Raw genomic sequence first — 57,165 nt, 5'->3', positions numbered from 1 at the left:
GCTGTTCGGCGATCGAGCGCAGCACTCCGGCCCCGGAGACCAGGAATCCGACGCCCATCAGCATGCACACGAAGTAGGCCGCGGGCGGCAGCGGATCGGCCCCCAGGAACAGCGGCGCGACGGTGGCCAGCGTGGCCACCGCGCCCACCAGGAACACGACGGCACCGGCCCGTACCAGCAGATCCCCGGCTCGGGGCGTTTCGCTACTCACCTGACCAGGGTAGATCCCTGGGCGGCGGTATGGCGTCCGGCTGACGGCGGCGGACCGGACGCGCGGCGGTACGGCCCGAGGACGTCTTGTCACCGGGCCCGGGACCATTAGCCTTGGGGGTGGCGGGTCTTGCGGCCCGCTGTAGTGCTATCCAGAGCAGTTTTTCTGTTGATTGCAGAATTTTCGCTTTTTCGGTATTCCGACGAGACACGAGGACGAGGACAGACGTGCCTACCGGCAAGGTCAAGTGGTTCAACAGCGAGAAGGGCTTCGGCTTTCTCTCCCGCGACGACGGCGGAGACGTCTTCGTGCACTCCTCGGTGCTCCCGGACGGGGTCGACGCCCTCAAGCCCGGCCAGCGCGTGGAGTTCGGGGTCGTGGCAGGCCAGCGCGGTGACCAGGCGCTGACGGTGACTCTGCTCGACCCCACTCCGTCGGTCGCGGCCGCCCAGCGCCGCAAGCCCGACGAACTCGCCTCCATCGTCCAGGACCTCACCACGCTGCTGGAGAACGTCACCCAGCAGCTGGAGCGCGGCCGCTACCCCGACAAGGCCCACGGCTCGAAGATCGCCGGCATGCTGCGCGCGGTCGCCGACCAGATGGACGTCTAGGACCGTTCAGGACGGTCCAGGACCGTCAGACGAAGCCGAGCGCGCCCGGCCCGAGGGGCGGTACGAGCCCCTCGGCCGCGGCGCGGGTCAGCAGCCCGCGCACCGCGGCGTAGCCGGCCTCACCGAGGTCGGCCGTGAATTCGTTGACGTACAGCCCGATGTGCGCGTCCGCGACCGCCGGATCCATCTCCTGCGCGTGCGCCAGCACATACGGCCGGGAGACCTCCGGATCGTCCCAGGCCATCCGCACCGACGTCCGCGCCGCCCGGGCCAGCTCCCGCAGCGTCTCCTCGCCCAGCGACCGCTTGGCGATGATCGCGCCCAGCGGAATGGGCAGCGTGGTGGTCTCCTCCCAGTGCTCGCCCATGTCGGCGAGGCGGGTGAGGCCGTAGTCCTGATACGTGAACCGCGCTTCGTGGATGACCAGGCCCGCGTCCACCTTGCCGTCCCGCACGGCCGGCATGATCTCGTGGAACGGCAGCACGACGACCTCGCCGACACCGCCCGGCACCTCGGCCGCGGCCCACAGGCGGAACAGCAGATAGGCCGTCGAGCGCTCGCTCGGCACCGCGACGGTCTTCCCGGCCAGATCCGCCGGGCTCGCCGCCTCACGGGTCAGCACCAGCGGCCCGCAGCCCCGGCCCAGCGCCCCGCCGCACGGCAGCAGCGCGTACTCGTCCAGCACCCACGGCAGGACGGCGTACGACACCTTCAGTACGTCGAACTCGCCGCGCTCGGCCATCCCGTTGGTGAGGTCGATGTCGGCGAACGTCACGTCCAGCTCAGGAGCGCCCGGAACCCGGCCGTGCGCCCAGGCGTCGAAGACGAACGTGTCGTTCGGACAGGGCGAATAAGCGATCTTGATCGGGCCGCTCACGTCAGCACCTCCGGTTCGAGTACGGGGGAGAGCCGGCGGAAGGCGCCGGTGAGCGCGGTCAGCGCCGCGCCGATCCGCCACGCGCCCCGGTCGCGGGGCCCCACGGCGTTCGAGACCGCGCGCAGCTCCACCACCGGCACCCGGTGCGCCACGGCCGCCTCGGCCACGCCGAAGCCCTCCATGCCCTCCGCCACCGCGTCCGGGTGGCGCGCCGTCAGCTCCGCGGCCCGCTCGGCGGTGCCGGTCGCCGACGTCACGGTCAGCACGGCGCCGCGCACCCCGCCGGTCGCCTCGGCCACCGTCCGCGCGAGCCGCTCCGGCACCCGGTGCTCGATCACACCGAAGCCCAGCTCGTCCAGGGACAGGAAACCGCCGTCGCTCGACTGCGCGCCCAGGTCCGGGGCCACGATCGTGTCGGAGACCACCACGCCGCCCAGCGCCGCGCGGGGCGCGAAGCCGCCCGCGATGCCGGCGGCGACCACCAGCTCGTAGGGCTCGCCGGTCACCGCGGCGGCCGTCAGCGCCGTCGCCGCCCCCGCCGCGGCGGCGGCGGGGCCCACGCCCGCGGCCAGCACGTCCAGCACCGGCCCGTCGGCGTCGCCCGGCCGCACCCGGTGCAGCAGGGTGCCACCGGGCAGCCGGACCTCCCGGGGAGGCGGTCCGGCCGCGGCCGTCACGGCGTCACGTTCGGCCGGGACGGCGGTGACGACGAGAACACGCATCGGCGGCGGCGTCAGTCGCGCTCGAGGGTGAAGTTCCAGACGCCCAGGGCCTTGCCCGAATTGGTCTCCACGATGCTGACCTTGGTCTCCTTGGTGGCGCCGCCCTGGCCGCCGGAGAAGAAGGCGCTGGCCGGGATCGTCCGGTAGGTCTTCTTGTTCGGCTCCTGCTCGGCCGGCTGGCCGTTGATGAAGATCGTCCAGCCCTCGTCGGCGATCTTCGGGTCGACGCCGAAGCGGACCTTGTCCTCGAAGGCCGCCTTGACGGTCTTGCCGGAGTCCTCCTTCATGCAGCCAACGATCTTGTCGTTGGCCACGGCCTCGCCCTCGTTGTAGCAGGCCGCCTCGGAGGTCACCGTCGTCGAACCGACGGTCACGGTCGCCAGCGGAGTCGGCTTGTCGCAGGCGGAGAGGGCGATGAGCCCGAAGGTCACGGCACCGACGGCGGCAGCGGCGCGGCGGCGCTTGCCCCGGAAAATCGCAGCGGTCATGCGGGCAGGCTATCGGGCCCCTCCGCTCAGGCCACGCGCGGGTGCGGCGAGCCGCGCCGGGCCGCCGTCAGCAGGCCCCGTACGGCAGTGGCCGCGCCCAGTGCCAGGAAGCCCGCCGCCACCGACATCCCCACCACGCCGTTCAGCGGCAGCAGGATCCCGATCGCCCCGCCCACCACCCAGCACATCTGCAGCAAAGTCTCCGAACGGGCGAAAGCGGACGTCCGCACCTCCTCCGGCACATCCCGCTGGATCAACGCGTCCAGCGACTGCTTGCCCAGCGCCTGCGAGATCCCCGCGACCGCCGCCACCACCACCACGAAGAACGCGCTGTACAGCACGGCCGCCACTATCGTCGTCCCCAGCGCCGCCGTCAGCACCAGCGCGATCATCTTCTCCGGCCCCCGCGAACGCAGCAGCGCCCCTATCGCCGTGCCCAGGGCGTTGCCGGCGCCCGCCGCGATCGCGACCACCCCCAGCGAGAACGCCGGGCTCAGCCCGCCCAGCGGATGCACCCGCAGCAGGAACGCCAGAAAGAACGTCAGGAACCCCGACAGCATCCGCAGCGAGCCGTTCGCCTGCAGCCCGTGCAGCACCGACGACCCCACCGTGCGCAGCCCCGGCCGCGGCCGCCTGCCGGCCTTGCGCCGCCGGGCCGGCTGCCGCACCGGCCCGTCCGCCGTCAGCCGGGCCCGGGCCTCGCCCTTCGCCGAGTCCACCTTGTGCGGCAGCGACAACGACAGATACGTACCGAACGCGAACACCGCGCACGCCCCGTACAACGGATACGCCGGCCCCAGCTGATGCAGCCCCGCACCCAGCGGGGCCGCCACGCCCGTGGCCAGCAGGCCCCCGAGCGTCACCCGGGAATTCGCCTTCACCAGCGCGATCCGCGGCGGCAGCAGCCGCGGCACCACCGCCGAGCGCACCACCCCGTACGCCTTCGACGCCACCAGCACGCCCAGCGCCGCCGGATACAGCTCCAGCCCACCGCTCGCCACCGCGTCCGACATCATCAGCGCCAGCAGCGCCCGCGTCAGCATCGAGCCCGCCATCGCCGCCCTGCGGCCATGCGGGATCCGGTCCAGCAGCGGACCGATCACCGGCGCCAGCAGCGTGAACGGCGCCATCGTCACCGCCAGGTACAGCGCCACCCGCCCGCGCGCCTGGTCCGTCGGCACCGAGAAGAAGACCGTCGAGGCCAGGGCGATGGTGATCATCATGTCGCCCGCCGAATTCACGGCGTGCAGCTCGATCAGCTTCCCCAGCCCGGACTCGCCCGCGCCATGCGCGTGCGTCGCCCGGCGGACCCCCCGGGCCGCCCCCGCGAAGGGCGCGCGCAGCACCCGGCCCGCGCCCCGGACCGTACGGCGGAGCGGACCGCCTTCGGCTGACCGGATGGCTCCCACCACGCCATACTGCCCCAACTGGCACCGGGCAGGGCACTTTCGGGGTATCAGCGGGGCGCGCCCGGCACCTTGTCGGGGGCTCGCCGAAGCCCGGGTATCCCCCGGGCGGCCGCGCGGGGTAGCGTGCGTAGCGCGCCACCGGTCGCCGCTTTGGCCGCACCTCGAGTCCAGATCCCGCAGAATGGGTGATGACAGGTGCGCCCGAGGCCGTTCGGGCGCGGACGTCGACGCGGTCCCCCGGTCCGCTCCGTCCGCGGCCCCGACCGTTCGGCTGGCGCACTCGTGAGACGGCGTGGAAGAGAGAATCGATTCTTGTGAGTGCTGCGATGCGAAGCCGTACCCCGGACCGCCTGTGCGCCGAGGCGGTCGAACTCGCCCGGGCGGCGGCCGAGGAAGCCGCGCTGCCCGGAAAGGTCGGCGACCACGTCGAGGTCGTCGCCGACGGGGACCGCGTCGTCACCCACTACTTCGCCTGCGACGACCCCGGCTACCGCGGCTGGCGCTGGGCCGTCACCGTCGCCCGCGCCTCCCGTGCCAAGCACGTCACCCTCGACGAGACCGTCCTGCTGCCCGGCCCCGACGCCCTCCTCGCCCCCGAATGGGTGCCCTGGAGCGAACGCCTGCGCCCCGGCGACATGGGCCCCGGCGACCTCCTGCCCACCCAGGCCGACGACCCCCGCCTGGAACCCGGCTGGACCGGCGACGAGACCCCGCCGCCGAACTCCGCCGTCTCCGCCGAGATGGCCGCCCTCGCCGACTCCGAGGACGCCGAGGTCTCCGCCGGGCCGCCCTCCGCCCAGCCGACCGCCCCCGCGCGCGGCTCCATCACCGCCCTCGCCGAGGAACTGGGCCTGCGTCGTGCCCGGGTCCTCTCCCGCTACGGACTGCACACGGCCGCCGACCGCTGGGACGAGACCCACGGCACCAAGACCGCCATGGCCCAGGCCGCCCCGGCCCCCTGCGTCAGCTGCGGCTTCCTCGTGCCGATCGGGGGCTCCCTCGGCCAGGCTTTCGGCATCTGCGGCAACGAGTTCGGTCCGGCGGACGGGCACGTGGTGTCCCTGGCGTACGGGTGCGGTGGGCACTCGGAGGCGGCCGTGATGCCGAAGGCGCCGCGGCCGGCGCCGCCGGTTGTGGACGAGACGCTGGTGGACGAGTTCCCGCTGCGGGAGTCTGAGCCGTCGGAGGCGGAGGACGAGGACGACCTCGGGCACGCCTGAGTCGTCGGGCGCCTTGGGCTGAGCGCCGTTGTCGTGGTGCGGGGGCCGGGGGCTCCGGAGGGTGTTCCGGAATCGGATATTTACGGGCCCGTCACCGTCTCGCGCATTGAGTGCCCTCACATTGGGCCCACAAATATCCGGCAGCATTCCGGAACACCCTCCTGCGCCCCCGACCCCCTCCCGTCACGTCGACGGGGCGGCGCGGGTCGGCCACCAGGGTGCGGGCCGGTCCCCAGGGTGGGCGGGCCTCCGCGTGCGTACTGGCGCGGTGACCTGGACTTGGGCCTACCCGACCTCCCCTGCGTGGTGGGGCGGGGCCGGGGCGGGGTGGGACGGTTCCTGGTAGGGGCGTAAGGGTTATTTGCGGCCCAAGTGCGGGGCGACCATCGCGTCAGAGGGCTCCGGGCCGTAAATAATCCAGCCCCGGAAGGGCCCGGCCCACACCGACCCGGCCCACACCGACCCGGCCCACACCGACCCGGCCCCGCCCCACCACGCACCCCCACCCGCGCTGTACGTTCAGCCGCAAAGGCAACGGCACCACTCCCAGGGAGACGACAAGACGTGACCGGCACCGGAGTGGATCCGTTCGGGACCGCGCGGCTGCGGCGCGGCGTGCTGGACGCGTGGGTTACCTCGCCCGCGCGGTTCCGGGAGGACGCCAACGCCGAGGAGGACCTCGCCCTCGGCGGGTACCGCGACCGCCTCGTGGTGGAGCTCGCCCAGAACGCCGCGGACGCGGCGGCCCGCGCCGGCGTGCCCGGCCGTCTGCGCCTCACCCTGCACGTGGCGGGCGCCGGAGCGCCCGCCACCCTGGCCGCCGCCAACACGGGCGTTCCCCTGGACGCCACGGGCGTCGAGTCGCTGTCCACGCTGCGCGCGTCGGCCAAGCGCGACGACGAGAGCCGGGCCGTCGGCCGTTTCGGCGTCGGCTTCGCGGCCGTGCTGGCGGTCAGTGACGAGCCCGCGATCGTCGGCCGCACCGGCGGCGTCCGCTGGTCCCTGACCGAGGCCCGCGCCCTCGCCGAGGACGCGGCGTTCGGCAGCCCGGGACTCGGGGGCGAGCTGCGCCGCCGCGAGGGCCATGTGCCGCTGCTGCGCATGCCCTTCCCGGCCGAGGGCGCGGCGCCGGACGGCTATGACACCGTCGTCGTCCTTCCGCTGCGCGACGGCGCGGCCGAGGATCTGACCGCGCGCCTGCTCGCGGGCGTCGACGACGCGCTGCTGCTGACCCTGCCGGGGCTGGCCGAGGTCGTCGTCGAGACGCCGGACGGCGTCGTCCGTACGCTGACGCGCCGCCAGGAGGGCCCGTACGTCGTCATCGACGACTCCGCCCGCCCGGTCCCCACGCGCTGGCGCGTGGAGCAGGCCGGCGGCCCGCTGGACGCCGCGCTTCTGGCCGACCGCCCCGTCGAGGAGCGGCTGCGCCCCCACTGGTCGGTGACCTGGGCGGTCCCGGCCGGCCCGGACGGCGCGCCGGAGCGGCCGCGTACCGCCCCGGTCCTGCACGCCCCGACCCCCACGGACGAGCCGTTGGGCCTGCCGGGCCTGCTCATCGCCACCTTCCCGCTCGAGCCGACGCGCCGGCACACGGCGCCCGGCCCGCTGACCGCCTTCCTCACCGAGCGCGCCGCCGAGGCCTACGCGGACCTGCTCCGCGACTGGCACCCGGTCTCCACCGGCACCCTCGACCTGGTCCCGGCCCCGCTGGCCACCGGCGTGCTGGACGCCGAGCTGCGCCGCCTGGTGCTGGAGCGGCTGCCGCGCGTGCCGTTCCTGCCGAGCGCGGCCTCGGTCACGGACGTCGGCGGCGAGCCCGCGCCGGCCCTGGGCGGCGGCATCGAGGGCATCCCCTGGACGGAGGGCCCGGACGCCGCCACGCAGAGCTGGGACGACGCCCTGGCCCCGGGCGGGCCGGGCGGCGGTGAGCGGGTCGCCCTGCGTCCGGTGTACGCCGAGGTCGTGGAGGGTGCCGGGGCGGAGACCGTCGCGGTGCTGGGCGAGCTGTTCCCCAACCTGCTGCCCGCCGGGCTCGAGCGCCGCCAGGAGCTCCGGGCGCTGGGCGTGGCCCGGGTGCCGCTCGGTGAGGCGATCGACCGTCTCGCCGGGGCCGAGCGGCCGGCGACCTGGTGGTGGAGGCTGTACGACAGCCTCGCCGGCGTCGACCCGGACCGGCTGACCGGTCTGCCCGTGCCGCTCGCCGACGGCCGTACGGCCATCGGGCCCCGGCAGGTGCTGCTTCCGCCGGCCGACACGACGGGTTCGGAGCGGCTGTCGCGGCTGGGGCTGAAGGTCGCCCATCCGGACGCGGCCCATCCGCTGCTGGAGAAGCTCGGCGCGACGCCGAGTTCCCCGCGTGCCGTCCTGACGACGCCTCAGGTGCGGGCGGCGGTCGCGGGGTCGCTGGACGCGGAGGACGTCTGGGACGAGGAGGGGCTGGACGCCGACGCGCTGGTCGAGGTGGTCCTCACGCTGGTGCGCGACGCCGATCTCGCGCCGGGCGACGAGCCGTGGCTCGGCGCCCTCGCGCTTCCGGACGAGGACGGCGAGCTGGCGCCGGCCGGTGAACTCGTGTTGCCCGGCAGCGCGTTCGAGTCGGTCATCCGTCCGGGTGAGCTCGCCGCGTGCGACGCCGAGCTCGTCGAGCGGTGGGGCGAGCAGCCGCTGACGGCGGTCGGCGTGCTGGCGGACTTCGCGCTCGTGCGGGCCACGGACGTCGTCCTGGACCCGGACGAACTGGAGCCGCGCGACGGCGACTTCGCCGAGCCGGACGACGTCGGGCTGCTGGACGCGGTGGACGTGTGGTGCGAGGACGTGCTGGACCGGCTGCCGGACACCCCGGTGCCGCCGGTCGCCACGGAGGTCGTGGCCGTACGGGACCTCGACCTGGTGGACGACGACGCCTGGCCGCGGGTGCTGGCCATGCTGTCCCGGCCGCCGCTGCGGGACGCGCTGACCGCGCCGGTGCGGGTGCTGCTGCCGGACGGTACGACCGAGTCCGTACGCCCGTACACCGCCTGGTGGCTGCGTGGGCACCCGGTTCTGGACGGGCGCCGGCCCGCCGGGCTGCGGGTGGAGGGCGGCGACCCGCTGCTGGCGGGGCTGTACGAGGCGGCGGACGCGGGCGGCCTCGCGGACGAGCAGGTGCTGCGGGCGCTGGGGGTGCGGACCTCGGTGGCCGCCCTGCTGGACGAGCCCGGGGGCGCGGCGGAGCTGCTGACCCGCCTGGCGGACCCGGAGCTCCCGGTGGGCCCGGCGCAGCTGCACGGGCTGTACGGGGGGCTGGCCGGGATGGACCCGTCGGAGGTGACCCTTCCGGACGATCTGCGGGCGGTCGTCGACGGCGAGGTGCGGGTCGTGGACGCCGCGGACGCGGTCGTCGCGGACGCCCCGGACCTGCTGCCGCTGGCGGAGGGGATCGCCCTGCTGCCGGTGCGGCCGGAGCTGGCGGGCGAGCTGGCCGAACTGCTGCAGGTGCGCCGGCTCGGGGAGACCGTGCCGGGGGTCGTGGCGGCCGGCGAGGGCGAGGTCCGGGACGTTCCGGAGGGTGTGCGGGTGCTGCTGCCGGGGGCGCCGGCGACGTATGTCGAGCACGAGGAGCTCGTGGTCGACGGCGTCGAGCTGGACTGGCGTCTGGGCCCGGACGGGGTGCTGCACGCGGCGACGCTGGAGGGCGTGGCGGCGGGCCTGGCCTGGGCGGCCGGGGCGTGGGCGCGGCGGTTCGAGGCGGCGGCACTGCTGGAGGACTCCTCCCGGACGGAGGAGCTGGCGCGGGACCGCTGGTTCGACTGACGGATCTATCCTGGCAGTGCACCCGATTCAGGGAGGCCGTGATGACCAGGAAAGTCGCCGACTGCCGCAGGTTCCCCAGCGAGTCGAACTGCACGCTGCGCATCGCGGGCGAGGAGGACGAGGTCCTGCGGGCCGCCGCCGAGCACGCGGTGTCCGTCCATCAGCACGAGGACTCTCCCGAGCTGCGCGAGCAGATCAAGGAGTTCCTGGAGGACGAGAAGCCCGGCGCCTGACTCACGCCGGGAAGCGGCGGCTCACCCAGCGCCAGGTGAACTCCAGGGCGATCGCGGCCACGGCGGCGATCGCCACGGCGGTCCACGGCATCGTCGTGCCGATCAGCTTGAGGGCGAAGAAGCGCTGGAGCCACGGCGTGAGCAGGACGATCACGAACGCCGCCGCCATCGTCAGCACCAGTGCCACCCGCCACCAGGTGTAGGGCCGCGCGATGATCGCGAGCACCCACAGGGAGATCAGGAACAGCGTGAGCGTCGCCGCGCTCGTCTCCGCGCCGAGCACGTCCACGCCCGCGTAGTAGTGGCGGGCCAGGAGGTAGGCGGCGAAGGTGGCCGTGCCCGCGATCAGCCCCGCGGGGACGGCGTAGCGCATGACGCGGCGTACGAAATGGGGCTGGGCGCGTTCCCGGTTCGGCGCGAGGGCGAGGAAGAAGGCGGGGACGCCGATGGTCAGCGTGGAGAGCAGCGTCAGGTGGCGGGGGAGGAACGGGTAGGGCACGCGGGTGCAGACGACCAGGACGGCCAGCAGGACGGAGTAGACCGTCTTGGTCAGGAACAGCGTCGCCACGCGCGTGATGTTGCCGATCACGCGTCTGCCCTCGGCCACGACGGAGGGCAGCGTGGCGAAGCTGTTGTTCAGCAGCACGATCTGGGCGACGGCGCGGGTGGCCTCGGAGCCGGAGCCCATGGCCACGCCGATGTCGGCGTCCTTGAGCGCGAGCACGTCGTTGACGCCGTCGCCGGTCATGGCCACCGTGTGGCCGCGTGACTGCAGGGCGCCGACCATGTCCCGCTTCTGCTGGGGGGTGACGCGGCCGAAGACCGCGCCCCGGTCCAGGGCCCGTGCCATCGCGTCGCGCTCGCCGGGCAGCCGGCGGGCGTCCACGGGGGTCTCGGCGCCGGGCAGGGCCAGCTGGGCGGCGACGGCTCCGACGGAGACGGCGTTGTCGCCGGAGATCACCTTGGCGGAGACGTCCTGTTCGGCGAAGTAGCGCAGGGTGTCCGCCGCGTCGGAGCGCAGCCGCTGCTCGAGGACGACCAGGGCGGTGGGGTGGACGTCCTCGGTGACGCGCGGGTCGCCCAGTTCGCGGGAGGCGCGGGCCAGGAGCAGGACGCGCAGGCCCCGGGCGTTGAGGTCGTCGGCTTCGGCGAGGGCCGCGGCGCCGGAGGGCAGCAGGACGTCGGGGGCGCCCAGCAGCCAGTTGCCGCCCTGCGTGCCGGGGCCGTCGAAGGAGGCGCCGCTGTATTTGCGGGCCGAGGAGAACGGCAGGGACGCGGTGCAGCGCCGGCCGGTGCCGTCGGGGTAGGCGTCGATGATGGCCTGGAGGCTGGCGTTGGGGCGGGGGTCGGACTCGCCCAGCGCGCCGAGCACCCGGCGTACGGAGGGCTCGTCGGCGGGGGCGTCGGGCAGGAGGCGCAGTTCGCTGACGTCCATGCCGCCCTCGGTGAGGGTGCCGGTCTTGTCCAGGCAGACCACGTCGACGCGGGCCAGGCCCTCGATGGCGGGCAGCTCCTGCACCAGGCACTGCCGGCGGCCGAGGCGGACGACGCCGATGGCGAAGGCGACCGAGGTGAGCAGCACCAGGCCCTCGGGGACCATCGGCACGATGCCGGCGACCATCCGCCGGACGGCCTCGCGCCAGTCGTGGTCCTCGATCACGAGCTGGCTGACGATGAGGCCCAGGGCGGTGGGGATCATCATCCAGGTGACGTACTTGAGGATCACGCTGATGCCGGTGCGCAGTTCGGAGTGGACGAGGGTGAAGCGGGAGGCCTCCTCGGCCAGCTGGGCGGCGTAGGCCTCGCGGCCGACCTTGGTGGCGGTGAAGGCGCCGCCGCCGGCGACCACGAAGGAGCCGGACATGACCGGGTCGCCGGGCCGTTTGAGGACGGGGTCGGCCTCGCCGGTGAGCAGGGACTCGTCGATCTCGAGGCCGTCGGCCTCGAGGACGTCGCCGTCGACGACGCACTTGTCGCCGGGGCCGAGCTCGATGACGTCGCCGAGGACGATCTCGCCGGTGGCGACGGGGGCGGGGGTGCCGTCGCGGCGGACGGTGGGTTTCGCCTCGCCGATGACGGCCAGGGAGTCGAGGGTCTTCTTGGCGCGGAGCTCCTGGACGATGCCGATCGCGGTGTTGGCGATGATCACGAAGCCGAAGAGGCCGTCCTGGAGGGGGCCGACGACCAGGATGATCAGGAAGAGGACGCCGATGATGGCGTTGAAGCGGGTGAGGACGTTGGCCCGGACGATGTCCCGGGTGGAGCGTGAGGAGCGGACCGGGACGTCGTTGACCTCGCCGCGGGCCACGCGCTCGGCGACTTCGCGGGCGGTGAGACCGGGGTGGCTCATACGTCCGACGGTACGGGGGCGCCGGGCGCTCGGCCTTTCGAGGGCCGCGCCCCGGCCCCTCCCGCCCGGTCGTGCCCCCGGGCGGTGATCCCGGTGCCCCGTCCCGTCAGGCGGTGTGCCCGGAGTTCTTCGCCGCGTGGCGGCGAAGGGCGGCGTCGCGCTTGCGGACGTACCAGACGCCGATGAGGCCCAGGCCGCCGCCGGCGAGGCAGGTCCACACCCACCAGGCGTGCCCGTGGTCCTCGAACCAGCCGTAGAACGGCAGCTGGGCGAGGAAGAGGACGAACCACAGGATCGTGCCGCCGGTGATGGTGGCGACGACCGGGCCCTCCAGGGGCTCGGGGGCCTCGTGCGTGGGTGTCCACTTCGTCATGGCGTCAGCCTAGTGCGTTCGGGTCGTCACTCGGTGAAGCCCGGTGGGGTCCGGAGACGGAGGCCTTGTGCCGCAGGGGTCTACGCGCGGAGATAGCCATTCGGCGTTTGTTTATTCATACTGAATCGAACTGGATTTGACTGAACGGTTTAGTTCAATCATCCAAAAGTGGTTCGGATCTTGATCCTTTTTGTTTGTCCTCTTGCCCTCCCGGGCCCGTACGACTGAGGTTCCCCCCATGCCCACCTCGGCCACCTCCACGGTCGACGACGCCCCGTCGTCGCCCGTGCCGCCCGTCGGAAAGAACGCCCTCGACCGGTATTTCCGGATCACCGAGCGGGGTTCGTCCGTCGCCCGTGAGCTGCGCGGCGGCCTGGCGACCTTCTTCGCGATGGCGTACATCATCGTGCTGAACCCGATCATCCTCGGGGCGGGCCAGGACAAGTTCGGCCACCAGCTGGACAACGGCCAGCTGGTCACGGCCACCGCCCTGATGGCCGGGCTCAGCACCGTCCTCATGGGCGCGATCGGCAACGTGCCCATCGCCTGCGCCGCCGGCCTCGGCATCAACGCCGTCGTCTCGCTGCAGCTGGCGCCCAAGATGAGCTGGCCGGACGCGATGGGCATGGTCGTCCTGGCCGGCCTGGTGCTGATGGTGCTGGTCGCCTCCGGTCTGCGGCAGCGCGTCATGGACGCCATTCCCGGCGGGCTGCGGCGCGCCATCGCGATCGGCATCGGCCTGTTCATCTCGCTGATCGGCCTGGTCGACTCCGGCTTCGTCAGCCGCAACCCCGACGCCGCCCACACCACCGTCCCGATGGGGCTGGGCCAGGGCGGTCAGCTGACCGGCTGGCCGGTGCTGGTCTTCGCGGCCGGGCTCGCGCTGACGTTCATCCTGCTGGTGCGCAAGGCGCCGGGCGCGATCCTCATCGGGATCGTCGTGATGACGGTCGTGGCGATCGTCATCAACTCGCTGGTCGAGATCCCGGACGCGGGCTGGGGCCTGTCCGTGCCCACCGTGCCGGACAAGATCGTGGACACCCCGGACTTCGGGCTCATAGGCGACGTCAGCCTCTTCGGCGGATTCCATGAGGTCGGCCTGCTCACCGGCTGCCTGTTCGTCTTCACCGTGCTGCTGTCCGGCTTCTTCGACGCCATGGGCACGATCATCGGCGTCGGCGAGGAGGCCGGCCTGACGGACGAGAAGGGCCAGCTGCCCAACATGGGCAGGATCCTCATGATGGACGGTGTGGCCGTGGCGGCCGGCGGCGCCGGCTCCGCCTCCGCCAACACCTGCTTCGTGGAGTCCACGGCGGGCGTCGGCGAGGGCGCCCGTACGGGCCTGGCCAACCTGATGACCGGCGGGCTCTTCCTGCTCGCCCTCGTCTTCACCCCGCTGGCCACCGTGGTGCCCGCCCAGGCCGCGACCCCCGCCCTGGTCGTCGTCGGCTTCCTGATCATGGCCTCGAACGTCAAGGAGATCGACTGGAGTGACTTCACGATCGCGATCCCCGCGTTCCTGACGATCATCTCCATGCCGTTCACCTACTCGATCACCAACGGCATCGGCATCGGCGTCCTCGCCTTCATCCTGCTGCGGATCGCCGACAAGCGGGCCCGCGAGATCCCCTGGCTGCTGAACGTCGTCGGGGCCTGCTTCCTCGTCTACTTCATGCTCGACCCGATCGAGCAGCTGCTGGGCGTGAAGTAACCGGACACGACCGCCACCGCCGGGTGCCGGCCGGGCCGGCCCAGGGGGTGTCCGATGGGCCGGCACGGGCCCTGCGGCTCCCCCAGCTACCGCTGGGAGGTGCCCCCAGCACGGCACCTCGCTGCGTTGTCGCATCACCCGAGGACGCTCAGTCCGAGGGAGATGCTCCGCCTTGCGATCCACCGCACCAGACGCCGCAGGACCCGCACCGACCCACCGGACACCCCCTAGCGCTTGAGGTAGGCCAGCACGGCCAGCACCCGGCGGTTGTCGTCCGCCGACGGGGCGATGCCGAGCCTGGCGAAGATGCTCGCCGTGTGCTTGGCGACCGCGCTCTCGCTGATGTGCAGGCCGCTCGCGATCGCGGCGTTCGAGCGGCCCTCGGCCATCAGCTCCAGCACGTCGCGCTCGCGCGCCGTCAGGTCGCCGACCGTCCCCCGGGCCTCGCCCCGCGCGAGCAGCTTGGCGATGACCTGAGGGTCCATCACCGTCCCGCCGGCGGCGACCCGGCGGACCGCGTCGACGAACTGCTCGGTGTTGGTCACCCGGTCCTTGAGCAGATAGCCGACGGCGCCCTCGCCGCCGGCCAGCAGCTCGTTGGCGTAGAGCTGCTCGACGTACTGCGAGAGCACCAGTACGGGCAGGCCGGGCCGCCGGCGGCGGGCCTCGAGCGCGGCCTGCAGGCCCTCGTCGGTGAAGCTCGGCGGGAGGCGGACGTCGACCACCGCCACGTCCGGCTCCTCCTCCAGCAGCGCGCGCAGCAGGGACGGGCCGTTGTCCACGGCCGCCACGACCTCGCAGCCGTGCTCGCGCAGCGTGCGTATGAGGCCGTCTCTCAGCAGGAAGAGGTCTTCGGCGAGGACAACGCGCACGGGATCTCCATCGTCACGGTGGTCGGGCCGCCCGGCGGGCTGTGCAGGGCGAGGACGCCGTCGAAGGTATCCAACCGGCGCCGCACCCCCAGCAGTCCGGTGCCGCCCGCGACGTCGGCGCCGCCGCGGCCGTCGTCGGCGACGACGGCCCGCAGCGTGCCGTCCTCGTGGGTCAGCGTGATCCGTACCTCCCGGGCCCGCGCGTGCTTGGCGGCGTTGGTCAGCGCCTCGCTCACCGCGAAGTACGCGGCGGACTCGACCGGCGCCGGGAGCCGGCCCGGCAGGCGGGCCTCGACGTGCACGTCGAGGAAGGTGTCGAGCGCCAGCGACCGGACCGCGTCGCCGAGCCCCCGGTCGGCGAGGACCGGCGGGTGGATGCCGTGGACCAGGTCGCGCAGGTCCCGCAGCGCCGCCTCGGAGGTCCTGCGGACGTCCAGCAGCAGCTCGCGGGCGGCCGCCGGGTCGGTGTCCAGCAGGCGGGTGGCGCTGTCCAGCGTCATGCCGAGGGCGACGAGGCGGGCCTGGGCGCCGTCGTGCAGGTCCCGTTCGATGCGGCGCAGTTCGGCCGCCTGGGTGTCCAGGGCCCGGTCGCGGGTGTCGGTGAGCCGTTCCACGCGGCGGGCGAGTTCGGCGCTGCGGGGCGCGGACAGCAGCAGCCGGCTCCAGCGGGCGTGCAGCCGGAGGACGGCGGGTGCGGCGGCCAGGCCGCCGGCGGCGAAGGCCAGGCCCAGGGCGAGGGCGGCGAGCATCGTCGCGGTGCTGTGCACGGGGACGAAGGCGTACCAGTTGCCGTCGTCGATGATCCGCCAGATGAACGGCTGGACGAGCGCGCCGAACGCCCCGTACTCGATGAGGGCCAGCGGCACGGCGACGAGCAGTCCGCCGACCGCCGGCTCCAGCCAGGCCCACGTCAGGTCGCGCCAGAACCCCTCGTCGGCCAGGATCGCGGCCGCCCGGCGGCGCGGGCCCGGGGCGGGGCCGGTGGTCAGGTCCGGCGGCGGGCTGATGTGCGTGCCGGTCCAGCGCCCGGCCCGCGCGCGGGCCCGGTCGGACAGTGAGCGCAGGGCCCTTGCGGCGGGCGGCAGCAGGGCGAAGCCGGCGCCGACGGGCAACAGCAGCAGGGCGCACACCACGAGCGAGCCCACGAACGGCACCGCCAGGGCGAGCAGGCTCGCCCACTGGCAGCGCGCGGCGGCGACGCAGGCGCGGGAGACAACCGAGGCCATGGGGGTGCGTCGCCCTATCGAACGTGTTCCGGAATCGTGCGGATCCTAGCCGCCGGTGCCGTACGGGCGTTCCGCCAGGTCCACAGCACCGCCGCCGCCAGGCACGCCGCCCCGAAAAGCACCATCGGGAGCACGGCGCCGGACTCCTCGTCCATGAGCAGCAGCATGCCGAGGTTGATCAGGGCGTGGAAGCCGCCGGCGAGCGGCAGCCCGCCGGCCCGGGTGCCCTCGAGCGCCCGCCCCATGACGACGGACATGGCGATGGCCCCCACCAGGAACGCCGCCGCGTACACCGGGTCCTCGGCGAAGACGCCCACGTGCCAGACGCCCCAGATCGCGCCGACCGTGACCGAGGTCGCGAGCGGGCCGAAGCGGGTGCGCAGCAGTGGCTGCAGGAAGCAGCGCCAGCCGATCTCCTCGCCGCAGGCGCCGATCATCTGGGCCACGACGATCAGCGCGAAGGGGTGCTCGAGCGTGTCCGGGCGGGTGAACCGCGCGTCCCCGGTCAGGAGGGCGTACGCGCCGGCGCTCAGGGCGATGATCAGGGGCGCGGTCAGCAGCAGGGCGCCCCCGCCCGCCCCGCGGCCGCGCAGGGCCCCGGCGAGCAGGGCCCGTACCCGGCCCGGCCACAGCAGTGCCGCCAGCCCCACTCCCAGAGCCGGCCCGAACTGGGTCAGCTGGACGACCTCGGGGGGAATCCCCGTCGCGGGCTGCGCCGTGCCGAGCGCCCCCGCGGCCAGGAAGGCGACCGTCAGGAACACCCCCACCGGTGCTCCGATGCCGCCGTTCCACGTGTTGCCGGCTGTCCTCATGCCGTCGCGCCCCCCTCGGGTCGTTGGTTCGCCTTCGACGATGCCGGGTGGCGGGGCGGCGGCCACTGCGTCTGGCTGCCGGGCCGGGGTGTACGTACGTACACCCCCCGTGCCCGTGCGGGAGCGCTCCCCTCGCGTGCTTCCGTCCGCCCCAGTGCCCACTTTCTTTAGGGCAAGTAATGAGGTAATCTAATTGTCATGCCGGAGCCTTCCCGCACCCTCGAACCAGACGACAGCGCCGCCGTGAACGACCTTCGGTCGGCGGTGATGCGGCTGTCCCGCAGGCTCAAGCACCAGCGGGTGGACGAGTCGCTCAGCCCGGCCGAGATGTCGGTCCTGGGCACCCTCGCCCGCTGCGGCTCCGCCACCCCGGGCGAGCTCGCCCGCAAGGAGCATGTGCAGCCGCCGTCGATGACCCGCATCGTCGCGCTGCTGGAGGGCAAGGGGCTCGTCGCTCTCGAGCCGCATCCCGAGGACCGCCGCCAGAAGGTGGTCCGCCAGACGGAGCAGGCCGAGGCGATGCTCGAACAGAGCCGTCGCAAGCGCAATGCCTGGCTCGCCGAACTGGTGGGCCAGCTGGACGAGGACGAGCGGGCGACGCTGCGCGCCGCCGCGCCCGTCCTGGAGAAACTCGCGCACCTGTAGGCGCCCGGCACCGCTCCCCACGAGCGCGCCGAGCGCGCGCCCGCCGGCGCGCCGCGCAAGGAGACAGCGCACAGAGAAGGAGGCGACCCCACCTTGAGTTCGGGACCCGGAGCAGACTCCGCACCCGCACCGAACCACCACCACGACGCACGCACCACCTCCCTGCACACCAAGGGAGGCACGTTCAGCTCGCTCCGCATCCGCAACTACCGGCTCTTCGCCGCCGGTCAGGTGGTGTCCAACACCGGCACCTGGATGCAGCGGATCGCCCAGGACTGGCTGGTCCTCAGCATCACCGGCTCCTCGGCCGCCGTGGGCATCACCACGGCACTGCAGTTCCTGCCCATGCTGTTGTTCGGGCTCTACGGCGGCGTCATAGCCGACCGTTCCCCCAAGCGCCGGCTGCTGCTGGCGACCCAGACGGCGATGGGCGTCACCGGCGTCGCGCTCGCCGTGCTCACCCTCACCGGACGGGTCGAGGTCTGGCACGTCTACCTCACCGCCTTCGTCCTCGGTCTCGTCACCGTCGTCGACAACCCCGCCCGGCAGGCGTTCGTCGCCGAGATGGTCGGACCCGCCGACCTGCGCAACGCCGTCAGCCTGAACTCCGCCAACTTCCAGTCCGCCCGGCTGGTCGGCCCGGCCGTCGCCGGTGTGCTGATCACCGCCGTGGGCAGCGGCTGGGCGTTCCTGGCCAACGGACTGTCGTTCGCCGCGCCCGTCGCCGGACTGCTGATGATGCGCACCGGCGAACTGCACAGGGCCGAGCGCGCCCCGCGCGGCAAGGGCCAGCTGAGGGAGGGCCTGCGCTACGTCGCCGGGAACCCGGACCTGATCTGGCCCATCGTGCTGGTCGGCTTCATCGGCACCTTCGGCTTCAACTTCCCCATCTGGCTCACGGCGTTCGTCAATGACGTCTTCCACGCCGACGCCAGCACCTACGGCCTGCTCAACACCCTGATGGCGGCCGGCTCGCTGGTCGGCGCGCTGCTCGCGGCCCGCCGGGGCAGCTCGCGGCCGCGGCTGCTGGTGGGGGCCGCGGCGCTGTTCGGCGTGCTGGAGATCACGGCGGCGCTCGCGCCCTCGTTCTGGGTCTTCGCGCTGCTGCTCGTGCCGATCGGCATGTGCGGCCTGACGATCAACGTCACCGCCAACTCCGGCCTCCAGATGGCCGCCGACCCCGCACTGCGGGGACGGGTGATGAGCCTGTTCATGATGGTCTTCATGGGCGGTACGCCGCTGGGCGCGCCCCTGGTCGGCTGGATCACCGACGCGTACGGGCCCCGCACCGGCTTCCTCGCCGGCGGCGTCGTCTCGGCGCTCGCGGCGGCCGCCGTCGGCCTGGCGCTGGCCCGCGCGGGCGACCTGCGTCTGAAGGTCGACTTCCGGCGGGGCCACCGGCATGTGGCCTTCGTCCCCCGCGAGACCGCGGAGCGCCCGGAGCGGCTGACCGCGACGGTGTGAGGGCGGGGGCACCACGGTTCCCCTGCCCCACCTCCGGCCGATCGGTCGTGACCCGGGCGACACTGGTCCCATGCGACTGTTCGCCGCGGTGGTTCCTCCCCGGCCCGCGATCGACGAACTGGCGGACGAGGTGGCGCAATTGCGCGCGGCCCTGCCCGACCGGCGGGGCCGCCTGCGCTGGACCGAGCCCGCCCTGTGGCACTTCACGCTCGCCTTCCTCGGCGAGGTCGACGAGGCCCTGCTGCCGGAGCTGGACGAGCGCCTCGGTCGCGCCGCCCACCGGCATCCGGTGCACGAGCTGCGGTTCGCCGGAGGCGGCCGGTTCGGCGACCGGATCCTGTGGGTCGGGGCGACCGGCTCCGTGGAGACCCTGGGCGGCCTCGCCCGCTCCACCGCCGCCGGCGCCCGGCGAGCCGGCGTGCACATGGCCGACACCAAGCCCTTCCGCCCCCACCTCACCCTCGCCCGGACCGCCGGCCATGTGAATCTCCGGCCGTACGCGGAGGAGCTGGCGGAGTTCCGGGGACGCCGCTGGTGGGCCGAGCGCGTGGAGCTCGTCCAAAGCCATCTGCCCGCCTCCGGCGTCCCCGGTGAGCGCCCCCGCTACGAGACCGTGGCGTCCTGGCCCCTGGGCACCCGGCGGGCCGGCTGACCGCTCCGGTTACGCTCGAGGGGTGGACCCCAAGACCAGAAACCGGATCATGACCGGTGCGCTCGCCGTGATGCTCGTCGTCGTCGCCGTGGTGGCCGCGGTGAGGTGACGCCGTAGGGCGCGACACGCAGGCCGCCCGGACGCCGGACGCCGGGCGCGGGCGGCGATGCTGGTGGGGTGATCCACGCCGTGCTGCGCGCGCTGTCCATCGCCGGGGCCATGACCTGGGAGATCACCTGGGCGCTGATCCTCGGCTTCGCGCTGTCCGCCGTGGTCCAGGCCGTGGTGCGCCGGTCCTCCGTCGTCTCGCTGCTGGGCGACGACCGTCCCCGTACCCTCGCCGTCGCGGCCGGGCTGGGCGCGGCCTCGTCCTCCTGCTCGTACGCCGCCGTGGCGCTCGCCCGCTCGCTGTTCGTGAAGGGGGCGCACTTCACGGCCGCGATGGGCTTCGAGATCGCCTCGACGAACCTGGTGGTCGAGCTGGGCGTGATCCTGGCGCTGCTGCTGGGCTGGCAGTTCACGGCGGCGGAGTTCGCGGGCGGCCTGATCATGATCGCGGTGCTGGCGGTGCTGTTCCGCCTGACGCTGCGGGAGAGCCTGCTGCGCCGGGCCAGGGAGCAGGCCGAGCGGGGCGTGGCCGGGGCGATGGAGGGGCACGCGGCGATGGACATGTCGGTGGGCGGGAGCCGCTCGTTCGTCCGGCGGCTGCTGTCGGGCGAGGGATTCACGGCCGTCTCCCGCGTCTTCGTCATGGAGTGGGCGGCGATCCTGCGCGACCTGGTGCTGGGCCTGCTGATCGCGGGCGCGATCGCCGCCTGGGTGCCGGAGGCCTTCTGGCAGGCGCTGTTCTTCGAGGGACACCCGCGGGCGGCGAAGCTCTGGGGCCCGCTGGTGGGGCCGCTGGTGGCGATCGCCTCGTTCGTGTGCTCGATCGGCAACGTGCCGCTGGCGGTGGTGCTGTGGCAGGGCGGGATCAGCTTCGGCGGCGTGGTGGCGTTCATCTTCGCCGACCTGCTGATCCTGCCCATCCTCGCCATCTACCGGAAGTACTACGGCACCCGAACGGCCCTGTACCTGCTGGGCACCTTCTACGCCGCCATGGTCCTCGCCGGGTACGCCGTGGAGTTCCTCTTCGGCGCGCTCGGACTGATCCCCGACCAGGCCCGTGCGCATGTGCCCATGGCGGGGGTGACGTGGAACTACACGACGTTCCTCAACATCGTCTTCCTGCTGCTGGGCGCGGTGCTGGGGGCCCGCTTCCTCGCCACGGGCGGACGGGCGATGCTCCGCACGATGGGCGGGGCGCCCTTGCCTTGAGCGCGCTCGAAGGCGTTGGCTTGGTCGCCATGGAGTACACGCAGCTCGGACGCACAGGACTGAAGGTCAGCCGGCTCGTCCTCGGCACCATGAACTTCGGCCCGCAGACCGGCGAGGCCGACAGCCACGCCATCATGGACGCCGCGCTCGACGCGGGCCTGAACTTCTTCGACACCGCCAACGTCTACGGCTGGGGCGACGACAAGGGCCGCACCGAGGAGATCATCGGCAGCTGGCTCGCCAAGGGCGGCGGGCGGCGGGAGAAGGTCGTGATCGCCACCAAGGTGTTCGGCAACATGGGCCCGGACGGCGCCAACTGGCCCAACCACGACCGCCTGTCCGCTGTGAACATCCGGCGGGCCGTCGAGGGCAGCCTGCGGCGCCTGGGCACCGACCACATCGACCTCTACCAGTTCCACCACGTCGACCGGGCCACCCCGTGGGACGAGATCTGGCAGGCCATCGACGTCCTCGTCCAGCAGGGCAAGATCGTCTACGCGGGGTCGTCCAACCACGCCGGCTGGCACATCGCCCAGGCCAACGAGAGCGCCCGCCGCCGCGGCACGCTCGGCCTCGTCAGCGAGCAGTGCCTGTACAACCTCGCCGAGCGCCGCGCCGAGATGGAGGTCATTCCGGCGGCCGAGGCGTACGGGCTCGGCGTGATCCCCTGGTCCCCGCTGCACGGCGGCCTCCTCGGCGGCGTTCTGCGCAAGGAGAGGGAGGGCGGCAGCGCCCGCGCCGCGTCCGGCCGGTCGGCCGACGCGCTCGCGAACACCAAGGTCCGCGAGCAGGTGCAGGCGTACGAGGACCTGCTGGACAAGCACGGCCTGGCACCCGGCGAGGTCGCCCTGGCCTGGCTGCTCACCCGCCCCGGCGTCACCGGCCCGATCGTCGGACCGCGCACCCTCGGACAGCTCGAGAGCGCGCTGCGCGCCCTCGAGCTGCGCCTGGACGAGGATCTGCTGACCGCGCTCGACGGCGTCTTCCCGGGCCCGGGCCCCTCCCCGGAGGCCTTCGCCTGGTAATCCGGCGCTAGCGGCCGTAGGGACCGCCCACGTCCCACGCCTGGTACATCGCGTCCGCGAACGCGGCGGCGATGCGGTGCTCGCCCGCGGCGCTGGGATGCGTGCCGTCGTAGGTGTCCCGCTGGGTGTCCCAGCCCTCGGGCGGCGAGGCGAGCAGCAGGGGCGAGGCGGGCTCGGCGAGATCGGCGACGATCTTGCCGAGCAGCTCGTTGAAGCGCTCGACCTCGGCGGCGAAGTGCGGCTCCGCCAGCGCGCGGACGTTGTGGAGCACCGGCATCAGCACGGCCCGTACGCGCGGATTGGCCGCGCGGGCCTCGGCGAGGAAGCCGCGGACGTTGTCCGCGGTCTGCTCGGCGTTGGTGTAGAAGCCCAGGTCTATGAGGCCGAGGGAGACCAGCAGGGTGTCTGCCTTGCCCTTGCGCACGGCCTCGGCGATCAGCGGCGCCATGTGCAGCCACCCCTCGCCCCAGCCGGCGAGGTGCGCCCTGGCGCGCTCGGGGAAGTCCGGGTCGCCGTAGTCGAGCGACCCGGCGGCGTCGGCGGCGGGGTCGTACAGCTCCCGGCGCGGCCCGACGATCCGGTACGGCCCGCCGTAGGAGGCGTTGAGGTGCTGCCACATGCGGTAGCGCCATGTGTAGTCCCCGGCGCTACCGACCGTCATCGAGTCGCCGACGAACATGATCCGCACTCCTCCATTGTGCCCGACGCCGTATCGCGCCCCGCCTCCTACCGCCCCAGCACCCCCTCCAGAATCTCCACCCACTGCTCCACCACGCGCTCGCGCCTGGCGCTGTCGTCCGTCAGCAGCCCCGCCAGCCCCAGCCCGCGCGCCATGTCCAGGAACCCCTGGACGGTCTCCCGGGCGCCGGGCCTGCCCTCGTCGGCCCGCAGCAGCGTCACCGCCATGCGGTGGGTCTCGCGGCCGACGCGGGCCTCCAGGGCCGTCACCCGCTCCCGCAGCCGGCCGTCGTCGTGCGACGCGGCCACCCACAGCTGCAGCGCGGCCCGGAACAGGGGCCCGGTGTAGAGCCCGACCATCGTCTCGACCACGGCGTACCGGCGCGCCGGGCCCATGGTCATCGAGGTCGCGTCGGCGATCGCCCGCAGCTTCCTCAGGCGCTCCTCCGCCACGTGCTCCACCGCGGCGGTGAACAGGTCCTCACGGGTGGGGAAGTGGTGCTGGGCGGCCCCCCGCGACACCCCGGCCCGCTCGGCGACCACGGCCACGGTCGAGCCGGCCCAGCCGTGCTCGGCCAGGCACTCGATGGCCGCCTCCATCAGGCGCCGTCGGGTCGCCCGGCTGCGGTCCTGCTTGGGAGAGGTCACCGTCCCCATGCCGGATCCCTCTTCTCCAGGAACGCCGTCATGCCCTCGCGGGCCTCGTCCGAGGCGAACAGCCGCGCCGAGAGCTCGGCCAGCGGCCCGGTGTCGCGGTCGAAGGCCCGCAGCACCTCCGCAGTGACCAGGCGCTTGGACTCGGCGAGCCCCTGCGGCGAGGCCCGCCGCAGCCCGGCCAGGACCGGCTCCAGGTCCTCGCCCACGGCCGTCACCAGGCCGATCCTCGCCGCCTCGGCGGCCCCGAAGCGCTCGCCGGTCAGGTAGTAGCGGCCCGCGGCGCGCGCGTCGAGGCGCGGCAGCAGCGGCATGGAGATCACGGCGGGCGCCAGCCCCAGCAGCGCCTCGGTGAAGGCGAACGTCGAAGCCTGTCCGGCTATCGCGATGTCGCACGCCCCCACCAGCCCCAGCCCGCCGGCGCGCACATGGCCGCGTACGGCCGCCACCACGGGCTTGGGCAGTTCCACGATCGCCCGCAGGAGCCCGGCGAGTTCCAGCGGGCCGGTCGGCGTGGGCTCCGTGAGGTCGGCGCCCGCGCAGAAGGTGTTGCCGGTGTGTGCGAGGACCACGGCCCGCGTGTCCGGGTCGTCGCCGGCCCGTCCGAGCGCCTCCCGCAGCTCGCCGACCAGCCGGGCGGAGAGGGCGTTGCGGTTGTGCGGCGAGTCCAGGGTCAGGGTCGTGATGCCGCGCTCGTGGCAGTGGCGGACCAGCATCGGGCAATCCTCCTTCTCTCAGTAGGACTTGGGGAGTCCCAGGGTCTGGTGCGAGACGTAGTTGAGAATCATCTCCCGGCTCACGGGAGCCACCCGCGCCACCCGTGCCGCCGTGATCAGCGAGGCCAGCCCGTACTCCGCGGTGAGGCCGTTCCCGCCGAGGGTGTGCACGGCCTGGTCGACGGCGCGCACGGCCGCCTCGGCGGCCGCGTACTTCGCCATGTTGGCGGCCTCGCCCGCCCCGGCGTCGTCCCCGGCGTCGTAGAGGTGGGCGGCCTTGTACATCATCAGCCGGGCCAGCTCGAGCTCGATGTGCGACCGCGCCAGGGGGTGGGCGACGGCCTGGTGGGCGCCGATCGGCGCGTCCCACACCTGCCGGGTCCGCGCGTAGTCCACGGCCCGGGCGACCGCGTAGCGCCCCATGCCGATCGCGAACGCCGCGGTCATGATCCGCTCGGGGTTGAGCCCGGCGAAGAGCTGCAACAGCCCGGCATCCTCATCACCGACCAAGGCCTCGGCCGGCAAGCGCACGTCATCCAACAAGAGCTCGAACTGCTTCTCAGGAGAAGCGAGTTCCATGGCAATCGAGCGCCGGGTGAACCCCGGAGTGTCACGACCGACGATGAACAGACAGGGCTTGAGCCTGCCCGTCCCGGCGTCCTCCGTCCGCCCCACGATCAGCGTCGCGTCGGCCGCGTCGACGCCGGAGATGAAGACCTTGCGGCCGTTGAGGATCCAGTCCGTCCCGTCCCGCCGGGCCGTCGTGGTCAGCCGGTGGGAGTTGGACCCGGCGTCGGGCTCGGTGATCCCGAAGGCCATTTTGAGCGTGCCGGAGGCGAGCCCGGGCAGCCAGGTGCGCTTCTGCTCGTCGGTGCCGAAGCGGGCGATCACGGTGCCGCAGATGGCGGGCGAGACGACCATCAGCAGCAGCGGACACCCGGCGGCCCCCAGCTCCTCCAGCACCAGGGCGAGCTCGGTGATCCCGCCGCCCCCGCCGCCGTACTCCTCGGGGAGGTTGACCCCGAGATAGCCGTGCTTGCCGGCCTCCTCCCACAGCTCGTCGGCGTGCCGGCCCTCGCGCACGGCGGTGGCGAAGTACTCACGGCCGTAGCGACCGGCGAGGCGGGCCACGGCGGCGCGCAGGTCGCGGTGCTCGGCGGACTCGATCACGTTCATGAGGACTCCTCGGACTCGGTGACCACGGCGAGCAGTTCCCCCACCTCGACCTGCCGCCCCGCCACCGCGTGCAGGGCGGTGAGCACGCCGTCGGCGGGCGCGACGACGCGGTGCTCCATCTTCATCGCCTCCAGCCACAGCAGGGCCTGCCCGGCCGCCACGGCCTTCCCCACGGCGACGCCGTCCGCGACCCGCACGACGGTGCCGGGCATGGGGGCGAGCAGGGAGCCGGGTGCGACGTGCGAGACGGGAGCGGGGAAGCGGGGGAGGGGGATCAGGGCGTACGAACCGGCGTGCGGGGTGTCCACATGGACCTCCGAGCCGTAGTCGGCCACGTCGAAGGCGCGCCGGACGCCGCCGGTCTCCAGCACGACGCGGTCGGGGGCGGCCTCGAGCAGCCGCACGCCGGGGAACCCCTCGGCGGTGAGCCCGTTCCGGTCGATCCGGTAACGGACCTCGTACTCCAGGCCGTCGGGGGAGGAGCGATAGCGCTTGACCTGGGGCTGAGAGGGAACGTTGCGCCACCCCCCGAAAGGCGACCGCCCCCGGGCATCGGCGACGGCGGCGACGAGAGCGGCAAGCGCAACTACCCGTTCTCCGCCGACAAGTTCACCGAGATGCCGCCGATAAAACCCGGTATCCATAACCCCCTGAAGAAACTCCGGATGCCGCAACGACCGAACGAGCAACTCCCGGTTCGTCACGGGGCCATGAATGCGGGCACGGCCCAAAACATGACCCAAGGACCGAACCGCCTCGTCCCGACTCCGCCCCCAGGCGACAACCTTGGCGATCAACGAGTCGTAGTGGACCGGAACCTGGTCACCGTCCTCGTAACCGGAGTCGACACGCACCCACGACGCACCGTCCTCCAACTCCAGCCGGTGCACAAAGCCGGCCCAAGGCCGCCAGTCCCGAGCAGGATCCTCGGCATACAACCGAGCCTCGACGGCATGCCCCACGGGCTCCGGCGGAGCCCCCAGAGCCGCCCCCTCGGCGACCCGCACCTGCAGCGCCACGAGATCCACCCCGTACACCGCCTCGGTCACCGGATGCTCCACCTGCAGCCGGGTGTTCATCTCCAGGAAGTGCGTCCGGCCGTCCGCCGTCACCAGGAACTCGACCGTCCCCGCCCCCACGTACCCGATGGCTCGTGCCGCCGACGCGGCGGCGTCGCACAGGGCCCGCTCCACCGCGCCCGGCGGCCCCGGCAGGCCCGGCGCCGGGCACTCCTCGATGACCTTCTGGTGCCGGCGCTGCAGCGAGCAGTCCCGCGTGCCCAGCGTCCACACCGTGCCGTGCGCGTCCGCGAGGACCTGGACCTCGACATGCCGTCCGTCCTCGAGGTACGGCTCCACGAACACCTCGCCGTCGCCGAAGGCGGCCGCCGCCTCGGAGCGGGCGGCGGCCAGCTCCCCGGGCAGGTCAGCGAGTGAGCGGACGACGCGCATGCCACGCCCGCCGCCCCCCTCGGCGGCCTTGACGAGCACCGGAAGGTCCGCCTCCGTGACGGCCGCGGGGTCCAGCGGGGCGCCGCCCATCAGCCGCTTCGCCCGCGTCTTGGAGGCCATGGCCTCGATCGCCCCGGCCGGCGGCCCGATCCACACCAGCCCGGCGTCCGTCACGGCGCGGGCGAAGCCGGGGTTCTCGGACAGGAACCCGTACCCCGGATGCACGGCATCGGCGCCCGCCGCCCGCGCGGCGGCGATCAGCAGATCGCCCCGCAGATACGTATCCGCGGGCGCAACCCCCGGCAGCCGCACCGCCGCGTCGGCCTCCCGGACGTGCCGGGCGCCGGCGTCGGCGTCCGAGTACACGGCGACGGTGGCGATGCCCAGTTCGCGGCACGTACGAAAGATCCGGCAAGCGATCTCGCCCCGATTGGCGACGAGCACAGAAGAAACCAAGGAACCCGACCCAGAACCCACCGACCGCACCCCCTCACGCCCGAAAGGCGCCTCACATCCGAAAGACGCCGAACCCACCCCGAGCCCCTTCCACAGGCGCGCCGTGCACGACGGACAGGCACATGCCGAGCACCGTCCGCGTGTCGCGCGGGTCGATGACCCCGTCGTCGTAGAGCCGGCCGGACAGGAACATCGGCAGGGACTCCGCCTCGATCTGCTGTTCCACCATGGCCCGCAGCCCGGCGTCGGTCTCCTCGTCGTACGGCTGTCCCTTCGCGGCGGCCGCGGCCCGCGCGACGATGGACAGCACGCCGGCCAGCTGCTGCGGCCCCATCACGGCGGACTTGGCGCTGGGCCAGGCGAAGAGGAACCTCGGGTCGTACGCCCGCCCGCACATGCCGTAGTGCCCGGCGCCGTACGAGGCCCCGAGCAGCACGGACAGGTGCGGGACCCGGGAGTTGGAGACGGCGTTGATCATCATGGCGCCGTGCTTGATGATGCCGCCCTGCTCGTATTCGCGGCCGACCATGTAGCCGGTGGTGTTGTGGAGGAAGACCAGCGGGATGTCGCGCTGGTTCGCGAGCTGGATGAACTGCGCGGCCTTCTGCGACTCCTCGCTGAAGAGCACGCCGCGCGCGTTGGCGAGGACGCCCACGGGATAGCCGTGGAGCCGTGCCCACCCGGTCGCGAGGCTCGCCCCGTACAGCGGCTTGAACTCGTCGAAGTCCGACCCGTCGACCACGCGCGCGATGACCTCGCGCGGATCGAAGGGCACCTTGAGATCCCCCGGCACGATGCCGAGCAGCTCGTCCTGGTCGTACAGCGGCGGCTCGACGCCCCCCGAACGATCCGCAACAGTCCGCCAGTTGAGGCGGGAAACAACCCGCCGGGCCTGCCGCAGCGCATCCAGCTCGTCGACGGCGAAGTAGTCTGCGAGGCCGGACACGCGCGCGTGCATCTCGGCGCCGCCCAGGGACTCGTCGTCGCTCTCCTCGCCGGTGGCCATCTTCACCAGCGGCGGACCGCCCAGGAAGACCTTGGCGCGGTCCTTGACCATGATGACGTGGTCGGACATGCCGGGGACGTACGCGCCGCCGGCCGTGGAGTTGCCGAAGACGACCGCCACGGTGGGGATCCCGGCGGCGGACAGCCGGGTCAGGTCGCGGAAGAGGCCGCCGCCGGGGATGAAGATCTCCTTCTGGCTCGGCAGGTCGGCGCCGCCGGACTCGACGAGCGAGACGACGGGAAGCCGGTTGGCGTGGGCGATCTCGTTGGCCCGAAGGGCCTTCTTCAGCGTCCACGGGTTGCTGGCGCCGCCGCGTACGGTCGGGTCGTTGGCGGTGATCAGGCATTCGACGCCCTCGATCACGCCGATGCCGGTCACGATGGACGCGCCGACGGCGTAGTCGCTGCCCCATGCGGCGAGCGGCGAGAGCTCGAGGAACGGCGTGTCGGGGTCGACGAGGAGCTCCACCCGCTCCCGGGCGAGCAGCTTGCCGCGCGCCCGGTGCCGGGCGGTGTACTTCTCGCCTCCGCCGGCGACGGCCTTGGCGTGCTCGGCCTCGAGGGCGGCGAGCTTGTCGAGCATGGCGGAGCGGTGGGCGGCGTACTCGGGGCCGGTCACGTCGAGCGCGGACGCCAGCACGGTCACAGCAGCACCTCCGGTATCTCCAGATGGCGGGCCCGCAGCCATTCGCCGACCGCCTTGGCCTGCGGGTCGAATCGGGCCTGGGAGGCGACGCCCTCGCCGAGGAGGCCGTCGACCACGAAGTTCAGGGCGCGCAGATTGGGCAGGACGTGCCGCTCGACGGCGAAGTCGGCCGTCTCCGGGAGCAGTTGCCGGAAGCGTTCCACGGTGAGCTCATGGGTGAGCCACCGCCACGCGTCGTCGTCGCGCGCCCAGACGCCCACGTTGGCGCTGCCGCCCTTGTCACCGCTGCGAGCGCCCGCGACGAGCCCGAGCGGGGCACGCCGGGTGGGCCCGGCCGGCAGCGGCTCCGGGAGCGCGGCGTCGGGCACGCACGCGTGGCCGTAGGCCGGAGCGGTCTCGGGAGCCGGCACCGGAGGGATCACCACCCGCCGCCCATCCGGCAGCACGGCCGCATGGGTGACGGCCCCGGCGTCCACGTACGCGGCCTCGAAGACCCCGTACTGCGTGCCCTTGCCCGGCGGTGTTGCGACGTGGAACCCGGGATAGCTGGCCAGCGCCAGCTCCACGCAGGCGGCCTCGACGGCCCGCCCCACCTCCGGGTCGCGGTCGCGCACGACGAGCCGCAGCAGCGCGCTCGCCTCCTCCTGTACGGGCGCGTCGGCCCGGTCCGTACGGGCGAGGGTCCAGCGCACCGCCGCCGGCCGGCGCGCGGCCAGCACGCCGTCGAGCTGGGCGCGGACGAGCCGGGCCTTGGCCTCGATGTCGAGGCCGGTCAGGACGAAGGCCACCTCGTGCCGCCAGCCCCCGGGACGGGTCAGCCCGACCTTGAGCGAGGCGGGCGGCGCCTCGCCGCGCACCCCGCTGACGCGCACGCGGTCGGGCCCGTCGGGTGTGAGCCGTACGGTGTCGAGCCGGGCGGTCACGTCCGGGCCGAGGTAGCGGGCGCCGGCCGTCTCGTAGAGCAGCTGCGCGGTGACGGTGGAGACGTCGACGACGCCGCCCGTGCCGGGGTGCTTGGTGATGACGGCCGAGCCGTCGGGGTGGATCTCGGCGAGGGGGAAGCCGGGGCGGCGGACGTCGTGGTCGCCGAAGAAGGCGTAGTTGCCGCCCGTCGCCTGGGTGCCGCACTCCAGGATGTGCCCGGCGACGACCGCGCCGGCCAGCGCGTCGAGGTCGCCTGGGCCCCAGCCGAAGTGCGCGGCAGCCGGGCCGGTGACGAGGGCGGCGTCGGTGACCCGGCCGGTGACCACGACGTCCGCGCCGGCCCGCAGGCACGCGGCGATGCCGCCCCCGCCGAGGTAGGCGTTGGCGGTGAGGACGTCGGTGCCCCACCGCTGGTCGTCGAGGAGGTCGTCGCCGGTGACGTACGCGACGCGGGCGGGGACGCCGAGGCGGTCGGCGAGTTCGCCGATGCGCCCGGCGAGGCCGGCGGGGTTGAGCCCGCCGGCGTTGGTGACGAGGGTGACGCCGCGTTCGACGGCGAGGCCGAGGCTCCGCTCCAGCTGGGTGAGGAAGGTGCGCGCGTAGCCCCGGTAGGGGTTCTTCAGACGGTCGCGGCCGAGGATCAGCATGGTCAGCTCGGCGAGGTAGTCGCCGGTGAGGACGTCCAGCGGGCCGTCGGTGAGCATCTCGTGCAGGGCGTCGAAGCGGTCGCCGTAGAAGCCGGAGGCGTTGCCGATTCGGAGGACAGGCGCAGGCATGGCACGGGAGGCTGGCAGCGCCCGGGAAAACAAGCAAGCGTGCTTGCATGCTTTTCGGCCGAGCCGCGGAGGCCGCCCGTCACACCCCCGTTCTCGCCCCAGAGCCACCCGAAGAACCACCCGACGAGCCACCCGAAGCCGCCCTCGAGGCTCCCGCGAGAACCTCCGCCAGATGCCGGGCCCGGACGCCCGCGAGCTGCTGGATCTGTGTGCGGCAGGAGAATCCGTCGGCCAGGACGAGTGCCCCGTCCGGGGCCTGCCGCAGGGACGGCAGCAGCGTCTCCTCGGCGCAGGCGGCGGACACGCCGAAGTGGCCGCGCTCGTAGCCGAAGTTGCCGGCCAGTCCGCAGCATCCGCCGCTGAGCCCACCGGTCAGTCCGGCGCGCTGGAGAAGCCGCCGTTCGGCCTCGTCGCCCAGGACGGCGTGCTGGTGGCAGTGGGTCTGCCCGACGACGGGCAGGCCGATGTGCGGCGGCCGCCAGTGCGGGGCGAACTCCTCCAGGGCCTGGGCGAAGGTGCGTACGGAGGCGGCGAGCCGGCGGGCGCGAGGATCGTCCGAAAGCAGCTCCGGCAGGTCCGTGCGCAGTGTGGCCGTGCAGCTCGGTTCGAGGCCGACGACGGGCCGGCCGGCGGCCAGGGCGGGGGCGAGGGTGTCGAGGGTGCGGCGCATCACGGCCCGGGCGCGGTCGAGCTGGCCGGTGGAGACCCAGGTGAGTCCGCAGCACACGGGCCGGCCGGGCGGCACGCTGACGCGCAAGCCGGCGTCCTCGAGCACGGCCACGGCGGCGCGTCCGGCCTCGGGGGAGAGGTAGGTGGTGAAGGTGTCGGGCCACAGGACGACCTCGTCGCCACCGCCCGGTGTCCTGGGGCGCTGCTGCCACCACCGCGTGAACGGCTCGCGCGCGAGCTCCACGAGCGCGCGCTCCGGCGCGATGCCCCCGGCGCGCTTCGCGAGCGCCGCCAACGGCCCGACCGCTGCCAGGGCGTTGAGCGCCGGCGCCGCGCGCAGGGCCGCCGCGCCGCGCAGCCACACCGGCAGCCACCCCATCGTGTAGTGCGCGGCGGGGCGCACGCGCCGCGCGTAGTGGTGGTGCAGGAACTCGGCCTTGTACGTGGCCATGTCCACGCCCACCGGGCAGTCGTGGCGGCACCCCTTGCAGGCCAGGCACAGGTCCAGCGCGTCGCGCACCTCCGGTGCCCGCCAGCCGCCGGTCACCACCTCGCCCGCCAGCATCTCGTGCAGCAGCCGGGCCCGCCCCCGGGTGGAGTGCCGTTCCTCGCGCGTGACCCGGTACGAGGGGCACATCACGCCCGTACCGGCGGTGCTCGTGTCGCGGCACTTGGCGACGCCCACGCAGCGCCGGACGGCCGTCGCGAAGTCGCCGCCGTCCTCCGGGTAGCCGAACTCCACGTCGACCGCCCCCGGCCGCTTGGGCAGGACGTCGAAGCGGAGGTTCTCGTCGAGGCGGTAGGGGCGGACGAGCATGCCGGGGTTGAGGCCGCCCGCCGGATCCCAGAGGTCCTTGAAGCGTTCGAAGAGACGGACGACGTCCGTTCCGTACATGCGTGGCAACAGCTCGGCCCGGGCCTGGCCGTCGCCGTGCTCGCCGGACAGCGAGCCGCCGTGCGCGACCACCAGAGCGGCCATGTCGGAGGAGAAGTCGCGATAGCGCCGCACTCCGTCCGCGCTCATCAGGTCGACGTCGATCCGTACGTGCACGCAGCCCTCGCCGAAGTGGCCGAACGGCGCGCCGCGCAGCCCGTAGCGCCCCAACAGCGCCCGGAAGTTGCGCAGATACGCGCCGAGCCGGTCCGGTGGCACCGCGCAGTCCTCCCAGCCCGGCCAGGCCTCGCCGCCGCCGGGCAGCCGGGTGGCGGCGCCGGCCGCGTCGTCCCGTACGCGCCACAGGGCCCGCTGTTCCGCGTCGCCGGTGACGACGGCGTGCCCGGCGGCGCCGTCGGCGACCGCCGCCCGGCAGATCTCCGCCGCCCGCGCCGCCGCCTCGGCGGGCGTCGCCCCGCCGGTCTCGGCGAACAGCCAGGCCGCGCCCCTGGGCAGTGCTGCGGCGACGTCGCCCACCAGGTCGGCGGCCATCCCCTCGACCGTGAGCGGCCCGTACGGCAGGAGCCGGGGCGCCGCGTCCGCCGCCGCGCTCTCGTCCGGGTAGCCGAGCACCGCCAGCGCGCGGGCGCCCGGGCTCTCGACGAGGCGGACCGTGGCCTCGGTCAGCACCCCGAGCGTGCCCTCGCTGCCGGTGAAGGCCCGGGCCACGTCCCAGCCCCGCTCGGGCGGCAGCGCGTCCAGCGCGTAGCCGGAGATCCGGCGCGGCAGGTCCGGGAACCCGGTGCGCAGCAGCGCCAACTCCTCGCGTACGAGCGCCCGTACGCCGTCCGCCAGCCTTCGGGAGAGCCCGGCGAGCGCTTCCGGCCCCCGGCCGAGCCGGGCGGGCTCGCCGCCGTACGTCAGCACGCGCAGGGCGGTCACGTTGTCGGCCGTCGTGCCCCAGGCCACGGAGTGCGCCCCGCAGGCGTTGTTGCCGATCATCCCGCCGAGCGTGCACCGCCCGTGCGTGGACGGGTCGGGCCCGAACGTCAGTCCGTACGCGCCCGCCGCCGCCCGCAGCGTGTCGAGGACGACGCCCGGCTGGACCACGGCCGTGCGCTCCCCGGGATCGAGGCGGACGATCGCGTTCATGTGCCGGGTGAAGTCCAGCACCACGCCTTCGCCCGTCGCCTGCCCGGCGACCGACGTGCCGCCGCCGCGCGGGACGACGGGCACGCCGTGCTCGCGGCACACGGCGAGCGCGGCCGCCACGTCGTCGGCGTCACGCGGCGCGACCACGCCGAGCGGCACGCGGCGGTAGTTCGACGCGTCCATGGTCGTCAGCGCGCGGGCGGTGGTCGTGAAGTCCACGCCGCCGCCCACGGCCGCCCGCAACGCCCGCTCCAGCGCGGCGCTCCCGCCGTCCCCGCCACTCCCGCCGCGTGTGCCCATGGGCGTCATCCTGCAGGCCGCCGGCCTGCGCCGGGGGAGGGCCCGGCGAGCATGAGCCACATCTCATCCGATGGAACGGCACCCCCGCGCGGCTCCCTTTCGCACTAGGCTGCGGCCGTGGCTGATATCCAGATCCCCGCTGACATCAAGCCCGCCGACGGTCGTTTCGGCGCGGGCCCGTCCAAGGTGCGGACCGAGGCGCTCAGCGCCCTGGCTGCCACCGGAACGTCTCTGCTCGGCACGTCCCACCGCCAGCCACCCGTCAAGGAACTGGTCGGCAAGGTACGCGCGGGCATCGGCGAGCTCTTCTCCCTGCCCGAGGGCTACGAGGTGATCCTCGGCAACGGCGGCTCGACCGCGTTCTGGGACATCGCCACGCACGGCCTCATCGAGTCGAAGTCGCAGCACCTGGCCTTCGGCGAGTTCTCCTCGAAGTTCGCCACGGCCGCCCGACTGGCCCCGTGGCTGGAGGAGCCGACCGTCATCTCCTCCGAGCCCGGCACCCACCCCGAGCCGAAGGCGGAGGCGGGCGTCGACGCCTACGCCCTCACCCACAACGAGACCTCCACCGGCGTGGCCGCCCCCGTCCGGCGCGTCGAGGGCGCGGACGCCGGATCGCTGGTGCTGGTGGACGCCACCTCCGGCGCGGGCGGACTGCCGGTCGACATCACCGAGACCGATGTCTACTACTTCGCGCCGCAGAAGTCCTTCGCCGCCGACGGCGGCCTGTGGCTCGCGGTGTTCTCCCCGGCCGCCCTGGAGCGCGCCGCCCGCGTCCACGCGTCCGGGCGCTACATCCCCGAGTTCTTCTCGCTGCCGACCGCGATCGACAACTCGCTGAAGAACCAGACGTACAACACCCCGGCCCTGTCCACCCTCTTCCTGCTCAACGAGCAGCTCGAATGGCTCAACGGCCAGGGCGGCCTGGACTGGGCGGTCCGCCGCACGGCGACCTCCGCCCGCACCCTCTACGGCTGGGCCGAGGCCTCCAAGCACGCGACCCCGTTCGTCACGGACCCGGCGCGCCGCTCGGCCGTCATCGGCACCATCGACTTCTCCGAGGACGTGGACGCCGCCGCGATCGCCAAGGTGCTGCGCGCCAACGGCATCGTCGACACCGAGCCCTACCGCAAGCTGGGCCGCAACCAGCTGCGCGTGGCGATGTTCCCGGCGATCGACCCGGCGGACGTCGAGGCCCTGACGGCCTGCGTGGACTACGTCATCGAGCGCCTCTAGCCAGTGCCGCGACCGGGGCGGGCACACAGCCTCGCCCCGGGCCTGCGGGTGGTCGCCCCGCTCACGTACGCCGCCGCAGCAGCCGGCGCAGTGCGACGACCAGTACGGTGACGACCGCCAACGTGCCCGCCCCTATGGCGATGTTGCGGTTGCTCTCGTCGCCCCCCGGGCCCGAGTCCTTGCCGTCGGACGGGTCGCCTCCCTTGCCGGAGTCGTCGGCGCCCGCGCGCTCGGGCACGCTGTCGGGCAGCAGCTCGCCCTTGAGCTCGACGGGGGTGACGCGGCTGGTGGCGCCCTCCGTGCCGTACATCAGGGTCCGGCCGTCGGGCGTGAACGTGACGGACTCGCCCTGCCGCTGCAGCGGGACGGTGGGCCGGCCGGCCTCGCCCTGCAGGCGGCCGTCCTTCCAGCGGTACTCGCGGGCCTCGAAGTAGCCGCGGACCACCAGCCGTGTGCCGTCCGGGGAGAACGCGCCGTCCGTGGCCCAGACGTTGACGTCCGCCACCCGCCGGAAGGTGTTCACCCCGGACTCCGACAGCCGCTCCGGGCCCTCGTAGAGGGCGCCCTTGCCCGAACGCTTCTTGCTGGCGATGTAGACGCGGCCCGTCTTCGGATGCACCATCAGCGACTCCGCGTCGCGCGGCCCCTCGTCATAGCGGACGGTGAAGCGGACGGGTGTCACGGTCGCGTCGCGCAGCGTCTTCGGCTCCGGGAAACGGTAGATCCACACCTCGGGCCAGGTGCCGCCGAGGTTGTCGCCGATGTCCCCGAGGTAGATGTTCCCGTCCGGCCCGACCGAGATGGCCTCCACGTCCCGGGGATCGATGCCGGCCAGCGTCACCGTCGCGACCGTGCGCCCCGTGCGGCTGTCCACGGCGAAGACGTTCGCGCCGTCGCCGCTGTCGTTGTGGGTCCAGTACACGCCCGGGTGCGCGCGGCTCGCGGCGAGGCCGCTGGACTCCCTGATCCTCGGGTCCTGGATGGTGAAGGCGGAGGGGACATCGCCGTCCGCCACCGGTACGGCCCTCGCGGGCGGGGCGGCGGACAGCGCGACCAGCGCGGCGATCCCCAGGGCTGGGAGGAATGGACGCATGGACCAAGCCTGCCATCCGCCCGTGGCGGAGCGGCGGCAGCCGCTCCTCCGCCACGCATCGGTCATAGGGTCGTTCGATCCCTCCGGGGACGCCGTGCGGCGCGGGAGGGGGCGTCAGCGCGCGATGTCGCCGTAGCCCTCCACCTCGCGCGGGTCGCGCGGGCCGGGGCCCACGTAGCGTGCCGAGGGGCGGACGAGGCGGCCGGTGCGCTTCTGCTCCAGGATGTGGGCGCTCCAGCCCGCCGTACGGGCGCAGGTGAACATCGACGTGAACATGTGCGCGGGGACCTCGGCGAAGTCCAGGACGATGGCCGCCCAGAACTCGACGTTGGTGGCCAGCACCCGGTCCGGGCGGCGGTTGTGCAGTTCCTCCAGGGCGGCCTTCTCCAGGGCCTCGGCGACCTCGAAGCGCGGCGCGGCCAGCTCCTTGGCCGTACGCCGCAGGACGCGGGCGCGGGGGTCCTCGGCGCGGTAGACGCGGTGGCCGAAGCCCATGAGGCGTTCGCCGCGGTCGAGGGCGCCCTTGACGTAGGCGACGGCGTCGCCGGTGCGCTCGATCTCCTCGATCATGCCCAGGACGCGGGAGGGCGCGCCGCCGTGCAGCGGGCCGGACATGGCGCCGACCGCGCCGGACAGGGCTGCGGCCACGTCGGCGCCGGTCGAGGCGATGACGCGGGCGGTGAAGGTGGAGGCGTTCATGCCGTGCTCGGCGGCCGAGGTCCAGTAGGCGTCGACGGCCTTGACGTGCTTGGGGTCGGGCTCGCCACGCCAGCGCTTCATGAAGCGCTCGACGACGGTCCCCGCCTTGTCGATCTCCTTCTGCGGCACCATCGGCAGGCCCTGGCCGCGGGCCGACTGGGCGACGTACGACAGGGCCATCACGGCGGCCCGGGCGAGGTTGTCGCGGGCGGTGGCCTCGTCGATGTCGAGGAGGGGTTTGAGCCCCCACACCGGCGCGAGCATCGCGAGCGCGGACTGGACGTCGACGCGGATGTCACCCGAGTGGACGGGGATGGGGAAGGGTTCGGCCGGCGGCAGGCCGGGGTTGAAGGATCCGTCGACCAGCAGGCCCCAGACGTTCCCGAAGGACACGTCGCCCACCAGGTCCTCGATGTCGACGCCTCGGTAGCGGAGCGAGCCGCCTTCCTTGTCGGGTTCGGCGATCTCCGTTTCGAACGCGACGACTCCTTCGAGTCCGGGTACGAAGTCGGACATCAGGCGGCTCCTCATGATGTGTTCGACACGTGACTGCCGACCGGGGCCGTCTGCGCGGCTCGCGGTCCGTCCCGGTCAAAAGCGGTCATGCCCCGTGCGGTGGTGGTTCACCCGGTGGTTCACCCGGCCTCCGCAGAAAGCCGTCGCGGAAAGCCGTCGCCGTGCCGGGGCCGGAAACGATAGCCCCTTGGTCAACCGGCCCACAGCTGTACACCTCGGTGATGTCCGGCACACCGCGCGTTCGGCGGGGCTCTTGACGGGGACGCGACTTCTCCCGCCCCCGCCCGCTCCTGCAAGATGTGGCCCGTGTCCCACACCGACGAGCACACCGACGAGTACGCACACGAGCACGACCTCGCCGCCATGCGCCGCCACTACGAGTTCGAGGGCATCGCCGAGGACGAACTGGCGTCCGGCCCGCACCGGCAGTTCGCGCGCTGGTTCGCCGAGGCCGCCGCGGGAGAGCTGCACGAGCCCAACGCCATGGTCGTCTCCACGGCGGACGCGGCCGGCCGGCCCAGTTCCCGGACCGTGCTGCTGAAGGGCTACGACGAGCGCGGCTTCGTGTTCTTCACCAACTACGGCTCGCGCAAGGCCCGGGAGATCGCGGCCAATCCGCACGTCTCCCTGCTCTTCCCCTGGTATCCGCTGGCCCGTCAGGTGGTGGTGACGGGCACGGCCGATCGGGTGGATCCCCTGGAGACGGCCGTGTACTTCCGTTCCCGGCCCTACGGCTCGCAGATCGGCGCCTGGGCGAGCGAGCAGTCCGCGGTGGCGGCCTCGCGCGCGGACCTCGACGCGGCGTACGCGCGGATGGCGGCCCGCTTCCCGGAGGGCGAGCCGGTGCCGGTGCCGCCGCACTGGGGCGGCTTCCGGGTCACGGCGCGGACCGTGGAGTTCTGGCAGGGGCGGGCGAACCGGCTGCACGACCGGCTGCGGTACGTTCGTACCGGCGGCGTGGGAGAGGGCGACAGCGGGTGGCGCGTGGAGCGCCTGTGCCCGTGAAGGGGCAGGAATCAGCCCGTCCGGCGTTTGAGGACCGGGGTCCGGGGCGGAGCCCCGACCGCACACGGCGGTAGACGCAGACGATCCGTGGGCCGCTACCGCCGCACTCGCACAGCGCGAGCGTGGTGGTGCCGAGCGGACGACTCGGCGGCCCACGGATCGGGTGACTGCCTGGGATTGGCCGGCGGAGCCGGCGCTGCGTAGATACGCGACGACGGGCGCTAGCCCGCAGTCACCTCACGCGTCCGGAAAGAAATCATGTCCCGAACCACCTCCCTTCTCGTGTACGGGACAGCCTAGGAAGGGCCTCCGGCGGCGACAAGCGAATTTCCGGGGCGTGATTTCGGCGCATGGATTTCACCGAACGCGGTGTGGTCCGCGCCCGTCTCGAGTTGAATGCCGCTCGTGCAGGACATGCAGGGCATGCTCCACCCGCAGACGCGTTCAGCAGGGGGTACCCCGTGACCGCTCCACACCAGTCCGGCCCCGCCCGCCACGGCCCGACGGCGGACGGCGACGACCACGACCTCCTCGCGGCTCTCCTGGACGGCATGGACGCCGCCCTGTGCGCCTTCGACGCGGACGGCACGGTCACCCACTGGAACCGCGAGGCCGAACGGATACTCGGCTGGACCGCGCGGGAGGCCGTCGGCCGGCGGGGCCTGGCGGGCTGGGCGGCGCTCGAGGCGGACGCCGAGGAGGTCACCGGGCGGCTGCTGGGCGCGATGAACGCCCCGGGGCGGCAGGTGGACGAGTTCGCGCTGCTGACCAAGGACGGCGGGCGGGTGCTGGTGCGCATCCAGTCCTCCGCCGTGCCGGGCGCGGACGGCAGCCCGGCCGGGGTGTACTGCGCGTTCAGCGAGGTGCACACGCAGATCGACCTCGAACGGTCGGTGGCGCTGAGCGAGGCGCTGTTCGGCGAGGCCTCCTCGTGGGGCGTGGTGCTGGTCGACGCGGACCTGCGCCCGGCCCTGGCCAACGCGCATGCCGCACGGCTGCTGCGGACGAGCCGCACGGCGCTGCTGGGCCGGCCGCTGGGCGAGCTCCTCGACCAGGGTGTGGAGGAACTCGAGGGCGCGTTGCAGCACGTCCTGGCGGCCGGCGCGCCGCCCGCGCCCACCGAGCTGTGGGTGACCGTGCGCTCCGCCGACGCGGTGGCGGGGGCCCCGGCGGCCGAGCGCCGCTGCTGGCGCAGCGGCTTCCTGCGGCTGGCGACGCCGCTGGTGGAGGAGCCCGTGCCGCTGGGGGTGGCCTGGCTGTTCCTGGACGTGACGAAGACGCGGCTGGCCGAGCAGGAGAGCGCGCGGCTGCGGTTCCGGGGCAGCCAGCTGCACCGCGCGGGCCGGGCCGTGGCCGAGTGCGAGGACCCGATGGAGGCCGCGGCGCTCTACCTGGACTTCGCCCTCGCGGGCTTCGCCGACCACGCCCTGATCGACCTGCTGCCGGATCCGGAGGCCGATCCGGAGGGGCCGGTGCGGCTGGTCCGCGCCGCGACGACGCCCGCCGGGGCGCCGGGGCAGGGCCCTGTTGCGGCCGGCGGCGGCCTGCCCGTGCCGTACCGGGAAGGCCATCCGGCGCTGCAGGCGGTCGAGCGCTGCGGCTCGGTACGGGCGGCCGCGGACCGCGGCGCGGGGTGGGCGGCGGCCCGTAGATGGCCCGAGGGCACGCGGCACGCCCTGGCCACGGCGCTGCGCAGCCGGGGGCGGACGGTGGGCGTGGTCACGTTCCTGCGCGGCGGTTCGCGCAGGGCGTTCGACCGGGCGGACGCGGTGTACGCCGAGGACATCGCCTCGCGGGTCGCCGCCGCGATCGATCTGGCGGTGGCGGTGACGGGCCCGGCCTGATGCGTGCGCCTGGTACGCCGGGTGCCGGAACCTGACGCGTACGCCGAGTTCGCCCAGTGCGCCTAGTGCCGGAAGAAGATGCGGTCCCCGTACTCGCTGAGCACGCGTCCGTTCCATTCGTGGCCGCCGTCGACGTTCCCGGACCGCAGCATCGGCGGGTCGATGCCGCGTGCGGCCAGTTCGCCCGCGGCGGATGCGACGACGGCCTGGACCACCGCCGCGCCGACGACCGTGGAGGCCGGCCCGAAGGGTGCCGCGATGCCGTCGGCGGACAGCTCCGCGTCGCCCGTGCCGATCTTCGTGTCGACGACGATGTCGCAGTGGTCCTTGAGGAACGTCCCGGACGCGTGCCGCGACCGGGTCTCCTCGGCGTACGCAAGGGACGTGATGCCGATGACCTTCAGGCCCAGGGCGCGGGCGTTCATGGCCATCTCGACGGGCAGGGAGTTGCGCCCGGACAGCGAGATGACGATCAGGGCGTCGCCGGGCCGGGCGGGGCTGGTGTCCAGGACGGCCCCGGCGAGCCCGTCCACCCGCTCCAGCGCGCTGCCGAGCGTGGCGGGCATGACGTCGACGCCGACGACGCCCGGCACGGCGAGCAGGTTGATCAGGGCGAGCCCGCCCGCGCGGTAGACGACGTCCTGCGCGGGGAGAGAGGAGTGCCCGGCGCCGAAGACGAAGAGCCTGCCGCCGTCGGCCACGGTGTCGGCGAGTACGCTCCCGGCGGCGGCCATGGCGTCGGCCTCCTCGTCGCGGACGCGTCCCAGCAGGGAGATCGCGGCGTCGAAGAACTGCCCGGCAAGCTTGTTCTCGCTCATCGCTGCGGGGCTCCTTGGCTCGGTTCGGCTCGACGTCACGTTGCGGTCTCGACCTGGGCCCTGTCAATACGACGGGGGCGGGCGGTGGCGTACGCGGCCCCGTAGTCGGCGGCATGCGTCAGAATTGGGTTCAGGGCCAGCGCACGACTTATCGAGGGGCACGGCATGTCCGGACTGATCGACACCACGGAGATGTATCTCCGCACCATCCTTGAGCTGGAAGAGGAAGGTGTGGTCCCCATGCGCGCCCGCATCGCCGAGCGGCTCGACCAGAGCGGCCCGACGGTGAGCCAGACGGTGGCCCGCATGGAGCGCGACGGCCTGGTCTCCGTCGCCGGCGACCGGCACCTGGAGCTGACCGAGGAGGGCCGCCGGCTGGCCACGCGCGTGATGCGCAAGCACCGCCTCGCGGAGTGCCTGCTGGTCGACGTGATCGGCCTGGAGTGGGAGCAGGTGCACGCCGAGGCCTGCCGCTGGGAGCACGTGATGAGCGAGGCCGTGGAGCGGCGGGTGCTGGAGCTGCTGCGCCACCCCACCGAGTCGCCGTACGGCAACCCCATCCCGGGCCTGGAGGAGCTGGGCGAGAAGTCCGAGTCGGACCCCTTCCTCAACGACGGCATGGTCAGCCTGATGGACCTCGAGCCGGGCTCCGAGGGCAAGACCGTGGTCGTCCGCCGCATCGGCGAGCCCATCCAGACGGACCCCCAGCTGATGTACACCCTGCGCCGCGCGGGCGTTCAGCCCGGCGCCGTGGTCAGTGTGACGGAGTCGCCCGGTGGAGTGATGGTGGGCAGCAGTGGCGAGGCCGCCGAGCTGGCCTCCGACATCGCCTCCCATGTGTTCGTAGCCAAGCGCTGACCGGCCTCGACGGCTGGGAACGGGCTGCCGCGCCGGGTACGTACGCCCGGTTACGTCAACCTGCCGAGCCGCGGCGGAACCGGCGCGCTCGGGCCGAAGGCGTGCCACGCTGGCGCTGAGTGCCGACGCGCATATGCGCGCCGACGGCCGTGGGGAGGGGATCGGATGAGGCCGACGCACCGCGCGGGCCGCGCCACCGTCCGCGGGCAGGAGAGCCGCACCACCGCCTACGGGCACGGGAACGGAAAAGGGCCCCGGCGCCCTCACAGGCAGCCGGGGCCCCACCTCCCCGTTGTCCCCCGTGGCGACCCGGAGCCCCGAGCTCCCAGGGTGCGCCTCGCGGACCTTCTTCCCCGAGCGGTCCGCGCCCGAGTCGATTTCTCCCCTGACCGCAGACGGTCAATCCTGCCGCCCGGTCACTCGAACGAGGGGTGTTACGCGCGACAACGGTTCATTCGAATGGAAGTTCCATAGGGTTGGGCTGCTCGGGGGAGACGAGGGGGTGCCAGGGCTCATGGTGCGGCGCATCGAAGTGACCGGAAGCGGCGGAGTGCGGCTTGCCGCCTGGGAGTTCGCCGAACCGCCGAAGGCGGACCATGCGGCGGACCGCATGGCGGGCCGCCGCGCGGTCCGCTGCGCCGGGCGGGACGGCGGCGGGCGCTGCTCCGGGGAGGGCGGCGTCCTGCTCCTGCACGGCCTGCTGGGCCGCGCCGCGCACTGGGCGGACACCGCCCGCTGGCTCTCCGGGCGCTATCGCACGGTCGCCCTCGACCAGCGCGGCCACGGCCGTAGTGACAAGCCGGTCAGCGGCCCGTACGCCCGCGAGGCATATGTCGCCGACGCCGAGGCGGCCGTCGAGCAGCTCGGCCTCGCCCCCGTCACCCTCATCGGCCACGCCATGGGCGCCCTCACGGCCTGGCAGCTGGCCGCCCGCCGCCCCGACCTCGTGCGGGCCCTGGTCATCACCGACATGCGGGCCTCCGCCCTGGGCGCGGCCACGCAGCGCGAGTGGAGCGAGTGGCTGGGCTCCTGGCCGGTGCCGTTCGCCACGCTCGCCGACGTCCGCAAGTGGTTCGGCGAGGACGACCCCACCCTGGAGCGCCCCGCGCCCGCCCGCGGCGACTTCTACGCCGAGGTGATGGCCGAGCGCGCCGACGGCTGGCGGCCGCTGTTCTTCCGCCGCCAGATGCTCCAGGCCCGCGAGGGCTACGCCCACGACGCGCACTGGGAGGAGCTGGCGATGGTGGAGTGTCCCGCCCTGGTGGTGCGCGGGCTGGACGGCGCGCTGGGCCGGGCCGAGGCCCAGGAGATGGTCCGGGTCCTGCCGCGCGGCCGCTACGCCGAGGTGCCCGACGCCGGCCACCTGATCCACTACGACCAGCCCGACGGCTGGCGCCGGGTCACCGAGCCCTTTCTGGAGGCGGCCGTGCCGGCCTGAGGCCGGATGCGTCCGGGTGAGGCCGGAGCTGTCCCGATTTAATTCAACGACCGTTGACATCACCCCGGCGGCGGGTGTGCACTGGGCACAGGCGCCCTACGCCACCCGTCGCGTACGAGGCCGCGCCGCAGCCACCCATCGGGAGCCGTCATGTCACTGCGCACCGAACCCACCGCCGACGTCCTGGTCGTCGGGGCCGGCCCCACCGGACTCCTGCTGGCCGGCGATCTCGCCGCCGCCGGGGTACGCGTCGTCGTGCTGGAACGGCGCGCCGAGGAGTCCAACCTGACCCGCGCCTTCGCCGTGCACGCCCGCACCCTCGAGGTGCTCGACGCCCGCGCGCTCGCCGAGCCGCTCATCGCCACCGGCACCTTCCTGCAGAGCCTGCGCCTGTTCGGTCGCACGGGCATCGACCTCGGCACGCTCGACACCCGCTTCGCGGGCCTCCTCATCACCCCGCAGTACGAGCTCGAGCAGCTCCTGGAGGAGCGGGCGCTGGCCCGCGGCGCCGAGATCCGGCGCGGCGCCCGGGTGACCGGGCTGCGCCAGGACGCGGAGGGCGTCGACGTGGACGTCCAGCCGGCGGAGGAGGGCGCCGCCCCCGTGACGCTGCGCGGCCGCTACGTCGTCGGCGCGGACGGCGTGCACAGCGCCGTCCGTTCGGCCATCGGCATGCCGTTCCCCGGCAAGGCCGTGCTGCGCTCCGTGATGCTCGCCGACGTGCGCCTGGACGTCGCGCCCGGCCAGGTACCCGCGTTCAACGGCGTCGCCGGCGGCTTCGCCTTCATCGCCCCCTTCGGCGACGGCTGGTACCGCGTCATCGCCTGGGAGCGGGGCAGCGACCTGCCCTCCGACGTGCCCGTGGACTTCGACAACCTCAAGGCCGTCACCCGGGCCGCCTTCGGCACCGACTTCGGCATGCGCGACCCCCGCTGGACCTCGCGCTTCCACAGCGACGAGCGCCAGGTGCCCCGCTACCGCGACGGCCGGGTCTTCCTCGCCGGCGACGCCGCCCACGTCCACTCGCCCGCCGGCGGACTGGGCATGAACGCCGGCATCCAGGACGCCGCCAACCTCGGCTGGAAGCTGGCCGCCGCCCTCGCCGGGCGCGGCGACGACGCCCTCCTCGACAGCTACCACACCGAGCGCCACCCCGTCGGCACCCAGGTGCTGCGCGCCAGCGGGGCGCTCGTACGCACCGTGCTGGCCTCCTCGCCCGCCACCCGCCGGCTGCGCAACACGGTGGCGGCGGCCGCCTTCCTGGTGCCCCCGGCCACCCACCGGATCGCGCGCTTCATCTCCGGCATCGGCATCCACTACCCCGCCCCGCCCGGCTCCCCCCCTCACCGGCCGCCGCGCCCCCGACCTGCCGTTGGCGGAGACCGACGGCGGCCCGACCCGGCTGTACGAGGCGCTGCGCGCCGGAACGCACGTCCGGGTCCTGCCGCGCGGCGCCGAGCCGCAGAAGGAGGCCGGCGTCGTCACGGTGACCCGCGCCGACGCCGGCTCCACGACCCTGCTCGTCCGCCCCGACGGCTATGTGGAGCACGCCTCGGACCGGTGATCGGACCGGTGATCGGACCGGTGAAACGCCGCGCCGCCCGGGGGCCGGAGAACCGGCCCCCGGACGCGCGTCGGACGAGCTACCCCTTGCTGACCGCCGCCAGGATCTCCGGCAGCCGGTCGACCACGCGGGGCGCGGCGAGCCGCAGTCCCAGCCACGCCGTCAGCAGGCCGTAGCCCGCGCCCAGCGGCAGCACGATCCACAGCAGGGAGTGCGCTCCGGCCATGTGCAGCCAGATGGCCAGGGCCGCCGGCGGGGCGCACAGCACCGTGCCCACCAGGGCGCCCAGCATGCCGAACCAGGCGAGGGCGCCCTGGCCCGGCGCGACGTTCTTGAAGCCGCTGTCCTGCGGTATCGAGTACGGCGCCAGCACCGAGGCCATCGCGCCCGTGGCGAAGAGCGCGCCCAGCAGGGCCAGGGACAGGCCCAGGACCTCCGCCCAGTCCCCCCACTTGCCGGTGAACGCGGCCGTGCCGGTGACCACCAGCGCCACATAGGGCACGGCGATCAGGGAGAACGCCAGTGCCCTGGCGCGCAGTTCGACGTAGGCGTCGCGCGCCGAGCCGAGCGTCTGCATCACCATCCAGAACGCCGGGCCGTCCTGCCCGAACTGGTTGTACATCTGCAGGCCGAGCATCGTCGGCGCGAACATGGAGAACCAGACGCTCTCCGCGCCCTGCGCCGCGTTGACGATCGGCACCAGCGCGCCCACCGCGAGCCCGGAGACCCACGACGCCTTGGTCTTCGGGTCACGCCATATGTAGCGCAGCGAGCGGTGCATGGCGGCGCCCGTGCGTCCGGCGGGCAGCAGGCCGGCCAGGCCCGGGCCGGAGGCGCGCGCCTTGTCCGGCTTGGCGGAGGCCGCCCCGATGGTGGAGCCGTCGGGGGAGGTCATCACCTTGACCAGGCTGCGCTGCCACCACCACAGCAGGGCGGCGAGCGCGGCGGCCGTCAGGGCCAGTCCGGCGGCGGCCCGCCCGTACGACCCCTCGCTCGCGGCCCGTACGGCGTCCAGGGCGGAGCCGGGCGGTATCCACCGCAGGACGTCGGCGACCGGCTCCAGCCGGGCCATGCCGAGGCCGTTGAGCTGCTGCATGCCGAGGTTGACGAGCTGTCCGCCGACGCCGATGATCAGGCCGCTCAGCAGGGCGAGGTCACGGCCCTTGCGGCTGGTCAGCAGGCGGACGTTGGCGGTGGCGACGGCCCGCGCCAGGGCCAGGCAGACCAGCAGGGCCAGCGGTGCGGCCAGCACGCCGACGGCGAAGGCCGCGGCGCCGTGCGCACTGGCGATGACCGTGCCGGTCAGCACCGCGAGCGTGAAGCCGGGGCCTATGCCGACCAGGGACGCGGCGAGCAGCCCCGTCATCATCGGGGTGGGCCGCAGCGGCAGCATCACCAGCCGGGTGGGGTCCATGGTCTCGTCGCCGCCGGGGAAGAACAGCGGCATCACCGCCCAGCCGAACGCCAGCAGTGCCGCCATGCAGACGGCCAGGGCGCCGATGTGGGCGTGGCCGCGCAGCACGATCAGGCCGAGGACCTGCAGGGCGGCGTAGAGCGAGACCAGGACGACGGAGGTGATCCACACGGCCTTGCGGCCGGCGGACTGGCGCAGGCCGTTGCGCAGCAGCGACAGCTTGAGCCGGACGAAGACGGCCGTGGTGGAGGGTACGGCCGCGGCGGAGGGGGCCGCCGGGGCGGAGGGGGCGGCTGCGGTGGTCATCGGGCGCCGCCGCCCAGCCAGTCGAGGCTGTCGCCGTCGGCCGCCCCGCGCACGCCGACCAGTTCGAGGAAGGCGTCCTGCAGGGTGGCGGCGTCGCCCCGGACGTCCGCGAGCGGGCCGTGGGCGCGGATCCGGCCTCCGGCCATCACCGCGACCCAGGAGCACAGGGACTCGACCAGCTCCATCACATGGCTGGAGAAGACGACCGTGGCGCCCGAGGCGGTGTAGCGCTCGAGCACCCCGCGGATCGTCTGGGCGGAGACGGGGTCGACGCCCTCGAACGGCTCGTCGAGGAAGAGGACTTCGGGGTTGTGCAGCAGCGCGGCGGCCAGGCCGATCTTCTTGCGCATGCCGGTGGAGTAGTCGATGACGAGCTTGTGCTGGGAGCCGGCGAGGTCGAGGACGTCCAGCAGCTGCGTGGCGCGCTTGTCGACCTCCTCGCCCGGCAGCCCGCGCAGCCGGCCGGTGTACGCCAGGAGTTCGCGCCCCGACAGCCGCTCGAACATCCGCAGTCCCTCGGGCAGCACGCCGATGCGGGCCTTGACGGCGGCGGGGTCCTGCCAGACGTCGTGGCCGCCGATCAGGACCCGGCCCGTGTCGGGGCGCAGCAGGCCGGTGACCATGGACAGGGTGGTCGTCTTGCCCGCGCCGTTGGGGCCGACGAGGCCGATGAACCGGCCCGCCGGAATCTCCAGATCGACCCCGGCGACGGCCACCTGCTCACCGAACCGCTTCCACAGCCCCTCGACGCGGACCGCGGTCCTCGCGCTCTGCCCCACTGCTTCCATCGCGCACTTCCTTCGTCCCCGTGTTGTGGTGCTCCGGGGGACGTCGAACAGCGCTCCGCCCCCCGAATCCACCATAGGGGGGATGCGAGGGGCGGACCGATGACGTTTGTCAGCAGTTCTCAGCGGCCGCGGGCCAGCGCCGCCTCGCGGCCGCAGGCGTAGGCGAGGGCGCTGACGAGCTCCTCCGCGTCCGGCAGCCAGCGGTTGGCGGCGGTGGGCTGGCGCGCCCACTGCACGGGTCCGCGGCTGCCGATGCGGGTGGGGGGAGCGACCACGTAGTCGCCCTCGCCGCGGGCGACCAGGTCGAGGGTGGAGGGCGCCCAGCCGAGCTTGCGGATGTGGTCGGCGACCTTCAGGGCGCCGCCGGGCAGCACGAAGAACAGCATCCGGCGGAACGGCGTGCACGTGATCGGCCCGAGCTGGATCTCCATGCGCTCCATGCGGGCCAGCGCCAGGAATCCGGCCGACTCCGAGACGTCCAGGGCGTCGAAGGTGCGACCGGTGGGCAGCAGGATCGAGGCGCGGGGTTGTTTCGTCCACATGCGCCGCGCGGTGGACGCGCTGCCCGTGGCCTGCGTGGCCCAGTCGGGCCGGGCGGGATGGGCGCCGGGCGCGGGGCAGGCGGGCTCGCCGCACGAGCAGTGCTCGCGCCCGTCCCTGGCCTCCAGCCAGGTGCCGGGGAAAACGTCCCAGTGCCGGTCCTCCGCGTATCTCGCCGCCGCGTCCAGCACGCGCTCACCGCGCTGTTGGGGGATATGCGGGGCCGCTACTCCGATGGTCTCTTCCACGCCCAGCTCAACTGCCGCCGTCACCGGGGGTTACGGCTCTGGCACAGGCTCCTCGCACCTGCCGGCCACAGCACATGGGGCGCACGGATGCATGTGCGGGGGCGCAGGCGAAAGTTCGCCGCCGCGAAGGGGTAGCCACCTGGGCGGCGTGTTACTGACCCAGGTCATTGCCGCTATTGATGCCAATACCGGCAAGTCCTGCATTCTCCGCATATCAGGGGGGCAAAGATCACAGGAGAAGGTGTTCACAGCCGGATCGGTCACTCCGCACCACGCGGAGCACATCGCGAACGCATAGCAGTCTCAGGGGGTTGAGCATGGCCGCACGGCCACTCGTGGCGCGGCAGCCGAACGAACGGCTGCAGGCGCTCATTCAGGAAGCCGGCTGCTCCAACGCCGGCCTGGCGCGCAGGGTCAACATGTGCGGCGCCGAGCACGGCCTGGACCTGCGCTACGACAAGACGTCCGTGGCCCGGTGGCTGCGCGGCCAGCAGCCGCGGGGCCGGGCGCCCGCCGTCATCGCCGAGGCCCTCGGCCGCAAGCTGGGCCGCACGGTCACGATCGACGAGATCGGCATGGCCAACGGCAAGAACCTCGCGTCCGGGGTGGGGCTGCAGTTCTCCCCGACCGTCCTCGGCGCGATCGAGCAGGTCTGCGAGCTGTGGCGCAGCGACGTCGGCCGCCGCGACTTCCTCAGCGGAACGTCGGTGGCGTCCTCGGCGCTCGTCGAGCCCAGCCGCGACTGGCTGATCACCGCCGCCGACCCGCAGGTCGCGCGGAGCGCGGGCGCGCGCGTGGGCCCGTCCGACGTCGAGGCCGTGCGGGCCACCACGGACGCGCTCGTGGAGCTCGACCACCGCTACGGCAGCGGGCACGTACGCCCCGTGGTGGTCCACTACCTCAACAGCGTCGTCTCCGGGCTGCTGGCCGGCTCGTACCGCGAGGCGGTCGGCCGCGACCTCTTCGCGGCCGTGTCGCGGCTGACGGAGCTGGCGGGCTACATGGCCGTCGACACCGGCCAGCCCGGGCTCGCCCAGCGCTACTACATCCAGGCGCTGCGCCTGGCCCAGGCCGCGGGCGACCGCGGTTACGGCGGCTACGTCCTGGCCGCCAGCATGAGCCACCTCGCCGCGTCCCTGGGCAACCCCAGGGAGATCGCGCAGCTCGCCAAGGCGGCCCAGGAGGGCGCGCGGGGGCACGTCACGCCCCGCGCCGAGGCGATGTTCTACGCGGCCGAGGCGCGCGGCCACGCGCTGCTCGGCGACGCGCGCGCCTGCCAGGTCGTCGCGAGCCGGGCCGTCTCCCGGCTCGAGGCCGCCGACAACGGCACCGACTCCGGCGACGACCCGCCGTGGATCCGTCACTTCGACCGGGCCTACCTCTCCGACGAGCTGGCCCACTGCCACCGCGACCTCGGCCAGGCCGAGCCCGCGCGGCGGCACGCGGAGGACGCGCTGGCCGCCCACCCGACGGGCCGCGTGCGCCGCCGGGCCATCGACCTGCTGCTGCTCGCCACGGCCCATGTGCAGCAGCGCGAGGTGGAGGAGGCCTGCGCCACGGGCACGCGCGCCCTGGAACTGCTGGGCACGCTGCGCTCCAACCGGGGCGCCGAGTATCTGGACGACTTCCGGCAGCGATTGGAGCCGTACCGGGACGAACCGGTCGTAAGGGAATTCGGGACGCGGATGGAGATGCAGGCGGCGTAGGGACGTGCCCCAGGTCCGGAGGCCCGGTCGGCGAAGACCGGACGGCTGCTCCGAGGCCTGGGGTGACCTGGGACGATCGTGCCGCGGACCGGGTGAACGGGCGGTGCATGGCCGAGCGCCGGGGCGACCCGGTAGCGTGAGCGGCCGATTGCGTAAGTCCCGTTACAGCCTGAGGAGTCCCGGTGACGCAGAGCGGACAGGGGAACGAGCCGCAGCGCCCCGCGGCCCCGCCCGAGCCGCCCGCACGGCCCGCCGATCCGTGGTCCGGCACGCCCGCACCCGCCGCCCCCTGGGGTCCGGGCGCCCCGCTGCCCCCGGAGGCCCCTCCGCTGTCGGCGGCCTCGCTGACCCCGTGCCGCCGGTTCCGCCCATGCCCGCGATGCCGCCGGCGCCGCCGGTTCCGCCCAGTGGTGGGGGGATACCGGGCATACCCGGCATACATGACACAGGCCCCGAATCCTCTTCCGAGGCCACGCAGTTGCTGCAGCCGCCGACGCCGAACGGGAATCCGTCCACCGGGGCGGGCCGGCCGGCCGCGCCCTCGGCGGACGCCGCGGCGACGGCGTTCCTCCCGCCCGTCGGCGACGCGCCCACCGGTCCCCCGACATACGGCATCGCGACGTACGACTACGCGGCCTACGACAACCCCGCCTACGGCGACGCGTCGTACGGCAACGGCGGTACGACCGCCCCCTACGGCAACGCCCCGTTCGGCGCCACGCCGCCGGCGGACGCCGCGGCCACGGCCCTCATTCCGCCGGTCGCCGGCACCGGCCCCGCCGGCCCCGGCGGAGACGCCGACGCGACCGCCTTCCTTCCGCCCGTCGGCGACACCGTGACGCCGCGCCCCTTCGTCGTCCCGGAAGGCCGGGACGGACGGGCCGAGGAGAACGCCCCGGCGACGCAGTACCTGCCGCCCGTGGTCAACGAGGACGAGGTCCCGGCGCCCGCCCCCCGGGCCGCGGACGCCGAGGCGACGACGCTCCTGCCGTCGCTGAACACCCCGCCCGCCGGCCTCGGCGGCGACGCGGCCGCCACCACGCTCCTCCCGCCCGTGGGCGGCCCGGCCCCGGTGACGCGGCCGCGACCACGCTCCTCCCGCCCGTCGGCGGTGCCGGGCGCGGCGACGCGGCGGCGACCACCGTCCTCCGCCCGTCGGCGGCACCGACCTGCCCACGCCTCCGGGGGTGGCGTGCCCGGCGTCGGGTCGCCCTTCGGAGTGATCTCCCAGTCGGGCGAGCGCCCGCCGCCCGCCGAGTTCGACACGCTCTTCCGCGCCGCCGCCCCCACCCAGCAGCTGCCGCCCGTCCCGGCGGCCACGCCGGGCCCGGCGACGAGCCGCCGGCTGCCGAAGCCGCCGCGCTCCTCGGCCGCCCCCGCGCCCGCGCCGCACGGCGCCCAGAGCCCCGCAGGGTCCGCACGGGCCCCACGCGTCTCGTTCCGGTCATGGCGGTCGGCCGCCCCAGCGGAAGAAGTCGCCCGCCATGCTGATCGTGGCCGTCGTCGCGGGCTGCGCGGTCGCCGGCCTCGGCGCGGGGGCGCTGCTCAGCGGCGGGGAGACGACGAGCCGCAGAAGGCCGCCGTCGCCAGTCCCGCCCCGTCCGCCCCCGCCACGGAGGCCACCACGCCGGCCCCGACGCCGAGCAAGCCCGCCAAGTCCGCGGACCCGGCGGTCGAGTCGCAGGCCAAGGCGCTGGACGCGTTGCTGAAGGACAGCAACAAGAGCCGTGACGCCGTGGTCAAGGCGGTGGACTCGATCAAGGTGTGCAAGGACCTCGACAAGTCCGAGTCCGCCCTGAAGGCGGCGGCGAAGGAGCGCAACGAGCTGCTCAAGCGCCTCGACAAGACCCCGACGGACAAGCTGCCGAACCATGACGACCTGACGAACCAGCTGAAGAAGGCGTGGAAGTCGTCCGCCACCGCGGACGCCCGCTACGCGGACTGGTCCGACCAGGTGGAGGGCAAGAAGGGCTGCGTGAAGGGCCACGCCCGCCCCACCCGCGACAGCGCCGCCGGCGACAAGGCGAGCAGCGACGCCACCACCGCGAAGAAGAAGGCGGCGGACCTGTGGAACCCGATCGCGAGGGCCTACGGGCTGACCACGCACGAGTGGTCCCAGCTGTGACCGGCCGGCGGTCGCGGGCGTCGTCGTGAAGTAAGTCGTGAAGTGCGTGAAGTGAGTCGCGAAGCGATCGGCCCCCGGGAGTCCCCCGGGCCCCCGGGAACCGGGCCCGAGCCTGTCTCCCGGCGGGGAACGGCCGGATGATCATCACCGAACGGCCGGTGACGGCGCGGTGAACAGCGCGGCCCGGATCCCGCCGCGTCACGGAACCTGGCGGGAACGTATGATCGATGGCTGTGCAGGGTTCAGAGAAGTCTTCCCGTCGCGGCCGCCGCTCGACCACCATGGACGGTATGCCGCTCAATGACATGCCGTGGTGGCGCTGGCGTACGAACGTGCGCTCGGCGCTGCACATGCTCTCGGACCCGGTCTTCCAGCAGGAGTGCTGGCTCGCGGGACGCGCGGGGTACGGAGATGTGACCGACGCCGTCTACCGGCTCGTCGAGGACTCCTGGCTGGACAACTGGTCGGCCGAGAAGTACGTCGGCACGGTGTTCCGGGACTCCGGCGAGGCCGCGCTGGTCGACGTCGCCGTGCTGCGGGTGCTGCGGATCATGCATCAGGTGGGCGCGGACGCGCCGGTCTCGGCGTACCTGGAGCACCACGGCTGGGCGGAGGCGGTACGGGCGGCCCGCGAGGCGCACGTCCGGCTGGCGGCGAACGACGGCGACGACGCGGACGCGGCACCGCGCTCGCTGGACGACCTGTCGCGGCTGACCCGGATCTGACCCGCCTGGGGGTCATCCGGGGGCCGCGGATATGCGACGCTATTGGGCTATGGCCACCGAACAGCAAGCCCAGTACGTCCTCACCCTCTCCTGCCCGGACAAGCAGGGCATCGTGCACGCGGTGTCCAGCTATCTCTTCATGACCGGCTGCAACATCGAGGACAGCCGGCAGTTCGGCGACCGTGACACCGGCCTGTTCTTCATGCGCGTGCACTTCAGCGCGGAGGACCCGGTGACGCTGGAGAAGCTGCGCGCCAGCTTCGCGGCGATCGGCGACTCCTTCGGCATGGACTGGCAGATCCACCGGGCCGAGGAGAAGATGCGGATCGTGCTGATGGTGTCCAAGTTCGGGCACTGCCTCAACGACCTGCTCTTCCGTTCCCGGATCGGGGCGCTGCCGGTGGAGATCGCGGCGGTCGTCTCCAACCACACCGACTTCGCCGAGCTCGTCGGCTCGTACGGCGTCCCCTTCCACCACATTCCGGTGACGAAGGAGAACAAGCCGGAGTCCGAGGCGAGGCTTCTGGAGCTGGTGCAGGCCGAGAACGTCGAGCTCGTGGTGCTGGCCCGCTATATGCAGGTCCTCTCCGACGACCTCTGCAAGGCGCTCTCCGGCCGGATCATCAACATCCACCACTCTTTCCTGCCCAGCTTCAAGGGTGCGAAGCCGTACCACCAGGCGCACGCGCGCGGTGTGAAGCTGATCGGTGCGACCGCGCACTACGTCACCGCCGACCTCGACGAGGGCCCGATCATCGAGCAGGAGGTCGAGCGCGTCGGTCACGAGGTGACGCCCGAGCAGCTCGTGGCCATCGGCCGCGACGTGGAGTGCCAGGCGCTGGCGCGCGCGGTGAAGTGGCACAGCGAGCACCGCGTCCTGCTGAACGGCGCGCGCACGGTCGTCTTCGCGTAGTCGTCGTCTTCGTCTTCGCGTAGCGAACGCGCGCCCCGGGCCCTCGGGCCGCTACGGCCCGGGCGCCGCGCCCGGGGGCGGTGTCGTACCGCCGCGCGGCGACACGGACGCCCGCCGCCTCAGCGGGACGTCACATCCGCGACAGCGACGCCATCGCGTACAGGACGTCGCACACGGCCTGCGCGTCGCCGAGGGAGCCCGCTGCCGCCTCTTCCGGCGAAACGCGGCCCGAGGCCAGCCGGCAGAACTCGACGCCGTCCAGGGCCACATGGGCCACCTCTCCCTCGCGTGTGCCGACCGCCCCGGGGGAGTCGAGCGGGATGTACCAATGGCCGCCGCCGCGGCCCTCGACCTCGAGGTGCAGCGCGCGGCCGGGCGCGCCGGCCGCGACGAGCGTACGGGGCGGCGGGGCCAGGCCCGCGCGGCGGCGGCCGGCGATGGCGAGGGGCAGCATCCGGGCCGCGAGGTCGATCATGTGGTGCAGGTCCGGCGAGGCGGGCGGCTGGTACGGATAGTCGATTGCCTCCGCGACGTCCTCGGCGTGCACCCAGCACTCGAAGGCCCGCTCCAGGAAGGCGTCCCGCAGCGGCAGGCAGAAGGGCCCGTACTCGACGGGCGTGCCGGCCACCCGGTCGCTGGCGAAGGACGCGGTGCGTATCAGCGCCCGGCCCTGGTGGCGCCAGGTGGAGTGGACCTCGCCGGACGTGGTGCGGCCGGACGCGTCCGCGGCCCAGCGGGCCGCCGTGCGCTCCTCGGGGGTGCCGGGGCTCTGGGGGTCGGCCAGGCCCAGCGCGCCCGCCACGATGCCGTCCACCGCCGCCAGATGGCTGATGACGGCGGCCACCGTGACCTCGCGCCCGACGGACCGCCGGCCCTTGAACCACGCGAGCCGCACCGGCGCCCGCCATTCCGCCTCGCCGATGTCGTGCAGCAGCGCGTCGAGCCGGGCGGTCTCCGCCTCGTAGGGCCCGGCCCAGCCGGGGACCGGGATCCGGGCGGGGCGCCGGCCGAGGGCGCCGGCCAGCACCCGGGAGCGCAGCGTGGGGTCGAGGTCGAGGCCGTCCTCGGGATGCAGCAGGGCGACCGCGTCGCGCAGCCGGACGGCCTCCTCCGCGCAGGGGGCGCAGTCGGTGAGGTGCTCCTCGACGGCGGCGGTCTCCTCGGGGGAACAGGCGGCCAGCGCCCAGGCGCCGAGCAGCGACTTGAGCACGGGATGGGACCGCTCGGGCGCCTGCCGCGCCGGTGCTCCCGGCGTGGCCGGGGGCAGGCGCGGCGCGTCGTCGGAGCCCGAGCCGGGTGAGGTGCTCATCGCACCGCCGCCCGGCCGCCCGGCGGCGAGACCGCGCGGGGCCCGTCGTGGGCGGTGGACAGCAGCTGCAAGCCCAGCCGGAGTCTGCGCCTGGCCTCGTCGTCCGTGACGCCGAGCCGGGCGGCGGCCTGGCGGTAGTCCAGGCGCCGGAAGTAGGCGAGGTCCAGGGCCGCCCGCAGGGGCGCGGGCATGGAGGTGACGATGTAGTCGGCGCGGGCCGCGGCGGACGCGGCGCGGACCTTCTCCTCGACCTCCGTGGCCGGCCGCTCCCCGTCGTCCTGCGCCCGCCGCAGCCGGCTGACGGCGTGCCGGTGCGCGAGCCCGGCGATCCAGGAGCGGAGGGAGCCCTGGCGGGGGTCGTACTCGTCGGCGTGCTCCCAGGCGTGGGCGAAGACGTCGCGGGTGACGCGGTCGGCGCCGCCCTCGTCGCCCAGGACGCGGTGGGCGACGCCGTGCACGAGGGAGGCGAAGCGGTCGTAGAGCTCGCCGAGCGCGGCGGCCTCGCCGTGGGCGAGTCGCTGTTGCATCCTGCGGTCCCACCGCGGCGGTGCGTCGTTCGTCATGCCCGGCCCCCTCCGTACGTACTGCTGTACGCCCCTACCGCCGAATGTATCGGCCGGGTCCGACAGCGCACGAGCGTTTGGGGCGAACCCCGGTAAGCCCGTCGACGGCCTTTGCGGCGCATGGTATGGGAACCGTCACGCTGGGTCGATGCCGATGATCGGAGCCGATCGTACGTGCCCGAATGTGCCGATGTGTTATGCGGGTGTGACCGGATCTAGGAGGATTCGGCGTTCGAGCTGGGCATAGGCTCACCATGGGTCGGCTTGTACCGCGTCTGGGACCACGGTGTTTCATACGGCGCCCCACGGGGGAAGCGCCAGGCAGCCACACCGCGGAAGGGTCCATTCCATAGGAACGACAGACCGAGTGAAGGGGCTCGAGCGCGTGACGTTGAAGGTGTTGGAGCGCGAGCGGGGGGACTGGGCCGTGCTCCAGGTATCCGGTGAGATGGATCTGGTGACCTCACCCGCCGTCCGGCAGCATGTGCACGATGCCGTCGCGGACGGCCGGAGGAGTCTGGTGCTCGACCTCGGGGAAGTGCGGTTCTGCGACTCCAGCGGGGTGGGGGTGCTGATCGCCGCCCGCCGCCTGATGCGCTCCTGCCAGGGCCGGCTGCGGCTCATCCTGCCCGCCCAGGGCGCGGTCGAGGGCTCGCACGTCAACAGGGTGCTCGCGGCGCTGGGAGTGCGCCGGCTCTTCGAGGTCTACCCGGACATCGCCAGCGCGACCACGGATTCCGCGGACCCGCTCTCGGCCTGACCCGCGCCCGGCTCTCCCCGGCCCGGCGCCCCGGGCCGCTACTCGCGGGGCAGGCGCGCCCGTACGACGAACCCGCCCTCCGGCGTGGCATGCGCCTCCAGCGTGCCGCCCAGGCTCTGCGCCCGCTCGCGCAGCCCCACCAGACCGTGGCCGCCGCCCGGCAGTTCCGGCGCCGGAACTGCCGCATCCGGCGGGCCGTTGCGGATCTCCACCACCAGCCCGGCGCCGGCCTCCTCGACGACCCGCACCGTCACCTTCGCCCCCGGCGCGTGCTTGCGCACATTGGTCAGCGCCTCCTGCACCGTACGGAAGGCCGCGCGCTCCACCGCCTCCGACCGCTCCGTCCCCGGGTCGGTGGCGTCCTCGAAGGCGACGTCCAGCGCGCTCAGCTCGATCAGCCGGGGCAGGTCGGCCAGGCGCGGCTGCGGGGTGAGTTCCTCGGTGTCGGCGCCGGCCGCGCGCAGGATGCCGACCATGTGGCGCAGTTCGTCCAGGGTGCGCACCGACAGCTCGCGGATGGTCCGGGCCCCGGCGCGGGCCTGGGTGTCCTCGGTGCTGATCTGCACCGCCCCTGCCTGCAGGCTGATCAGGCTGACCTGGTGGGCGACGACGTCGTGCATCTCGCGGGCCAGCCGGGCGCGTTCGGTGGCGAGGACGCGGTCGGCGAGCAGTCGGTCCTCGCGGGCGCGGCTGCGGGTCAGCTCCTCGAGGCGGTCGGCGAGCTCGCGCCGGGTGCGGGTGAGCAGGCCGAGGGCGATGGGGGTGGCCGCCACGACGAAGGCGTCGACGAGGTTGACGGCCATCTGGCGCCGGTCGTTGTGTGCCAGGTCCGAGACGGGGTACGGCACGAACTGCGCGGCCGCCATCAGCACCCCCGTCGCCCCCAGCAGCCACCGGGCGGGCCGCCGGACGGCCACCGTGTACAGGGCGATCATGGGTGCGAGCCAGATGTAGGTCAGGTACATCCCCGGCAGGGTGGCCAGGAAGACGGTGGCGGGGAATCTTCGCCGCCACAGCAGCGCCACCGCCGCCAGCAGCGACAGCCACAGGTCCTTCCCGGGGGTGACGCCGTTGACCAGCAGCGCGTCCGTGGCCGCGAACAGCGCGGGCAGCGCGACGGCCGCCCAGGAGGGCAGCCAGGAGGGCAGGGTGGCGTGCCGGACGTTCACCGGCCGCTCCTCTCGCCCCGCGGCGCCCGCTGCGAGGCGAC

General features: G+C 73.7%; 49 protein-coding genes and 1 pseudogene (2 of these 50 running past the window's edge). 22 read left to right on the top strand and 28 right to left on the bottom strand.

Annotated features, from left to right (window positions below; all coding sequences use genetic code 11):
- On the bottom strand, positions 1-211 hold the 5' portion of the coding sequence (locus tag J1792_RS09840) for a hypothetical protein (protein WP_086572902.1). 38 nt of this gene lie to the left of the window's left edge; the window shows 211 of its 249 coding nt (coding positions 1-211); its start codon is at positions 209-211; the stop codon falls past the left edge of the window.
- Between the two features lie 227 nt (positions 212-438).
- Here J1792_RS09840 and J1792_RS35335 point away from each other — a divergent pair, with 227 nt between their 5' ends.
- A complete protein-coding gene (locus J1792_RS35335) occupies positions 439-822 on the top strand; it encodes a cold-shock protein (protein WP_071961777.1) in 384 nt (127 codons plus the stop codon).
- Positions 823-847: 25 nt separating this feature from the next.
- Here the strand turns inward: J1792_RS35335 and J1792_RS09830 are convergent, their stop codons facing one another.
- From J1792_RS09830 to J1792_RS09815, 4 genes are read right to left on the bottom strand one after another with little or no spacing between them, the layout of a single operon-like run.
- Entirely contained in the window at positions 848-1,699 is an 852-nt protein-coding gene (locus J1792_RS09830) for a 1,4-dihydroxy-6-naphtoate synthase (RefSeq protein WP_086572904.1), read from the bottom strand.
- Positions 1,696-2,421 carry a futalosine hydrolase gene (locus J1792_RS09825; RefSeq protein ID WP_086572905.1) on the bottom strand — a complete coding sequence of 242 codons (726 nt, stop codon included), beginning with the start codon at positions 2,419-2,421 and terminating at the stop codon, positions 1,696-1,698. Before J1792_RS09825 ends, J1792_RS09830 begins: the two co-directional genes overlap by 4 nt.
- An 11-nt stretch (positions 2,422-2,432) precedes the next feature.
- Complete coding sequence (locus J1792_RS09820) at positions 2,433-2,909, bottom strand: DUF2771 domain-containing protein (protein ID WP_086572907.1); 477 nt, start codon at positions 2,907-2,909, stop codon at positions 2,433-2,435.
- Positions 2,910-2,935: 26 nt separating this feature from the next.
- The gene (locus tag J1792_RS09815; RefSeq protein ID WP_207247026.1) at positions 2,936-4,318 is read right to left on the bottom strand and encodes an MFS transporter; all 1,383 of its coding nucleotides are present in this window, start codon (positions 4,316-4,318) and stop codon (positions 2,936-2,938) included.
- A 326-nt stretch (positions 4,319-4,644) separates the two neighbouring features.
- Here J1792_RS09815 and J1792_RS09810 point away from each other — a divergent pair, with 326 nt between their 5' ends.
- The 3 genes from J1792_RS09810 (at position 4,645) to J1792_RS09800 (ending at position 9,563) form a co-directional block, all read left to right on the top strand.
- Positions 4,645-5,538, top strand: coding sequence for a DUF3027 domain-containing protein (locus J1792_RS09810; RefSeq protein WP_086572908.1), 894 nt, complete (start codon positions 4,645-4,647; stop codon positions 5,536-5,538).
- Positions 5,539-6,102: 564 nt separating this feature from the next.
- The gene (locus J1792_RS09805) at positions 6,103-9,330 is read left to right on the top strand and encodes a sacsin N-terminal ATP-binding-like domain-containing protein (RefSeq protein WP_207247025.1); all 3,228 of its coding nucleotides are present in this window, start codon (positions 6,103-6,105) and stop codon (positions 9,328-9,330) included.
- A gap of 41 nt (positions 9,331-9,371) precedes the next feature.
- Positions 9,372-9,563 (top strand): DUF1059 domain-containing protein, encoded by a 192-nt coding sequence (locus J1792_RS09800; protein WP_086568691.1) that lies wholly within the window; start codon positions 9,372-9,374, stop codon positions 9,561-9,563.
- A gap of 1 nt (position 9,564) precedes the next feature.
- Here J1792_RS09800 and J1792_RS09795 read toward each other — a convergent pair whose 3' ends face one another.
- Positions 9,565-11,913: an HAD-IC family P-type ATPase gene (locus J1792_RS09795; protein ID WP_207247024.1), complete on the bottom strand. Its 2,349-nt coding sequence runs from the start codon at positions 11,911-11,913 to the stop codon at positions 9,565-9,567.
- Between the two features lie 106 nt (positions 11,914-12,019).
- Positions 12,020-12,286 carry a DUF2530 domain-containing protein gene (locus tag J1792_RS09790; protein ID WP_086568688.1) on the bottom strand — a complete coding sequence of 89 codons (267 nt, stop codon included), beginning with the start codon at positions 12,284-12,286 and terminating at the stop codon, positions 12,020-12,022.
- Between the two features lie 238 nt (positions 12,287-12,524).
- Here J1792_RS09790 and J1792_RS09785 point away from each other — a divergent pair, with 238 nt between their 5' ends.
- Positions 12,525-13,997, top strand: coding sequence for an NCS2 family permease (locus tag J1792_RS09785; RefSeq protein ID WP_207247023.1), 1,473 nt, complete (start codon positions 12,525-12,527; stop codon positions 13,995-13,997).
- 227 nt (positions 13,998-14,224) lie between these two features.
- Here the strand turns inward: J1792_RS09785 and J1792_RS09780 are convergent, their stop codons facing one another.
- Genes J1792_RS09780 through J1792_RS09770 form a run of 3 tightly spaced genes read right to left on the bottom strand, consistent with a single transcriptional unit; the run spans position 14,225 to position 16,907 of the window.
- Positions 14,225-14,869, bottom strand: coding sequence for a response regulator transcription factor (locus J1792_RS09780; RefSeq protein WP_086568684.1), 645 nt, complete (start codon positions 14,867-14,869; stop codon positions 14,225-14,227).
- Entirely contained in the window at positions 14,833-16,095 is a 1,263-nt protein-coding gene (locus J1792_RS09775) for a sensor histidine kinase (protein ID WP_086568682.1), read from the bottom strand. Before J1792_RS09775 ends, J1792_RS09780 begins: the two co-directional genes overlap by 37 nt.
- 14 nt (positions 16,096-16,109) lie before the next feature.
- Positions 16,110-16,907: a CPBP family intramembrane glutamic endopeptidase gene (locus tag J1792_RS09770; protein ID WP_207247022.1), complete on the bottom strand. Its 798-nt coding sequence runs from the start codon at positions 16,905-16,907 to the stop codon at positions 16,110-16,112.
- 198 nt (positions 16,908-17,105) lie between these two features.
- Here J1792_RS09770 and J1792_RS09765 point away from each other — a divergent pair, with 198 nt between their 5' ends.
- From J1792_RS09765 to J1792_RS09745, 5 genes are all read left to right on the top strand, one after another.
- Complete coding sequence (locus J1792_RS09765; RefSeq protein WP_086568679.1) at positions 17,106-17,552, top strand: MarR family winged helix-turn-helix transcriptional regulator; 447 nt, start codon at positions 17,106-17,108, stop codon at positions 17,550-17,552.
- A gap of 93 nt (positions 17,553-17,645) precedes the next feature.
- The gene (locus J1792_RS09760) at positions 17,646-19,016 is read left to right on the top strand and encodes an MFS transporter (RefSeq protein WP_086568677.1); all 1,371 of its coding nucleotides are present in this window, start codon (positions 17,646-17,648) and stop codon (positions 19,014-19,016) included.
- A gap of 70 nt (positions 19,017-19,086) precedes the next feature.
- The gene (gene thpR, locus J1792_RS09755; protein WP_207247021.1) at positions 19,087-19,668 is read left to right on the top strand and encodes an RNA 2',3'-cyclic phosphodiesterase; all 582 of its coding nucleotides are present in this window, start codon (positions 19,087-19,089) and stop codon (positions 19,666-19,668) included.
- A gap of 180 nt (positions 19,669-19,848) precedes the next feature.
- A complete protein-coding gene (locus tag J1792_RS09750; RefSeq protein WP_207247127.1) occupies positions 19,849-20,985 on the top strand; it encodes a permease in 1,137 nt (378 codons plus the stop codon).
- Positions 20,986-21,014: 29 nt separating this feature from the next.
- Positions 21,015-22,010 (top strand): aldo/keto reductase, encoded by a 996-nt coding sequence (locus J1792_RS09745; RefSeq protein ID WP_086568695.1) that lies wholly within the window; start codon positions 21,015-21,017, stop codon positions 22,008-22,010.
- A gap of 7 nt (positions 22,011-22,017) precedes the next feature.
- On the opposite strand, the gene J1792_RS09740 is transcribed toward J1792_RS09745, so the two are convergent.
- The 8 genes from J1792_RS09740 to J1792_RS09705 all read right to left on the bottom strand — a co-directional run bounded on the left by J1792_RS09740 (position 22,018) and on the right by J1792_RS09705 (position 33,487).
- Complete coding sequence (locus tag J1792_RS09740) at positions 22,018-22,689, bottom strand: GDSL-type esterase/lipase family protein (protein WP_086568672.1); 672 nt, start codon at positions 22,687-22,689, stop codon at positions 22,018-22,020.
- A 47-nt stretch (positions 22,690-22,736) separates the two neighbouring features.
- Entirely contained in the window at positions 22,737-23,345 is a 609-nt protein-coding gene (locus J1792_RS09735; RefSeq protein WP_086568670.1) for a TetR/AcrR family transcriptional regulator, read from the bottom strand.
- The gene (locus tag J1792_RS09730) at positions 23,333-24,058 is read right to left on the bottom strand and encodes an enoyl-CoA hydratase family protein (protein ID WP_086568668.1); all 726 of its coding nucleotides are present in this window, start codon (positions 24,056-24,058) and stop codon (positions 23,333-23,335) included. The genes J1792_RS09735 and J1792_RS09730 overlap by 13 nt, the downstream gene beginning before the upstream one ends.
- Before the next feature lie 18 nt (positions 24,059-24,076).
- Entirely contained in the window at positions 24,077-25,234 is a 1,158-nt protein-coding gene (locus J1792_RS09725) for an acyl-CoA dehydrogenase family protein (RefSeq protein ID WP_086568666.1), read from the bottom strand.
- Positions 25,231-27,141: an acetyl/propionyl/methylcrotonyl-CoA carboxylase subunit alpha gene (locus tag J1792_RS09720; protein ID WP_086568665.1), complete on the bottom strand. Its 1,911-nt coding sequence runs from the start codon at positions 27,139-27,141 to the stop codon at positions 25,231-25,233. Before J1792_RS09720 ends, J1792_RS09725 begins: the two co-directional genes overlap by 4 nt.
- Before the next feature lie 52 nt (positions 27,142-27,193).
- Positions 27,194-28,792: an acyl-CoA carboxylase subunit beta gene (locus J1792_RS09715; RefSeq protein WP_086568663.1), complete on the bottom strand. Its 1,599-nt coding sequence runs from the start codon at positions 28,790-28,792 to the stop codon at positions 27,194-27,196.
- Positions 28,789-30,492 (bottom strand): acyclic terpene utilization AtuA family protein, encoded by a 1,704-nt coding sequence (locus J1792_RS09710; protein WP_207247020.1) that lies wholly within the window; start codon positions 30,490-30,492, stop codon positions 28,789-28,791. Before J1792_RS09710 ends, J1792_RS09715 begins: the two co-directional genes overlap by 4 nt.
- Positions 30,493-30,571: 79 nt before the next feature.
- Entirely contained in the window at positions 30,572-33,487 is a 2,916-nt protein-coding gene (locus J1792_RS09705; RefSeq protein WP_207247019.1) for an FAD-binding and (Fe-S)-binding domain-containing protein, read from the bottom strand.
- Between the two features lie 117 nt (positions 33,488-33,604).
- On the opposite strand from J1792_RS09705, the gene serC reads away from it, so the two are divergent.
- Positions 33,605-34,723: a phosphoserine transaminase gene (gene serC / locus J1792_RS09700; RefSeq protein ID WP_086568658.1), complete on the top strand. Its 1,119-nt coding sequence runs from the start codon at positions 33,605-33,607 to the stop codon at positions 34,721-34,723.
- A 61-nt stretch (positions 34,724-34,784) separates the two neighbouring features.
- Here serC and J1792_RS09695 read toward each other — a convergent pair whose 3' ends face one another.
- Together J1792_RS09695 and J1792_RS09690 are read right to left on the bottom strand one after the other, a co-directional pair.
- Complete coding sequence (locus J1792_RS09695; RefSeq protein WP_086568656.1) at positions 34,785-35,816, bottom strand: TolB-like translocation protein; 1,032 nt, start codon at positions 35,814-35,816, stop codon at positions 34,785-34,787.
- Between the two features lie 114 nt (positions 35,817-35,930).
- Entirely contained in the window at positions 35,931-37,031 is a 1,101-nt protein-coding gene (locus J1792_RS09690; protein ID WP_086568654.1) for a citrate synthase 2, read from the bottom strand.
- Between the two features lie 297 nt (positions 37,032-37,328).
- Between J1792_RS09690 and pdxH the strand changes: the two genes are divergently transcribed.
- Positions 37,329-38,036 carry a pyridoxamine 5'-phosphate oxidase gene (gene pdxH, locus J1792_RS09685; RefSeq protein WP_278186207.1) on the top strand — a complete coding sequence of 236 codons (708 nt, stop codon included), beginning with the start codon at positions 37,329-37,331 and terminating at the stop codon, positions 38,034-38,036.
- 461 nt (positions 38,037-38,497) lie between these two features.
- Positions 38,498-39,880, top strand: coding sequence for a PAS domain-containing protein (locus J1792_RS09680; RefSeq protein ID WP_372446084.1), 1,383 nt, complete (start codon positions 38,498-38,500; stop codon positions 39,878-39,880).
- Between the two features lie 62 nt (positions 39,881-39,942).
- Here the strand turns inward: J1792_RS09680 and J1792_RS09675 are convergent, their stop codons facing one another.
- Positions 39,943-40,698: an SIS domain-containing protein gene (locus J1792_RS09675; RefSeq protein ID WP_086568649.1), complete on the bottom strand. Its 756-nt coding sequence runs from the start codon at positions 40,696-40,698 to the stop codon at positions 39,943-39,945.
- 165 nt (positions 40,699-40,863) lie between these two features.
- Between J1792_RS09675 and J1792_RS09670 the strand changes: the two genes are divergently transcribed.
- The 4 genes and pseudogenes from J1792_RS09670 (at position 40,864) to J1792_RS35745 (ending at position 44,558) form a co-directional block, all read left to right on the top strand.
- Positions 40,864-41,556, top strand: coding sequence for an iron-dependent transcriptional repressor DtxR (locus tag J1792_RS09670; protein WP_086568647.1), 693 nt, complete (start codon positions 40,864-40,866; stop codon positions 41,554-41,556).
- 514 nt (positions 41,557-42,070) lie between these two features.
- The gene (locus J1792_RS09665; protein WP_086568646.1) at positions 42,071-42,994 is read left to right on the top strand and encodes an alpha/beta fold hydrolase; all 924 of its coding nucleotides are present in this window, start codon (positions 42,071-42,073) and stop codon (positions 42,992-42,994) included.
- 150 nt (positions 42,995-43,144) lie between these two features.
- Positions 43,145-44,113, top strand: a pseudogene (locus J1792_RS35750) (FAD-dependent monooxygenase); the annotation flags it as partial.
- Positions 44,114-44,366: 253 nt separating this feature from the next.
- Positions 44,367-44,558, top strand: coding sequence for a hypothetical protein (locus J1792_RS35745; protein WP_372446093.1), 192 nt, complete (start codon positions 44,367-44,369; stop codon positions 44,556-44,558).
- A 79-nt stretch (positions 44,559-44,637) separates the two neighbouring features.
- Here J1792_RS35745 and J1792_RS09655 read toward each other — a convergent pair whose 3' ends face one another.
- From J1792_RS09655 to J1792_RS09645, 3 genes are all read right to left on the bottom strand, one after another.
- The gene (locus J1792_RS09655) at positions 44,638-46,278 is read right to left on the bottom strand and encodes a transporter (RefSeq protein ID WP_207247018.1); all 1,641 of its coding nucleotides are present in this window, start codon (positions 46,276-46,278) and stop codon (positions 44,638-44,640) included.
- Positions 46,275-47,066, bottom strand: a complete 792-nt coding sequence (locus tag J1792_RS09650) for an ABC transporter ATP-binding protein (RefSeq protein ID WP_207247017.1) — start codon at positions 47,064-47,066, stop codon at positions 46,275-46,277. Before J1792_RS09650 ends, J1792_RS09655 begins: the two co-directional genes overlap by 4 nt.
- Before the next feature lie 119 nt (positions 47,067-47,185).
- Positions 47,186-47,854, bottom strand: coding sequence for a bifunctional DNA primase/polymerase (locus tag J1792_RS09645; protein ID WP_372446083.1), 669 nt, complete (start codon positions 47,852-47,854; stop codon positions 47,186-47,188).
- A 317-nt stretch (positions 47,855-48,171) separates the two neighbouring features.
- On the opposite strand from J1792_RS09645, the gene J1792_RS09640 reads away from it, so the two are divergent.
- The 4 genes from J1792_RS09640 (at position 48,172) to purU (ending at position 53,323) form a co-directional block, all read left to right on the top strand.
- Positions 48,172-49,560: an NsdA family TPR-like regulatory protein gene (locus J1792_RS09640; RefSeq protein ID WP_086572969.1), complete on the top strand. Its 1,389-nt coding sequence runs from the start codon at positions 48,172-48,174 to the stop codon at positions 49,558-49,560.
- A 478-nt stretch (positions 49,561-50,038) separates the two neighbouring features.
- Positions 50,039-51,685 (top strand): hypothetical protein, encoded by a 1,647-nt coding sequence (locus J1792_RS09635; RefSeq protein ID WP_207247016.1) that lies wholly within the window; start codon positions 50,039-50,041, stop codon positions 51,683-51,685.
- Between the two features lie 227 nt (positions 51,686-51,912).
- Positions 51,913-52,410: an SCO4402 family protein gene (locus tag J1792_RS09630; protein ID WP_086572942.1), complete on the top strand. Its 498-nt coding sequence runs from the start codon at positions 51,913-51,915 to the stop codon at positions 52,408-52,410.
- A gap of 49 nt (positions 52,411-52,459) precedes the next feature.
- Positions 52,460-53,323, top strand: a complete 864-nt coding sequence (gene purU / locus J1792_RS09625) for a formyltetrahydrofolate deformylase (protein ID WP_242645495.1) — start codon at positions 52,460-52,462, stop codon at positions 53,321-53,323.
- 130 nt (positions 53,324-53,453) lie between these two features.
- Here the strand turns inward: purU and J1792_RS09620 are convergent, their stop codons facing one another.
- Together J1792_RS09620 and J1792_RS09615 are read right to left on the bottom strand one after the other, a co-directional pair.
- A complete protein-coding gene (locus tag J1792_RS09620) occupies positions 53,454-54,632 on the bottom strand; it encodes a zf-HC2 domain-containing protein (RefSeq protein WP_207247015.1) in 1,179 nt (392 codons plus the stop codon).
- Positions 54,629-55,195: a sigma-70 family RNA polymerase sigma factor gene (locus J1792_RS09615; RefSeq protein ID WP_086572939.1), complete on the bottom strand. Its 567-nt coding sequence runs from the start codon at positions 55,193-55,195 to the stop codon at positions 54,629-54,631. Before J1792_RS09615 ends, J1792_RS09620 begins: the two co-directional genes overlap by 4 nt.
- Before the next feature lie 385 nt (positions 55,196-55,580).
- Between J1792_RS09615 and J1792_RS09610 the strand changes: the two genes are divergently transcribed.
- A complete protein-coding gene (locus tag J1792_RS09610; RefSeq protein WP_086572946.1) occupies positions 55,581-55,955 on the top strand; it encodes an STAS domain-containing protein in 375 nt (124 codons plus the stop codon).
- Positions 55,956-55,993: 38 nt separating this feature from the next.
- Here the strand turns inward: J1792_RS09610 and J1792_RS09605 are convergent, their stop codons facing one another.
- Both J1792_RS09605 and J1792_RS09600 read right to left on the bottom strand, forming a co-directional pair.
- Complete coding sequence (locus J1792_RS09605; protein WP_086572937.1) at positions 55,994-57,124, bottom strand: sensor histidine kinase; 1,131 nt, start codon at positions 57,122-57,124, stop codon at positions 55,994-55,996.
- On the bottom strand, positions 57,121-57,165 hold the end of the coding sequence (locus J1792_RS09600; protein WP_086572936.1) for a response regulator. The gene runs 633 nt beyond the window's last position; only the last 45 of its 678 coding nucleotides appear in the window; the start codon falls outside the window, past its right edge; it ends in the stop codon at positions 57,121-57,123. The genes J1792_RS09605 and J1792_RS09600 overlap by 4 nt, the downstream gene beginning before the upstream one ends.

It is taken from the genome of Streptomyces triculaminicus (assembly GCF_017349075.1).
GTDB classification, from domain to species: Bacteria; Actinomycetota; Actinomycetes; order Streptomycetales; family Streptomycetaceae; genus Streptomyces; species Streptomyces triculaminicus.
This window is presented reverse-complemented; position numbering and strand designations above follow the sequence as displayed.

Coding starts and splice junctions, on each gene's coding strand:
- J1792_RS09825 (WP_086572905.1), bottom strand. CDS start 2,421: ATGCGTGTTCTCGTCGTCACCGCCGTCCCGGCCGAACGTGACGCCGTG.
- J1792_RS09820 (WP_086572907.1), bottom strand. CDS start 2,909: ATGACCGCTGCGATTTTCCGGGGCAAGCGCCGCCGCGCCGCTGCCGCC.
- J1792_RS09810 (WP_086572908.1), top strand. CDS start 4,645: ATGCGAAGCCGTACCCCGGACCGCCTGTGCGCCGAGGCGGTCGAACTC.
- J1792_RS09800 (WP_086568691.1), top strand. CDS start 9,372: ATGACCAGGAAAGTCGCCGACTGCCGCAGGTTCCCCAGCGAGTCGAAC.
- J1792_RS09795 (WP_207247024.1), bottom strand. CDS start 11,913: ATGAGCCACCCCGGTCTCACCGCCCGCGAAGTCGCCGAGCGCGTGGCC.
- J1792_RS09790 (WP_086568688.1), bottom strand. CDS start 12,286: ATGACGAAGTGGACACCCACGCACGAGGCCCCCGAGCCCCTGGAGGGC.
- J1792_RS09785 (WP_207247023.1), top strand. CDS start 12,525: ATGCCCACCTCGGCCACCTCCACGGTCGACGACGCCCCGTCGTCGCCC.
- J1792_RS09775 (WP_086568682.1), bottom strand. CDS start 16,095: ATGGCCTCGGTTGTCTCCCGCGCCTGCGTCGCCGCCGCGCGCTGCCAG.
- J1792_RS09770 (WP_207247022.1), bottom strand. CDS start 16,907: ATGAGGACAGCCGGCAACACGTGGAACGGCGGCATCGGAGCACCGGTG.
- J1792_RS09765 (WP_086568679.1), top strand. CDS start 17,106: ATGCCGGAGCCTTCCCGCACCCTCGAACCAGACGACAGCGCCGCCGTG.
- thpR (WP_207247021.1), top strand. CDS start 19,087: ATGCGACTGTTCGCCGCGGTGGTTCCTCCCCGGCCCGCGATCGACGAA.
- J1792_RS09745 (WP_086568695.1), top strand. CDS start 21,015: ATGGAGTACACGCAGCTCGGACGCACAGGACTGAAGGTCAGCCGGCTC.
- J1792_RS09740 (WP_086568672.1), bottom strand. CDS start 22,689: ATGTTCGTCGGCGACTCGATGACGGTCGGTAGCGCCGGGGACTACACA.
- J1792_RS09735 (WP_086568670.1), bottom strand. CDS start 23,345: ATGGGGACGGTGACCTCTCCCAAGCAGGACCGCAGCCGGGCGACCCGA.
- J1792_RS09730 (WP_086568668.1), bottom strand. CDS start 24,058: ATGCTGGTCCGCCACTGCCACGAGCGCGGCATCACGACCCTGACCCTG.
- J1792_RS09725 (WP_086568666.1), bottom strand. CDS start 25,234: ATGAACGTGATCGAGTCCGCCGAGCACCGCGACCTGCGCGCCGCCGTG.
- J1792_RS09710 (WP_207247020.1), bottom strand. CDS start 30,492: ATGCCTGCGCCTGTCCTCCGAATCGGCAACGCCTCCGGCTTCTACGGC.
- J1792_RS09705 (WP_207247019.1), bottom strand. CDS start 33,487: ATGGGCACACGCGGCGGGAGTGGCGGGGACGGCGGGAGCGCCGCGCTG.
- J1792_RS09695 (WP_086568656.1), bottom strand. CDS start 35,816: ATGCGTCCATTCCTCCCAGCCCTGGGGATCGCCGCGCTGGTCGCGCTG.
- J1792_RS09690 (WP_086568654.1), bottom strand. CDS start 37,031: ATGTCCGACTTCGTACCCGGACTCGAAGGAGTCGTCGCGTTCGAAACG.
- pdxH (WP_278186207.1), top strand. CDS start 37,329: ATGTGGCCCGTGTCCCACACCGACGAGCACACCGACGAGTACGCACAC.
- J1792_RS09675 (WP_086568649.1), bottom strand. CDS start 40,698: ATGAGCGAGAACAAGCTTGCCGGGCAGTTCTTCGACGCCGCGATCTCC.
- J1792_RS09670 (WP_086568647.1), top strand. CDS start 40,864: ATGTCCGGACTGATCGACACCACGGAGATGTATCTCCGCACCATCCTT.
- J1792_RS09665 (WP_086568646.1), top strand. CDS start 42,071: ATGGTGCGGCGCATCGAAGTGACCGGAAGCGGCGGAGTGCGGCTTGCC.
- J1792_RS09655 (WP_207247018.1), bottom strand. CDS start 46,278: ATGACCACCGCAGCCGCCCCCTCCGCCCCGGCGGCCCCCTCCGCCGCG.
- J1792_RS09650 (WP_207247017.1), bottom strand. CDS start 47,066: ATGGAAGCAGTGGGGCAGAGCGCGAGGACCGCGGTCCGCGTCGAGGGG.
- J1792_RS09640 (WP_086572969.1), top strand. CDS start 48,172: ATGGCCGCACGGCCACTCGTGGCGCGGCAGCCGAACGAACGGCTGCAG.
- J1792_RS09630 (WP_086572942.1), top strand. CDS start 51,913: ATGGCTGTGCAGGGTTCAGAGAAGTCTTCCCGTCGCGGCCGCCGCTCG.
- purU (WP_242645495.1), top strand. CDS start 52,460: ATGGCCACCGAACAGCAAGCCCAGTACGTCCTCACCCTCTCCTGCCCG.
- J1792_RS09620 (WP_207247015.1), bottom strand. CDS start 54,632: ATGAGCACCTCACCCGGCTCGGGCTCCGACGACGCGCCGCGCCTGCCC.
- J1792_RS09615 (WP_086572939.1), bottom strand. CDS start 55,195: ATGACGAACGACGCACCGCCGCGGTGGGACCGCAGGATGCAACAGCGA.